Annotated in this window: 51 protein-coding genes, 1 tRNA gene and 1 pseudogene; 22 read left to right on the top strand and 31 right to left on the bottom strand. The window is 36.8% G+C overall.

Annotated features, from left to right (window positions below; genetic code table 11):
• Positions 1-124: 124 nt before the first annotated feature.
• The 6 genes and pseudogenes from AC13DP_RS12945 to AC13DP_RS12920 form a co-directional block, all read right to left on the bottom strand.
• On the bottom strand, positions 125-796 hold the full coding sequence (locus AC13DP_RS12945) for an outer membrane beta-barrel protein (protein WP_483067915.1): 672 nt from the start codon (positions 794-796) through the stop codon (positions 125-127).
• A gap of 340 nt (positions 797-1,136) precedes the next feature.
• Positions 1,137-2,446, bottom strand: a pseudogene (locus AC13DP_RS12940) (sugar porter family MFS transporter).
• Positions 2,447-2,456: 10 nt separating this feature from the next.
• Positions 2,457-3,614, bottom strand: a complete 1,158-nt coding sequence (locus AC13DP_RS12935; RefSeq protein ID WP_483067914.1) for a glycoside hydrolase family 130 protein — start codon at positions 3,612-3,614, stop codon at positions 2,457-2,459.
• A 21-nt stretch (positions 3,615-3,635) separates the two neighbouring features.
• Positions 3,636-5,126, bottom strand: a complete 1,491-nt coding sequence (locus AC13DP_RS12930; protein WP_483067913.1) for a RagB/SusD family nutrient uptake outer membrane protein — start codon at positions 5,124-5,126, stop codon at positions 3,636-3,638.
• A gap of 19 nt (positions 5,127-5,145) precedes the next feature.
• Positions 5,146-8,184, bottom strand: a complete 3,039-nt coding sequence (locus AC13DP_RS12925; protein WP_013069954.1) for a SusC/RagA family TonB-linked outer membrane protein — start codon at positions 8,182-8,184, stop codon at positions 5,146-5,148.
• Positions 8,185-8,506: 322 nt separating this feature from the next.
• Positions 8,507-9,550, bottom strand: coding sequence for a LacI family DNA-binding transcriptional regulator (locus AC13DP_RS12920; RefSeq protein ID WP_013069953.1), 1,044 nt, complete (start codon positions 9,548-9,550; stop codon positions 8,507-8,509).
• A gap of 785 nt (positions 9,551-10,335) precedes the next feature.
• On the opposite strand from AC13DP_RS12920, the gene AC13DP_RS12915 reads away from it, so the two are divergent.
• A complete protein-coding gene (locus AC13DP_RS12915; RefSeq protein WP_083759719.1) occupies positions 10,336-10,518 on the top strand; it encodes a type II toxin-antitoxin system HicA family toxin in 183 nt (60 codons plus the stop codon).
• Positions 10,519-10,577: 59 nt separating this feature from the next.
• Entirely contained in the window at positions 10,578-10,991 is a 414-nt protein-coding gene (locus AC13DP_RS12910) for a hypothetical protein (protein ID WP_013069952.1), read from the top strand.
• A 161-nt stretch (positions 10,992-11,152) separates the two neighbouring features.
• On the opposite strand, the gene AC13DP_RS12905 is transcribed toward AC13DP_RS12910, so the two are convergent.
• Both AC13DP_RS12905 and AC13DP_RS12900 read right to left on the bottom strand, forming a co-directional pair.
• Entirely contained in the window at positions 11,153-11,401 is a 249-nt protein-coding gene (locus AC13DP_RS12905) for an IS3 family transposase (protein ID WP_394329736.1), read from the bottom strand.
• Positions 11,383-11,712: a transposase gene (locus AC13DP_RS12900; protein WP_347407273.1), complete on the bottom strand. Its 330-nt coding sequence runs from the start codon at positions 11,710-11,712 to the stop codon at positions 11,383-11,385. The genes AC13DP_RS12905 and AC13DP_RS12900 overlap by 19 nt, the downstream gene beginning before the upstream one ends.
• A gap of 131 nt (positions 11,713-11,843) precedes the next feature.
• On the opposite strand from AC13DP_RS12900, the gene AC13DP_RS12895 reads away from it, so the two are divergent.
• The 3 genes from AC13DP_RS12895 to AC13DP_RS12885 all read left to right on the top strand — a co-directional run bounded on the left by AC13DP_RS12895 (position 11,844) and on the right by AC13DP_RS12885 (position 13,726).
• Positions 11,844-12,698: an RHS repeat domain-containing protein gene (locus AC13DP_RS12895; RefSeq protein ID WP_347407272.1), complete on the top strand. Its 855-nt coding sequence runs from the start codon at positions 11,844-11,846 to the stop codon at positions 12,696-12,698.
• Between the two features lie 75 nt (positions 12,699-12,773).
• Positions 12,774-13,082, top strand: a complete 309-nt coding sequence (locus AC13DP_RS12890; RefSeq protein WP_041578540.1) for a putative toxin — start codon at positions 12,774-12,776, stop codon at positions 13,080-13,082.
• An 11-nt stretch (positions 13,083-13,093) separates the two neighbouring features.
• On the top strand, positions 13,094-13,726 hold the full coding sequence (locus AC13DP_RS12885; RefSeq protein ID WP_347407271.1) for a hypothetical protein: 633 nt from the start codon (positions 13,094-13,096) through the stop codon (positions 13,724-13,726).
• A 369-nt stretch (positions 13,727-14,095) separates the two neighbouring features.
• Here AC13DP_RS12885 and AC13DP_RS12880 read toward each other — a convergent pair.
• The 5 genes from AC13DP_RS12880 to AC13DP_RS12860 form a co-directional block, all read right to left on the bottom strand.
• Positions 14,096-14,177 (bottom strand) — tRNA-Leu (locus AC13DP_RS12880).
• Between the two features lie 796 nt (positions 14,178-14,973).
• Positions 14,974-15,591, bottom strand: coding sequence for a response regulator (locus AC13DP_RS12875; protein WP_347405947.1), 618 nt, complete (start codon positions 15,589-15,591; stop codon positions 14,974-14,976).
• Positions 15,588-17,351 (bottom strand): ATP-binding protein, encoded by a 1,764-nt coding sequence (locus AC13DP_RS12870; protein WP_483067912.1) that lies wholly within the window; start codon positions 17,349-17,351, stop codon positions 15,588-15,590. The genes AC13DP_RS12875 and AC13DP_RS12870 overlap by 4 nt, the downstream gene beginning before the upstream one ends.
• Positions 17,351-17,716, bottom strand: a complete 366-nt coding sequence (locus AC13DP_RS12865) for a hypothetical protein (RefSeq protein WP_347405945.1) — start codon at positions 17,714-17,716, stop codon at positions 17,351-17,353. Before AC13DP_RS12865 ends, AC13DP_RS12870 begins: the two co-directional genes overlap by 1 nt.
• Positions 17,717-18,058: 342 nt before the next feature.
• Positions 18,059-19,192, bottom strand: coding sequence for a PepSY-associated TM helix domain-containing protein (locus tag AC13DP_RS12860; RefSeq protein ID WP_347405944.1), 1,134 nt, complete (start codon positions 19,190-19,192; stop codon positions 18,059-18,061).
• Positions 19,193-19,553: 361 nt separating this feature from the next.
• Here AC13DP_RS12860 and AC13DP_RS12855 point away from each other — a divergent pair, with 361 nt between their 5' ends.
• The 4 genes from AC13DP_RS12855 to AC13DP_RS12840 all read left to right on the top strand — a co-directional run bounded on the left by AC13DP_RS12855 (position 19,554) and on the right by AC13DP_RS12840 (position 22,573).
• Positions 19,554-20,141 (top strand): HupE/UreJ family protein, encoded by a 588-nt coding sequence (locus AC13DP_RS12855; protein ID WP_228249780.1) that lies wholly within the window; start codon positions 19,554-19,556, stop codon positions 20,139-20,141.
• Between the two features lie 103 nt (positions 20,142-20,244).
• Positions 20,245-20,676 (top strand): deoxycytidylate deaminase, encoded by a 432-nt coding sequence (locus AC13DP_RS12850; protein WP_013069933.1) that lies wholly within the window; start codon positions 20,245-20,247, stop codon positions 20,674-20,676.
• Positions 20,673-22,274, top strand: a complete 1,602-nt coding sequence (locus AC13DP_RS12845) for a S41 family peptidase (protein ID WP_013069932.1) — start codon at positions 20,673-20,675, stop codon at positions 22,272-22,274. Before AC13DP_RS12850 ends, AC13DP_RS12845 begins: the two co-directional genes overlap by 4 nt.
• Positions 22,274-22,573, top strand: a complete 300-nt coding sequence (locus tag AC13DP_RS12840; protein ID WP_013069931.1) for a hypothetical protein — start codon at positions 22,274-22,276, stop codon at positions 22,571-22,573. Before AC13DP_RS12845 ends, AC13DP_RS12840 begins: the two co-directional genes overlap by 1 nt.
• Here the strand turns inward: AC13DP_RS12840 and AC13DP_RS12835 are convergent.
• Genes AC13DP_RS12835 through AC13DP_RS12825 form a run of 3 tightly spaced genes read right to left on the bottom strand, consistent with a single transcriptional unit; the run spans position 22,565 to position 23,957 of the window.
• Positions 22,565-23,176: an FAD-dependent oxidoreductase gene (locus AC13DP_RS12835; protein WP_013069930.1), complete on the bottom strand. Its 612-nt coding sequence runs from the start codon at positions 23,174-23,176 to the stop codon at positions 22,565-22,567. The genes AC13DP_RS12840 and AC13DP_RS12835 overlap by 9 nt on opposite strands.
• Positions 23,177-23,178: 2 nt before the next feature.
• Positions 23,179-23,379, bottom strand: coding sequence for a hypothetical protein (locus AC13DP_RS12830; protein WP_013069929.1), 201 nt, complete (start codon positions 23,377-23,379; stop codon positions 23,179-23,181).
• Positions 23,376-23,957, bottom strand: coding sequence for a MarC family protein (locus AC13DP_RS12825; RefSeq protein WP_187288252.1), 582 nt, complete (start codon positions 23,955-23,957; stop codon positions 23,376-23,378). Before AC13DP_RS12825 ends, AC13DP_RS12830 begins: the two co-directional genes overlap by 4 nt.
• Positions 23,958-24,410: 453 nt before the next feature.
• Between AC13DP_RS12825 and AC13DP_RS12820 the strand changes: the two genes are divergently transcribed.
• Together AC13DP_RS12820 and dgt are read left to right on the top strand one after the other, a co-directional pair.
• Positions 24,411-24,974 carry a DUF3109 family protein gene (locus tag AC13DP_RS12820; protein ID WP_347405943.1) on the top strand — a complete coding sequence of 188 codons (564 nt, stop codon included), beginning with the start codon at positions 24,411-24,413 and terminating at the stop codon, positions 24,972-24,974.
• 105 nt (positions 24,975-25,079) lie between these two features.
• A complete protein-coding gene (dgt, locus tag AC13DP_RS12815; protein WP_347405942.1) occupies positions 25,080-26,426 on the top strand; it encodes a dGTP triphosphohydrolase in 1,347 nt (448 codons plus the stop codon).
• Between the two features lie 76 nt (positions 26,427-26,502).
• Here the strand turns inward: dgt and AC13DP_RS12810 are convergent, their stop codons facing one another.
• Both AC13DP_RS12810 and AC13DP_RS12805 read right to left on the bottom strand, forming a co-directional pair.
• Positions 26,503-27,501 (bottom strand): DUF3078 domain-containing protein, encoded by a 999-nt coding sequence (locus tag AC13DP_RS12810; protein WP_041578535.1) that lies wholly within the window; start codon positions 27,499-27,501, stop codon positions 26,503-26,505.
• A gap of 37 nt (positions 27,502-27,538) precedes the next feature.
• Positions 27,539-29,305 carry a 1-deoxy-D-xylulose-5-phosphate synthase gene (locus tag AC13DP_RS12805; protein ID WP_347405941.1) on the bottom strand — a complete coding sequence of 589 codons (1,767 nt, stop codon included), beginning with the start codon at positions 29,303-29,305 and terminating at the stop codon, positions 27,539-27,541.
• A gap of 81 nt (positions 29,306-29,386) precedes the next feature.
• On the opposite strand from AC13DP_RS12805, the gene AC13DP_RS12800 reads away from it, so the two are divergent.
• From AC13DP_RS12800 to AC13DP_RS12790, 3 genes are all read left to right on the top strand, one after another.
• On the top strand, positions 29,387-29,836 hold the full coding sequence (locus tag AC13DP_RS12800) for a nucleoside deaminase (protein WP_013069923.1): 450 nt from the start codon (positions 29,387-29,389) through the stop codon (positions 29,834-29,836).
• Positions 29,837-29,988: 152 nt separating this feature from the next.
• The gene (locus AC13DP_RS12795) at positions 29,989-33,597 is read left to right on the top strand and encodes a BamA/TamA family outer membrane protein (protein WP_347405940.1); all 3,609 of its coding nucleotides are present in this window, start codon (positions 29,989-29,991) and stop codon (positions 33,595-33,597) included.
• A gap of 11 nt (positions 33,598-33,608) precedes the next feature.
• On the top strand, positions 33,609-34,199 hold the full coding sequence (locus AC13DP_RS12790) for a thioredoxin family protein (RefSeq protein WP_228249789.1): 591 nt from the start codon (positions 33,609-33,611) through the stop codon (positions 34,197-34,199).
• A gap of 36 nt (positions 34,200-34,235) precedes the next feature.
• Here AC13DP_RS12790 and AC13DP_RS12785 read toward each other — a convergent pair whose 3' ends face one another.
• From AC13DP_RS12785 to AC13DP_RS12760, 6 genes are all read right to left on the bottom strand, one after another.
• Positions 34,236-34,892, bottom strand: coding sequence for a haloacid dehalogenase type II (locus tag AC13DP_RS12785; RefSeq protein ID WP_483067911.1), 657 nt, complete (start codon positions 34,890-34,892; stop codon positions 34,236-34,238).
• Positions 34,893-35,107: 215 nt separating this feature from the next.
• Positions 35,108-35,662 carry a lipid-binding SYLF domain-containing protein gene (locus AC13DP_RS12780; RefSeq protein WP_228249791.1) on the bottom strand — a complete coding sequence of 185 codons (555 nt, stop codon included), beginning with the start codon at positions 35,660-35,662 and terminating at the stop codon, positions 35,108-35,110.
• A gap of 339 nt (positions 35,663-36,001) precedes the next feature.
• Positions 36,002-36,400: a hypothetical protein gene (locus AC13DP_RS12775; RefSeq protein WP_483067910.1), complete on the bottom strand. Its 399-nt coding sequence runs from the start codon at positions 36,398-36,400 to the stop codon at positions 36,002-36,004.
• 87 nt (positions 36,401-36,487) lie between these two features.
• Positions 36,488-37,360, bottom strand: a complete 873-nt coding sequence (locus AC13DP_RS12770; protein ID WP_483067909.1) for a ChaN family lipoprotein — start codon at positions 37,358-37,360, stop codon at positions 36,488-36,490.
• 121 nt (positions 37,361-37,481) lie between these two features.
• Positions 37,482-38,678: an HmuY family protein gene (locus AC13DP_RS12765; protein ID WP_483067908.1), complete on the bottom strand. Its 1,197-nt coding sequence runs from the start codon at positions 38,676-38,678 to the stop codon at positions 37,482-37,484.
• A gap of 17 nt (positions 38,679-38,695) precedes the next feature.
• Positions 38,696-40,813 carry a TonB-dependent receptor plug domain-containing protein gene (locus tag AC13DP_RS12760; RefSeq protein ID WP_483067907.1) on the bottom strand — a complete coding sequence of 706 codons (2,118 nt, stop codon included), beginning with the start codon at positions 40,811-40,813 and terminating at the stop codon, positions 38,696-38,698.
• 179 nt (positions 40,814-40,992) lie between these two features.
• Between AC13DP_RS12760 and AC13DP_RS12755 the strand changes: the two genes are divergently transcribed.
• The 7 genes from AC13DP_RS12755 (at position 40,993) to AC13DP_RS12725 (ending at position 46,995) form a co-directional block, all read left to right on the top strand.
• Positions 40,993-41,868 (top strand): heme/hemin ABC transporter substrate-binding protein, encoded by an 876-nt coding sequence (locus tag AC13DP_RS12755; protein ID WP_483067906.1) that lies wholly within the window; start codon positions 40,993-40,995, stop codon positions 41,866-41,868.
• On the top strand, positions 41,858-42,892 hold the full coding sequence (locus AC13DP_RS12750) for a FecCD family ABC transporter permease (protein WP_483067905.1): 1,035 nt from the start codon (positions 41,858-41,860) through the stop codon (positions 42,890-42,892). The genes AC13DP_RS12755 and AC13DP_RS12750 overlap by 11 nt, the downstream gene beginning before the upstream one ends.
• Positions 42,892-43,701 carry a heme ABC transporter ATP-binding protein gene (locus tag AC13DP_RS12745; RefSeq protein ID WP_483067904.1) on the top strand — a complete coding sequence of 270 codons (810 nt, stop codon included), beginning with the start codon at positions 42,892-42,894 and terminating at the stop codon, positions 43,699-43,701. The genes AC13DP_RS12750 and AC13DP_RS12745 overlap by 1 nt, the downstream gene beginning before the upstream one ends.
• Positions 43,698-44,732, top strand: coding sequence for a hemin-degrading factor (locus tag AC13DP_RS12740; RefSeq protein WP_347405931.1), 1,035 nt, complete (start codon positions 43,698-43,700; stop codon positions 44,730-44,732). Before AC13DP_RS12745 ends, AC13DP_RS12740 begins: the two co-directional genes overlap by 4 nt.
• A gap of 471 nt (positions 44,733-45,203) precedes the next feature.
• A complete protein-coding gene (locus AC13DP_RS12735) occupies positions 45,204-45,626 on the top strand; it encodes a helix-turn-helix domain-containing protein (RefSeq protein ID WP_347405930.1) in 423 nt (140 codons plus the stop codon).
• A gap of 202 nt (positions 45,627-45,828) precedes the next feature.
• A complete protein-coding gene (locus AC13DP_RS12730) occupies positions 45,829-46,323 on the top strand; it encodes a hypothetical protein (RefSeq protein ID WP_347405929.1) in 495 nt (164 codons plus the stop codon).
• A 204-nt stretch (positions 46,324-46,527) separates the two neighbouring features.
• Complete coding sequence (locus AC13DP_RS12725; protein ID WP_347405928.1) at positions 46,528-46,995, top strand: DUF423 domain-containing protein; 468 nt, start codon at positions 46,528-46,530, stop codon at positions 46,993-46,995.
• A 138-nt stretch (positions 46,996-47,133) separates the two neighbouring features.
• Here AC13DP_RS12725 and AC13DP_RS12720 read toward each other — a convergent pair whose 3' ends face one another.
• From AC13DP_RS12720 to AC13DP_RS12695, 6 genes are all read right to left on the bottom strand, one after another.
• Positions 47,134-48,402 (bottom strand): aminotransferase class V-fold PLP-dependent enzyme, encoded by a 1,269-nt coding sequence (locus AC13DP_RS12720; RefSeq protein ID WP_347405927.1) that lies wholly within the window; start codon positions 48,400-48,402, stop codon positions 47,134-47,136.
• Positions 48,365-48,628, bottom strand: a complete 264-nt coding sequence (locus tag AC13DP_RS12715; protein WP_347405926.1) for a hypothetical protein — start codon at positions 48,626-48,628, stop codon at positions 48,365-48,367. Before AC13DP_RS12715 ends, AC13DP_RS12720 begins: the two co-directional genes overlap by 38 nt.
• A gap of 349 nt (positions 48,629-48,977) precedes the next feature.
• The gene (locus tag AC13DP_RS12710; protein ID WP_347405925.1) at positions 48,978-50,144 is read right to left on the bottom strand and encodes a redoxin domain-containing protein; all 1,167 of its coding nucleotides are present in this window, start codon (positions 50,142-50,144) and stop codon (positions 48,978-48,980) included.
• Between the two features lie 4 nt (positions 50,145-50,148).
• Entirely contained in the window at positions 50,149-51,525 is a 1,377-nt protein-coding gene (locus AC13DP_RS12705) for a RagB/SusD family nutrient uptake outer membrane protein (protein WP_347405924.1), read from the bottom strand.
• 16 nt (positions 51,526-51,541) lie between these two features.
• Complete coding sequence (locus AC13DP_RS12700; protein WP_483067903.1) at positions 51,542-54,772, bottom strand: TonB-dependent receptor; 3,231 nt, start codon at positions 54,770-54,772, stop codon at positions 51,542-51,544.
• A gap of 134 nt (positions 54,773-54,906) precedes the next feature.
• Entirely contained in the window at positions 54,907-56,040 is a 1,134-nt protein-coding gene (locus AC13DP_RS12695) for a FecR family protein (RefSeq protein WP_483067902.1), read from the bottom strand.
• Positions 56,041-56,248: 208 nt separating this feature from the next.
• Here AC13DP_RS12695 and AC13DP_RS12690 point away from each other — a divergent pair, with 208 nt between their 5' ends.
• A complete protein-coding gene (locus tag AC13DP_RS12690) occupies positions 56,249-56,827 on the top strand; it encodes an RNA polymerase sigma-70 factor (protein WP_272959483.1) in 579 nt (192 codons plus the stop codon).
• Between the two features lie 111 nt (positions 56,828-56,938).
• Here the strand turns inward: AC13DP_RS12690 and AC13DP_RS12685 are convergent, their stop codons facing one another.
• Positions 56,939-57,529 carry a M16 family metallopeptidase gene (locus AC13DP_RS12685; RefSeq protein ID WP_483067901.1) on the bottom strand — a complete coding sequence of 197 codons (591 nt, stop codon included), beginning with the start codon at positions 57,527-57,529 and terminating at the stop codon, positions 56,939-56,941.
• Between the last annotated feature and the right edge of the window lie 142 nt (positions 57,530-57,671).

Genomic DNA, 57,671 nt, shown 5'->3' with positions numbered 1-57,671 from the left:
TTAGTTGTGTTGTTTAATTTTAATTAATAGTTGCGATGCAAATTTAGAAATTAATTCTTTGTTAAGAACTTCAAATAGTATTTCTATTTGAAGCATTTAAACAACACGATGACCGTAAGTAATTTTAGAAATAACAACCGCGGCTTCCACTTTTTGCTCTTCTATTGCGACTGTTTTTAGAAGTAAACACACTAAAACTAATATTCAAAGAAATAACATCAATCTTTGCATCATCCAGATAAAAAGATTTAAACCCTCCATCGTAAGGCAGTAAAGGTCTTTGATTGCCATCCGACTCTAAAGTATAATTATACATCAAACTGGCCTCGAATCGATCACTAATTTCATATTTAATGCCAAATGGAATATTGATAGCATTCATATTATCCCGTACGTCCTCTCCTGTGGTATCAAAATCATTTCTAATAATAAATTGATAGGCCGGACCTGCTAATATGGAAAACTTATCAATGATTTCGTAACCAAACAACAATTCTAAATTAACTTTATCAAGGGTATAAATCGGATTTGTATTTGGAAAATCATACTTCCCCCTGGAGCGGTAAAAAAGAACATGAGGCCGAATCAAAAATTTATTAAAATCTCTTTCATAGAATACTCCTGCCTGCCCGCCGATCATAGGATTTGGAAAAAAACTCAGGTTTGGCTCTGCAACTAATTCTCCATTTTTAGATTGCCAAGGATAATTTACACCTACTGTCACTCCAAACTTGGATTCTTGTGCATATAGAAAAGAAGTATTAATAAAAATTAATATAAATAAAATACGTTTCATAAAGATAGCTTTGGGGGGCACAAATTATAAATTTTTTAAACTTCAGGAATTTTTTAATTAATAAATGTTTCCTAATTATCATCATATTAACGCCTCAATTAAATAAAAATTTCACGACCAAAAGAAACTATAGATGATCTATGTGATTTAAAGAAGCATCGCCCCACCTAGATCAATTAAAACATATATGGCATTCCCTATCACTATGCCAATTATTGAAATCTACAAATAAGGATACACCAGATTAACCTGTAGTTGTATTTTCGGATAAAAAAAACCGCTACACGTTCTGTGCAGCGGTTTTATAGTTCTTATAAAACATCGTGGTAATTTCTCTTTTTCAGATATCCTCTTCTAATGATTTGCCTTTTGTCTCCGGGAAAAATTTTATTGCAAATATTAATTGCAATATCATAGTAAGTGCAAAAAAACCAAAAGCGTAGGTGATTCCGTTAGCCAGGCCTGCAACCACCGGGAATAACCAGGTTAAAGCAGCCGCCCAGCACCAGTGGATAAAAGTTCCAAAGGATTGTCCAGCAGCACGAACCTTATTAGGAAAGACCTCGGAGATAAAAACCCAAATTACGGCTCCTTGCGAGAATGCAAAACTAGCTATAAAAAATAGCACAGGGACGATGAGAAAGCTTACACCTAACTCTCGATTATTAAGTAAATAGGTCGTAGCCAATAAACTTAAAATCATTCCTATGGAGCCTATGATCATCAATTTGCGCCGCCCAACCTTATCTATCAATACCATGGCCCCGATGGTAAATAGCATATTGACAAAACCCACTGAGGCTGCTTGTAAAAATGCACTGTCTTTCGCAATTCCAGCAGTTTCAAATATTCTGGGGGCGTAGTACATAATAGCATTAATTCCGGAAAACTGATTGAAGGTAGCCATAAGGAATACCAAAATTAATGGTTTTAAATATTTACCTTGAAATAATTTTTCCTGCTCTTTCTTTTGCTCAAAGGACACCTTAATGGTTTGCAGTTTTTCTTCCGGGTTTGCCTCTCCCAGCGCTTTCAAAATAACGAAGCTTTCTTCATATCTTTTTCGAAGAACAAGCCAGCGAGGACTTTTAGGAATTAAAAATACCAAACCGAAAAAAATAAACGCAGGAATGGCTTCTACTCCAAGCATCCAGCGCCAGGAGTCGCTGCTCATATTAATTTCAAAAAGTAATTTGAAATAAAGGCTAACAGAATTCCAAAAACGATGCTGAATTGAAAAAGCCCCACTAACCTTCCACGATAATCAGAAGGAGAAATTTCAGAAATATACATGGGAGCGATTACAGATGATGCGCCAACTCCAAGGCCACCTAAAAATCTCCAAAAAAGAAAAAGATACCAATTATCCGTCAAACCACATCCTAAAGCAGATAATCCAAAAAAAAGTCCTATAATGGAAAGTGACTTCTTTCTCCCCAAGTGCTGTGCAGGAGAAAAAGCAAATATAGCTCCGATAATGGTTCCGATTAAGGCAATAGAATTGGTAAATCCATGGGCGAAATTATCGAGCAGATAAAACGCTTTCAGGCCTTGTTCTGCACCGGAAATTACTGCCGTATCAAATCCGAATAACAATCCTCCAAGGCTGGATACCACAGCCCCAATAAGTAATTTCCTTTTTAATTGCATAATAGAAAGATTATTGCGGTTCTGCTGTGGCCATTCCTACCATACTATCTGCCGTCCCGTAATACAAATACCATTTCCCCTTAAAAAAGGTTAATCCTTCTACGAAGGTGGTTCCATCTTTATACTGTCCGGATTTTTCAAAAGGCAACTCTGGTTTGAGGTAGGGTTCATCCGAACGGTCGATCAACTTCCAAGGCTCATTGGCATCAAACAATGCTTGACCACTGGTATAGACACGATTGCCCAGCTCTTCCACACCAATATTTTTCGAATTACCTGCATTATAAAGTACTACAATGCCATTTTCTGTTAAGACAGGTGGCGGTCCGGCCTCCACGAGCCAGGAATCAAAATATCCGGGACGCGGATTTAAAACAGGAGCAAGATTTCCGGCATAGTCTTCTACAGGTTCCCAATTGATAAGGTCCGTAGAAGTTGCAAGCCAAATATGAGGCACCCCATAATACATATAATACTTGCCCTTTATCTTTGCCGCAACCAGTTTCCCGTCCTTTAATTGAGTAACTATTGCTCCGGACTTGGTCTCCTTATCGTGATATTTACCATTCTTAAAATCTTGGAAAACAGGTCCGTGTTTGGTCCAGTTTTTCAAATCTTTCGAGGTGGCCAAAGCCAGCCTCGGGATTTTTCTATTCCACTGGGTATAGGTCAGAACGTAAGTTCCGTCTTCACTCTCTACAATCCTGGGATCTTCGGTACCTCCGGTCCATTCAAATTCTTTCTGGTCATCGTTATCAGGATAAAAAATAGGCTCATCTTCTCTTTTATAGATGCTTCCATCTTCTGAAGTGGCCAATCCGATTCTAGAGGTATGTCCTCCAATGGTATCGGTATGTCGGTCCTGCTCCGCCCTGTACAAAACATTTATTTTTCCATCTTTTACAATGGCAGCAGGATTGAAAGTAGCCATGGACTGCCAGACTACTTCTTGCCCGCTCATCGGGTCATTAAAAGTAGCCATAGTATCCCGTTGTATGATGGGCTGCGCATTTTGTGGACGCTCAAAAGGTCCTATCATCCATGACGCTTCGGCAGTGCTTACTTTGTTACGCTCTTTAACGGATTCACCTTTTTTAGTATCCGTATGACATGCGGTGGCTATACCTATTAGGCATAGCGCCATATACTTTAATTTAAAATTTATCATTGATTACACATTTTTTATTGATTAGTATCCGGGATTTTGTTCTATCTGTCCTCCAGAACGATCTATTTCTCCTTGTGGAATAGGATAAAGGCTGTTATAACTTTGGTAATTTTTTCCCAGGTTGGTCAATACATCCTCCGCAATACCCCAACGTTTTAGATCATTAAATCTTTGTGATTCAAAGCCCAACTCCACCCGTCTTTCATGACGCAAAATCTGTAGAGCTTCGGCCTTGGAAACCCCTGTGCCGGCATAATTAGGCAATGCATTGGAAGGGGTAGCGCTGCCATCAATCTTTGGAGTATTACGTGCTCGGGTACGAATCTGATCGATAATTGCCAAACCTTTCTCTATCTCTCCGTTCTCAATGAATGCTTCGGCTTTCCACAGCAGCACGTCAGCATAACGGATATATACTTTATTTCCCGGAGAATCTTCATTGCCCTTATATCTTCCATCGGTAGTCCCCAGTAGTTTATGTTGTTGTTGCTGGGCTACCTGAACCGTATATTCCAGTCTTGGATCATTTTCTTCAAATGCATCTACAAAGTTCTGGGTTGGTGCCAAAAACCCCCAGCCCATTAATGCTGAAAGACCATTCCCTTTTGAGGGGGTGAGTCCTGAAACATGATCATATGAGAAAATTACTTCATTTTCCTGGTACTCTTTGTTTACATCGAAAGGATCAAAATAATTATTATCCAGAGAATAAAAGTTATACCCCTGCAATTGATTCACTTTATTAATCACTTCATTCCAATTTTGCTGAAACAAATTCACCTTTGCCTGCATGGCAATTGCCGCTCCGATAGAAACCCTCCAAGGTTCAGCATTGCTGGAATATTTTTGTTCGGCCAGTAAGGAAACCGATTCCTGAAGATCTGCAGTTATTTGAGCCCAAATCTCCTGTTGCGTACTGCGTTTGGCTACCTGGTAAGCATCTGAAAAATCCTGTAAAGGCTCTGTAAGCAAAGGCACACCTCCAAAATTGTTGACCAGGTCAAAATAATAGAAGGCTCTCAAGAAATATACTTCTCCCAACAAGCGATCTTTTGTAGCTCCATCCATATCAACGGAAGACATGACCTCTGAGTTATTAAGCGTAGTTATTGCCTGATTTGCGCGTGAGATCCCTTCATAATCATAACTCCAGATTCCATTGAAACCGGGATTCATAGAAGTAAAATTAAATGCCGCAACTTCATCCATCCATGCCTGGTCACCATCAGGATTCCATTTCTTTTGCATATCGCCCGAAGCGATATCCTGAAGTAAGAAATCATTTCTGGTAATGGTCCCCTGATCCCAATTCCATTGTCCAATAACATTGAGAGTTCTGGAGAGTAATTGATAAGTTGAGTTAACCGAGGAGATAATAGAAGCAGCGGTTGGCTCGGTGTCTATTCGATCCTTGGTAATTAAACCGATAGGATCTTCATCCAGGTAGGAATCACAGCCTGAAAACGCTATAAAACATACCACTATAAGAAATTTTAATATTGATTTTTTCATAATTGAAATCTTTAGACATTTAGAAGTTTGCATGAACTCCAAACAATATGGTTAATGATTGCGGATATGTTCCGAAATCGATTAAATCGGTAGATTCAGGATCTAAACCGGAATAATCGGTAAAAGTAAGTAAGTTCTGACCGGAGGTATATATTCTGAAATTCCCCACTTTTTCCACATCAAAAGTATATCCCAGCTCTACATTCTTAAGTCTTAGATAGGAAGCATCCTCCACAAAGATATCAGAGACTCTACTGCTTCCATTATCGGTAAAACTTACTCTGGGTATTGTATTGGTTGAACCTTCCCCATCCCAGGCGCCCAGTACACGATCCGTATAATTGAATGGCCTGGTATCATAATCGATAATTTTCTTTAAATCATTATAGCGGTCAACACCCTCAACCCCCTGAAAAAGAAAATTAAAATCAAAACTCATGTAATTCATGGAAACATTCAGACCATACGATAATTTTGGATTTGGATTTCCTATAAAATCACGATCATTGTCATTTATTACTCCGTTTCCATCTAAATCTTTAAATTTAATATCCCCCGGTTGTTGTGGCGGATTATTAGTTCCATATAGATGTTCAGAAACTTCCGTCTGATTTTGGTAAATCCCCTCTTGAACAAAACCATAATATGCATTTAGCGGATGGCCCTCCTGGGTTCTGGTGACATTCCCTGTAAGATAAGGTAAGTTAGGGTGCAAGGAATTCACCACATTCTTTAGTGTGGACAAATTCCCACTAATTTGAAATTTTAAAGGATTCTCATAATTCCTGTAAGATAATCCAAATTCCAGCCCGGAATTCTGCACCTCGCCTGAATTAAGATAAGTGGCCGAAACATCACCTACAAACTTGGGGAGAGAAATTGGAAGGAGTATATCCGAAGTAGTCTTCTCGAAATAATCAATACTTCCAGAGAGTTTGTTACTATACAATCCAAAATCGATCCCTATGTTCACTTGTGCTGTAGTTTCCCACTTTAAATCAGGATTCCCGTAACGACTAATCAGGTAACGATCGGCATCTCTTCGGTATAAGGTTAAATAGGCGTAATTGGGTATCTCCTGATTTCCAAGCTGCCCCCAACTGGCTCGCAACTTCAGTTGGTTCAACCAATCTAAATTATCCATAAAGTTTTCCTTCGAAATAGTCCAACCCGCTGAAATCGAAGGGAAGTATCCCCAGCGATTATCTTTTGAAAACCTCGAAGAAGCATCGGCTCGAAGATTAGCAGTGATTAAATATTTATCCTGGTAGGAATAGGTAGCAGAACCAAAATAGGAGAATAACGCCCATTCTTCGGCCAGCCCCCCATTCCATATGTCCCGATCGGTCCCCCCAAAGTCGAGATATCTGAAATTAGGTTCGGTATAATCAAATCGTTGTCTTGAAGCATTTATTCCGGAAGAATTATTTTTTATAAATTCAATTCCAGCCAGTGCATTTATATCATGGTCTCCAATTTCTTTATTGTACATAAAGCTATTATTCCATGTAAAGGTCATGTCTTCATACCTGGATTCAGATAGATTGGTAGGACGATTTTGGCGTCCCAGACCGCTATCAATTTCTGCCCCCTGACCATCGTCATCTCCATAATTAGGATTAAAAGCCTTTTGATGACCAAAGTTTATATCTGCTCCGAAATTTGTTTTGAATTTCAAGGAGTTATCTGACAGGATCTGATATTCAGCGAATAAATTTCCAAACGTTTTAAAAGTTCTAGTCGTGTTATCGGTAAAATAGGCAAGCGCTATAGGGTTTTGAGAATATTCATATTTATTGCTTTCAAAATTATCAGGATCAACATAAAAAGGCAAGTCTGTAAAAGGGTCTTCTTCTGAATATGTAGGATCTGAAGGATTTTTATAAACCGGTATAATGGGAGGGCGCAGAAAAGCATGACGTATGATTCCTGGTGCATCCCCTTTCGAAGAAATTTTATCCTGCTGTTCATATGATATTTGAACATTCGCCCCCACTTTAATGCGATTGGTGACATTGGAATTTATATTGCTACGCAGGTTTAGACGGTTAAATTTATCATTGTCGTAGACTACAATTCCGTCTTGCCCGTAATATCCAGCACTTAAGAAGAAATTTGTTTTTTCATTACCTCCGGATGTGGAGAGTTGTACACTATTTGTTTTTCCCAATTCAAATAGTTCATCTAAATAGTCTACGTCAGCGAAATCGGATCTACCAGCATCGGCGAGATAGGGATTGGTTCCGGAATAGCCCGCATTATTCCAGGCAGTGGTCACGGTATTTAGGTATTGATCCGCATTAAGCATATTAGGCAAATTGGTGACTTTTTGCAAGCCTCCGAAATAATCTATTTGAAAACCGCTGCGATCAGAACCACTTTTGGTTTCTATAACAATAACTCCACCAGCAGCCCTTGAACCGTAAATGGAGGCAGCTGCCGCATCTTTTAAGACCGACATAGACTTTATATCGGAAGGATTTAGGAAAGAGATTTCTCTACTGGGAACACCGTCAATAATATATAAGGGATTATTATTGCCTATCGTTCCGTTACCCCGTATTCGGACTTCCACTTCTTCGCCCGGGGCACCCGTACTTTGAGTAATATTTACTCCCGCAACCTGCCCCTGTAATGCCTGAGTTACGCCCGGAACTCTGCGGGATTCTAATTGTTTGACATTAACAGATGATACGGCCCCAGTGATGGTTGACTCTTTTTGGGATTGATAACCTACTATAACCAGTTCATCGAGCTGCTCTGTACTTTCCTGCAGTACCACTTCTACGTTATTTTCACCATTCCACGGTATCTCCCTAGTCACATAGCCTAAATAAGAGAATACAAGAGTTACATCTTGACTAGAAACATCGATTTCGTATTTCCCGTCAAAGTCTGAAACGGTACCATTTTCAGTACCTTTTTCACTGATAGAAACCCCAGGCAATGGACCACGAGCATCTTTTACAGTACCTGTAATTGTTTGTGAGTAAGCTATACTTCCCGCACAGATCGCCCATACGAATAAGAGGCAGGAAACGCTTTTTTGTGTTATCATAATTAAGTATTCAAAGATTAATATAAGAACTGCGATTATTATCCGAATTCGCTCTCGGAATCTATTTCCTTTGATTCAATTCCTTCTGAGGAATTAAAACCTAATAGTACTCATGTTAGGCCTATAAAAATGCTCCCATAGAAATGACCATCCCATAAGTTTCCAATTGTAATTTTATCATTTTGGCATCTACAACGATATAGTAAAACGTTTTACATGATGAATTAAAAAAATACAGTACTAATATAATCAAATTTAGTAAAACGTTTTACATAATATTAATTTGTAAGGATAATTTTAAAATTTCACACCCTACAAAAAGCTATTTTTTATCGTAAATAGTTAATTTACAGGAATCTCTGGTGATTAAATTTCCGGGAAGAATTTTTTGAAAAATTTCGTTTTTATCGTTTTTCGCCCTTAGAAGTTCGAGTGTACCCTTGATTAACTCGGTTGCCATGGCAGGTACAGGTTGTGATAAAACACTAATGGAAGGGGTGTGTAGTTCAAATAAATCTCTGTCGTCAAATGTGATTACAGCTAACTCATCAGGTATATTCTTATGTAATTCTTTTAATCCTTTTAGTCCATTAATAGCTAAACCATTGGTGGCAAACAGGATACCATCGACAGCTGTATGTTTATTGATGAATTTTTCAAATTGGATACGACCTGCTTTTGTTTTAACATCTTTAAATGGAAGAAGCAATGAAATTGGCTGGGATTGGTGATCTTTGATGGCGTCTTTGTACCCTTCAAGCCGCTCACTCATACAGCTGAAATCTGATTTCAATCCTACGTAAGCAATATTTTTGCATCCTGATGAAATTAACTTGTTAACTGCCATTTTAGCTCCATTAAAATTATCAAGTATTACATAATTATGCTCTGTAGAAGTATAACGGCGGTCAAAAAGCATGATAACCTCATTTTTTTGAGTAATTAATTCCTGTATTTCTTTTTCGAAATTTTCGGGAGGAGTAATTATAAAAGCATCGACCTGTCTATTTTGAAATAAAGAAATGAGTTCAGCGGCTCTATCCTTATTGTTTTCGGTACTACAGTAAATGATCTTATATCCATTTTTATAGGCAATTTCTTCCATTTCCTTGGCTACAGCTGAAAAAAAGGGGTCAGAAATATCCTCTGCCATAAATACTATAGTTTTGGTTTTCCCCGTTCGGAGGGTCTGAGCAGAAGTATTTGGCTCATAGCCAACTTTCTCAATGTAATCTTCAACCTTTTTTATTACTTCATCACTAATTCGGTTCTTGGCTTTTTTGTTAATAATAAAAGAGATTGTAGTAATTGAGATCCCCAACTCTTTTGAAATATCTTTAATGGATACTCTTTGCTTCTTTTTCATTTTTTTGATGATAAGTAATAGGATTCCCAGCTTCGAAAAGTAAGTAAATTTACGAAAGATAAATGCAATATAAAACGTTTTACTAAAAAAGAACTCATTACAGTCTGAATGAGAAAATGAACTCAAATAGATAAGCAGAAAAGCATTTAAGTAGACATTATGGAGTGCATGGGTCTCCTTATATAGCACCAGTACATTAGGAAACCTATTACCTAAAAAAAGATAATTATGAAATTTTCATGTTTTAAGAGCCGCAAAGAACAGTGAGTTTTTTGTTTAACTATATAGGTAAGGATATAAATTCTTATCAATTATAAAAGCCATTGACTACGAGCAGTTTTTTTGCGTTATATGCGAAATACATTTATTGTTGCTACGGTTAGAAACAGCAGCAAAATTCGCTGAATGGAGAGCAAGTAGAAAAACCGAGAGCTCCGGAAGCTGACAGTAAACACCTATAGCTACGGTTTAAATTGTCGAAGTCAGTTTATAAAATCAGCCCTTATACAGTTAATTCATGTATCCTTACTAAGGATTAAAACATTTTAAATTTATTGGGTTAAATCGGAAAAGCCACTACTCAAAAGTGGCTTTTTTCGTGTAATAAATGGAAATACGATAGATAAATCTTTATCGTTGAGTACACTCTAATTTTGATGCATTAAACTTTTTTACCTTTTGAGAGCCATCGGTTTTGCGGTGGCTTTTTTTATATTAATTTATATCACAGTATAAAAAATATATAACAATATTGTTATATAACTAAAATGTTATATCTTTGTATTATGAAGTCTAGTTCTTTGATAAGGCTGGTTGAAAGCGATGGTTGGTACAAAGTTCGAACAAAAGGAAGTCACCATCATTTCAAGCATCCTTCAAAAAGGGGGATCGTTACAATACCACATCCAAAAAAAGATGTACCTATAGGAACGGTAAAGTCGATTTTAAAACAGGCGGGGTTGGACTAACCACCCTCCCCCGTCTTTTCTATCAAAGAATAGCAGGTAGATCGTACAAAAACAAAACAATGGCACAAGAAGTAATTCGAGTTTTCGTCGAGAAGGCAGACGATGGAACTTATTGGGGTAGTACCCAAAATCTCCCTGGAGGAGTAACTGCTTACGGAAATTCTTTAGAAGAGTTAAAAGAAAGTTTTACTTCAGCATTTAATGATTATTTAGAGATAGCTGAAGATTTAGATGAAGATTGGATCGATGAAGTAAAATCGATAGAACGTGTAGAATATGTAATGAACATCCCTTCATTATTTAAGTTATTACCTGAATTAAAAATATCATCCATAGCCAAAAAGGCAGGAATAAATGAATCTTTGATGCGTCAATATGCTTCTGGTAAAGCTAATGCTTCAGAAGAGAGAGCAAAGATTATAGAAAACGCTATTCACGAATTAGGACAAGAATTAATATCAGTTTCGCTTTAACCCCTTAAAACAGGACTTCATTTGAAAGACGCTTTAATCGGCGTCTTTTTTATTTCATTTTTCTAATGATCGAATAAATAGATCTTTCACTTAAATTGAATTTTTCAGCAGTGTTGGTTAGAACTTGCACTTTCTTTTGGAGTTTGGAATCTGTGATAGCCTTAATTAAACTTCCATTTGTGTTTGCTTACCCAATGGTTCGCTCTCATAATTTTAGTCACTCTACATCTGGATATACAGTAACCTTCACGTTTAAGTTTTTCTGCTATTCGTGTAGCGCCATAACGCTGTTTACTCAGGTCAAGTTCCTTTTTTATTAAATCTGTAAGGCTATGTTCCAATGCTCGCTTTGAAGGGCCAGCTGTGTACCACCTATAAAAACTACTCCTACTTATTTTAAAAACCTGCACAGCCTCTCTATCGGATATAAATCCATAGATTTCCCATCACTATTGGAGAAGATGTGCACGGCCTTTTTTAATATTTCAAGTTCAAGTTCCTTTTCTTTAAGAGCATTGCGAATTCTTTCAAGCGCTAAAGTATGATCGGTTATTGGTTTTTCAGGCTTAGGCAATGTAGCTGTTTTAGCTGCCTTGCGCCATTTGTAGATCCTTTGGACTTCTATGCCTAGTTCATCTGCTAATTCTTTTATATTCTCGCGCTGGTAACTTAAACGAACTGCTTGCTCCTTTAATTCCGGATTGTAATATGGTTTTTTCATGGTTCTAAGATATTTGTTTAGTAAAAAACGGTCTTAAATTTTGTGTCCGAATAAAAGTAGTAACTCCAGGAGGGACACAGAGTAATAAAAACCAAAGGCGCTATCAAAAGCATTATTCGGCCAATGGTAAAATGGAGGTTAAATTTGATTCCCAATCGAACAAAACCACCTTTGTGACCTATATTGGTGGTGATGCCTATTCCGCCCCTTTAATATTCCATGAAGAAAAAGGAAGCAGTACGGTCTCCAATTATTTTTACCTGCACAGGGATTATCTGGGAAGTATCTTATCGATCACCGATAGCAATGGTAATTTTAAGGAAAAGCGACATTTTGATGCCTGGGGAAAAATTGTAAAACTTACTGATGGCAATAACAACAACCTTACCAGTTTTAACATATTGGACCGGGGGTATACCGGACACGAGCACTTACTGGGGGTAGGGATCATTCATATGAACGGGCGTTTATATGATGCCATGCTCCACCGGTTCTTAAGTCCCGATAATTATGTGCAGGATCCATCCAATCCCCTAAATTTTAACCGATATTCCTATGTACTTAATAATCCTCTAATCTATATAGATGTAAATGGTGAATTCTGGCATATAGTAATCGGAGCAGTCGTTGGTGGATTAGTTAATCTGGCTGTGAAAGCCGTTCAAGGGAAAATTCATAATTGGAAAGATGGTTTTGTAGCATTTGGTATAGGTACTGTAACAGGAGCTATTGGAGCGACAACTGGTGGAGGTGCTTTTACAATGGCAGGAGGTGCTGCAGGAGGAGTGGGAGGATTTTTAGCTGGAGGAGCTGGAGGCCTTGCTGGTACGGCTTTTGCTTCTCCAGTCCAAAATTTAGGAAATCACTTATATTTTGGTGATCCATTAATGACTCCAAAGCAGTATATTACGGGCATAGCAATCGGTGGTGTTACTGGGGGAATAGTGAATGGAGGAATAGCTGCTCTGAACGGTCGTAATTTTTAGAATGGAGATGTATTAGGAAGACCTCAAATAGCTCCTGTATCATCTTTAAAACCTTATGATAAAGGTCAAGAAGGCTTGAAACTTAATAATATTAAACAAAATACTGAACATATTGAATCACTAAATAAAACAGCAAATTACCGAATCCCAGATGAAATGATAGTTGATGAGTTTGATGTTGTGCAACAAATTGGAGAGGTAAAACATTATGCTCTAAACCGAACTGTTAGCTATACAAAACAATTACAAGATTTTATTACGTATGCAAACCAACATCAAATTAAATTTAATTTATATGTTCCGAATGGCGTAAATATATCTAAGCCACTGCAAGAAGCAATTAATAGTTCTTCTTTATTGAAAATCGTTAGATACACTAGGTAAACTTATTGAATATGAGCGAAAAAAATGAATCAACCTCGACATTTAAAAATTTTAAGGCAATGTATGAGGAATTAAGTCGAGCAGGCTATCCTGATATTAAGAAATATGGGAATAATAATGATTACATAAAAGTTTTAAAAAATGGAAATTATGACTTAGAAACATATATTGAAATTATAAAAAAATGGCTACCTAAAATAGAATATAAAACAGGTGGTCTATTATTGATTGCTAAAACTGATATTAAATATGATGGTAGCATTATAATTCCAATATTTAACGAAGCTGATACAGCGGATCGTTGGCGAATTTGTTCAGCGATTGTTAAAAACCCACCTTTGAATATTAACGATTGGGTTAAATCTATATATTTATCCAAAACCTATAGCTACTCCGAAATAGGAATTCTTCCGCTAGCAATAATAAAAATGTTTCCAAAAGATCAAGCTAGAGAAATTTTGAGAGAAGGTTTTGATCATAATTATAGAGTAACTCCAGAAGCATTAGGTAAAATTGGAGAATTAGAGGATATTCCATTTTTAGAAAATAAGTTGAACCGCCACTATGATGCTACTCATGTACATCGGGATATCAATAAAGCTATTAGTAAAATAAAAAAAAGAGGCAATGGATCTGTAAAATAAACTTTGTTCAATTCCTCTGGGGCTAGCCCCAGAGGAATTAGATTTATAACTAACGATATTGACCATAAATTGTGGAAAAGAGTACAATTTTTTCATATAGCATTCCATTCCTTCTCAATTTTTCATGTAGACAGGTAGATGAGCTTGGCTAGTAATTCATCATTAGTAAAAGAAAGTTTATGGCATGCGGCGGATACCGCCCCTCTACAATAGCCTTACAGATAATTACTAGTTTCTATTAATCTTTGCTCAGCATCAAATCATACCTTTTTAAATCAAAAATATAATTTTATAAAATATAAGGAAATGTTGTACCTATGTTATACCTGAAAATAAAAAAGCTGAGACATTTATCTCAGCTTTCCCTTGTACCTTGGGTGGGAATCGAACCCACACTCTCGAAAGAACTGGATTTTGAATCCAGCGCGTCTACCAATTCCGCCACCAAGGCAATTGGACGGCAAAATTAAAAAATTATTTGACATCAATTGCTTTTTTTTTACAAAAATCAGATTTCAGTTGACATATTCTTCTTACTAAATTTAAACGCATTAAGCATTAAAGAAAATTATCTCTCTACATTTAAAGCAAATTAAGAACTTCGGAAAAAGCTTTCGAGATTTGAATCAAAAAATCTTCGTTAGTATTCTTGATTTAAAAAAGAGATCATTACCCCTAAAGGATTAAAAATCCACCTCGGGATAGAGGTGGATTTAAGAAACAAAAGGAATGAACAGGTTTACAAAACCTGTCTCGTTATTTTCTTAAAGAGAAACTCTTTAAGCTAACATAAATTTGGATGTATTTCACCAAACCCGAATCAATCTCAAAAGAACAGAAAAAACCTTAGAAAACTGTTAGCTGCAATTCATCTAAATGTAAAATTTAGCTTCAGTAATTGTTAGCTATATTACCTTAATATGAAGCTTTATAAATATTTACAACCCTAAAAGAAGTAAGTGATTCAGAATAGGTTGTTTACCATATCTAAATACTGAAAACAAAAAACTCCCGACTTTACATCGGGAGTATAATTTCATAAATGAAATCGAGAATACGTTCATTAACTTCGCTGAGAAGTAGAAAACAAATAAAGTTTCCCAGCCAGTTTTTAGAACTTGCCCCCTATAAAGGGAATTGAACGAAATACTTCATTAAATTGGATTAAGAACCACCAGCAAAATGAATTATTACTTCAAAAATATCTTATAAAACTGTGTAACACCATACCCATGCGAGGGGATATTTTAAAAATCGTATTTGCGCTGTAACGCGTAGCGCAGCAATTCTCCCGGACCATGCAAACCGAGTTTTCTAATCATGTTTTTACGATGAGTTTCTACCGTGGTTTTTCCGATAAATAAAGCATCCGCTATTTCCTGATTGGTTTTACCTTTACCTACCAGTTTTAAAATTTCAATCTGGCGTTTAGTAAGAATCCCGGTATTTTCGCTGGGTGTGTTTTCAGTAGCAAGACTTAAATTGGGATCGTAATATAAATTTCCTTCAGAAACCTTTAATATTGCTTTTTCCATTTCAGAAAGGGGAGAATTTTTTAGCAAGTATCCGGTGGCACCGGCCTGCAACATTAAATCTACCGCCTCGTCCTGATCAAACATGCTAAAGGCAATAATCCCAATCCTGTCGAATTTGGCTTTTATCAGTTTTGCCGCTTCAATTCCGTCCATCACCGGCATCTTCACATCGGTTAGTACAACATCAGGAATATTTTTTTCTACCAGTTTTACTAGATCTTCGCCATTTTTGGCGTGACCGATAATCGATATACTATCGTGATATTTGAAATAAGCCAAAATCCCATCGGCTACGGCTAAATGATCTTCGGCAACTACCACTCTAATCATGACTTGGGAATATTTAAAATGACCGTAGTACCACTACCTGAATGGCTATCTATATCTACATTACCACCAAGATGTTCTACCCTTTTTATAATCGAAGCCAATCCCATCCCGTCGTTATCTTTTATAATAGAAGGATCAAAACCTTTACCGTTATCCTCTACCATTATATTGATATGATCTTCAAAAGAAGTAAGATGAACAATAATTTCTGAAGCTTCAGCGTGTTTGATCACATTGGTAATTAATTCCTGTACGATCCTGAAAATCGTGATTTCTACACTATTTTCTAAGCGCTCATACATATCATGCGCTTCTACCTGAACCACAAGATTATTCCCTACAGATACTTTTGAAGCAAAATTGCTTATCGAAGGCACCAAACCTTCACTGGTTTTCAGGCCCGCATTTCGTTGATGTGCATAATTTCTAACCTGTTGATAGGTTTCATCTAAGAGGGAATTGGTAGTCTTAAACAACTCGTCCTGCTCGTCGCGAAGACGATCGGTCTTGGTTTTTAAATTCTGAAAATGCAGTTTTAAGGTAGCCAGCAATCCTCCTAAATTATCATGAAGATCGTTGGCAATACGCTGGCGCTCTTTTTCCTGCCCCTCGATCATCGCATCTAAGCCTGCAAGCTCCTGATCCTTAAGCTGCTTTTCTAATTCGTTTTTCTCTAAAGCCGACTGCTTAACTTCCAATTGCTTTTTGGCAATACGGTTACGATACACCAAATAGGTAGCAATAAGCAACAACACCAAAAGAATAACTCCTGAAATTAGCCAAAATCGAGATTGCTTTAATTGCAGGTTTTCATTTTCTTTTTTCTGAACCTCATATTTGGTTTGGATGTCGAAAATCGCCTTTTCCTGCTCTTGCAGGTTTAAACTATCCTGATAGGCCTGAGTTAATTTGTAATACTCCAGAGCTTTTGCCGGTTTCTCGGCAAGCTCATAAGTTTTGGCCATGAGATCATATAAAAAACGCTTACGTTCTTTACTGTATTCTTTACCTAAAAGCGAATCTGCTTTTTGATAATTTTCAATCGCTTGATCATACTCGCCTAATTTTTTATAAGCACTAGCCGTATTTAGATAGCTTAATCGAATCTTATCTAATTCATTTATTGTTTTATATAAAACTTTTGAACGCTCGAAATAATATAAAGCTGAATCTTTGTACGATGTAAATTCATTATGTAATACTCCAAAATTATTCAACATATTGGCTTCGGCCAAGGTGTCCTGATCTATCTTTATTAATCTTAGCCCTTTTCTAAAGTATTTAAAGGAACTATCTACAGTACTTTTTCTGGCAAAATTAACAGCTATCCGTATATAGGCTTTCCGTAGATTTTTGGGATTATTTTGTGAGAGATGATACGCTAGATACTCATCAATGTATTCTTTATACTGTAATTGATCACTCCCAATATTTTTTACTACCTGAAATAACTCAAGATTTATCGTTGCTACCTTATCTAAACTATCTATTGCAGTGTATAGTTTTTTGGCTTTTAATAATAAAGGATAGGCTTCTGAATCTTCTCTTCTGAATTTAAAATTAGAAGCTTGTAAATAGTAAAACCTGGCTTTTTGCGGAACAGACAATTTAATGGTGTCAACTTCTGCAAGAAGATCCAAAGATATTTGGTAATTATCCGCTTCTTTAGAAGCTTCCGCTTTATCCAACAACTCTTGCTGTGCATAGCAAGACACCAGCCCAAAAAATACAACTCCACAAAAAGCCAGTAGTTTTTTCATTATCCCACACCTGCTAGAACACTTTCTCCTACAGTTTCTTCGTCTTCAGGATCACCAACACCGCCACCTAGTCCTACCGCTAGCTTCCATATAATTTTAAGTTTTAAATATCTAAAGTTGTAGTCAGCTAAGTCTAAGTCTATCGTCTTTACTACAATCACATCACTGGGAGTAATATTTTTATCCCCTCTTAAATAGATTTCAATTTTTAGAATATCATGAATCGCGGGACTATTACCAACTACTTTATAATGGTCGTAGCTAAAATTTTGAGGTAAATGTAAATCTACCGTGTACTGATTATCGCCTTCGATTTTCTGTAAATTATCCACGTAAAAAAGCGGAGCTGTGTTAGGGTCTTTCATTTTTTAAATTATAGTTTTAACATATTTTTAAAAATAAGAAATATATCAACTCCAAAAAAACAAGCTTCAATTTTATCGAATATCAAAGAAATTCTACATTATACCTTATAATTCTTAATAAGAACCGGCCTAACTAGTTTTATATTTAGTGTTTACCAACATGAAGCAGGTTTGATACCAATTCCATTTTCAAACATTTGTAAGAAACAACTTTCAAACCTTCTAAGCGTTAGGAAAAAGACGGTAAAATCAACAAAATCCCTTGCTTTATAACCGGGAAAAATCTTTCAAAACAATAGAGAAAAAAGGCTAAAAATTCCTTCAATAATAACAAATTAAGCTTTATTCTTTCTTTGGTTTCTTTTTCATTTTATGAATCCAGATAAAGGTTCCAGTAATAGGGAGACTCGTTGCAATCAAACAGGCTAAAAAATAAAGGAGCTTAGAGAAACCTCCATAAATACTTCCTGTATGCAAAGGTTTAATTAAAGAAGCTATTCTTAGATTAATAGGTTTATCATTAAAAACTTCCTTTTTAAGCACCTTCCCATCTCGATCTACAATTAGATTGTCGGCAATAAGTGGTGAAAGTTTAGCCGATTCATATTTTCTAATGCTATAAACACCCTTGTCCCCAGAAGGAAAACTAATTGATGTTTTGCCTTCATAATTTAGTTCCTGTGCGGTGATTTTTTCTACCGCAGCAATTGATATCATTTCATCTTCATCAATTTGTGCCTCACTTTCTACACGTGGGCCTCCACGCCCACCAAAAATTTGAGCGCCCATTACCTCGCTCCCTAAATCACGATACCATTGGAACGACCAACACAAACCGGTAAGCGACATAATAACTAAAAAGATACAGGCATAAAATCCTAAGGTATTATGTAAATCGTGGTTAATACGTTTCCATCTGGCCGAAAATTTAATTTTAAAGCCGGGTTTTAAAGTTTTCCAGTTGATTTTTTTCTTTGGAAACCAAAGCACGATCCCAGTGATCGATAATATTAAAAAGATAATTGTAGCAACACCAACAATAGGCCGCCCAATCGAAGAATCTAACAGTAACCATCGATGTAATTTAAACATAGAAAAGAAAAAGCCATCTAAAGAAGATTCACGTTTTTTACTGAATTCGGCAGAATAAGGATTTACATAATAGGTGGTTCCGCGGCGTTGTTCAGGGGATTCTTTTACATTAAACTCGTAAGCTTCGCCGTCTTTAGCCGGTACGGTAACCGAACTTACCATCCCTTCACTTTCTAATACCGAAATTAACTGTTCTATCGATAATTTTTCATCTCCGCCTTCAACCGTAAAATCTTCGGCAAAAAGATCTTTTATTTCGTCTTCAAAAGTAAGTATGGTTCCGCTAAAACAAACCAAAAATAAAATGATCCCGCTGCCTAATCCTAACCACAAATGAACATCATTTATAAATGCGCGTAAACTGTAATTTTTCTTTTTCTTCATTGAATTTCCATTATTATTTTACCCATTCCATTAATTAATGCAAGACCAATAATTTATTTAGACTTATTTAATATAAAATCCAAAAATAATAAGCTTTCTTAATTATTTATAATTCAATCAGACTTATTTTAAAAAAACAACAACCTATAATTTTATAAATCAAAACTTTGAGAGACGTTTGGACTGCATTAACCCTAAGGTATTTTAGAATTTAAAGTTCATTTATAACTATGGGATCGAAAAACATCTATTTTCGATATCTAATTAACCCAAAAATCCAAATAAACCCATGGTTTACAGCATTAGCTTTTGTGATTTTATTAAGAAGTCGTACATTCGGCAACGTTAGCCTTTTTCCCTTATGTCGCAGTTTTGGTTATATCTTAAATTAGGTTTGGAGCATGTTCTGGATTGGAATGCATACGACCATATTCTATTTTTAATCGCCCTGGTAGCCTCATATACCTTTACCTCATGGAAAAGGGTACTATGGCTGGTGACCATTTTCACCATTGGTCACACCTTTGCCTTATTTTTATCTACTTACGAAATTGTAATTGTAGACACCGCCTGGGTAGAATTTTTAATTCCGGTATCAATCATGATTACTGCCATTTACAATATTTTTACCGCTAGCAATAAAGAAAAATCAGGCAACCCAACATTGCTGTATTTTACCACTGCTTTTTTTGGGGTGATTCACGGCCTTGGTTTTTCTACGTATTTTAAAATGCTAAGCAGCGGTTTTTCCTCAAAGATCTTCCCGCTTTTAGAATTTGCTTTAGGGATAGAATGTGCACAGGCAATCATTGTTTTATCGGTCTTAATCCTGGCGTTTATCACGCAAAATTTCTTTCAGGTCTCTAAACGTGATTGGGTGCTGGTCGTCTCTGCACTGGTTATAGGGATTATTCTGCCTATACTTAGGGATAATTTTAATGCCATTTAATTAACTTTAACGCGTTAAAATTGGTTTAACCTGTAGCTTACAATAATTTAGCGATTCTTACATTATAAGAATATGAGATTTAATAAATCTCCTTTCATAACACATGCAAAAAGAAAAACAACTTAAATACGACAAAGCCTATTTAAGAATAGCAAGGGAGTGGAGCAAACTTTCCCATTGCAAAAGAAAACAGGTTGGTGCAGTTATTGTTAAAGATAGAATGATTATTTCTGATGGCTACAATGGTACCCCCAGCGGATTTGAGAATTTTTGTGAAGATGAAGAAGGCTATACCAAATGGTATGTTTTACATGCCGAAGCGAATGCGATCTTAAAAGTTGCCGCATCTACTCAATCCTGCCAGGGAGCTACATTATATATAACCATGTCGCCTTGTAAGGAATGTAGCAAATTAATACACCAGGCCGGAATTACCAGACTGGTATATTGTGTAGATTATAAAGATAATAGCGGTCTCGATTTTCTTAAAAAAGCCGGAGTCGATTTAATTCAGATAACGCAATTAGACGATTGAAAAATAAAAAAAACATATATACCCCACTCCTTTTAGGAATAGCCTGTGCTATTGGCGTATTTATGGGAGGTAAAATAAATTACTCTTCTTCAGATCAGTTATTTTCATCTAATCCAAAAAAAGAAAAGTTAAACCGCCTAATCGACTATATCGATTATGAATACGTTGATAATGTAAATACAGATAGTATTGTTGATGTTACCGTAAATACAATATTAAAAGGCCTGGATCCCCATTCGGTATATATCCCGGAACAGGAATATGACAATGTTTCTCAAAACATGAAAGGTGATTTTGTGGGTATTGGTGTTAGTTTCTATTCGGTGGAAGACACCATTATGGTTATCCAACCACTAGAAGGCGGACCAAGTGAAAAGATTGGTATCCGAGGTGGTGACCGTATTTTATATGCAAACGACAAAGCATTATTCAATCTGGGTGTAAGCAGCGATTCCTTAACCCATTTTTTAAAAGGACGACAGGGCAGTAATGTAGAACTTAAAGTAAAACGCCCCGGACAGGACGATCTTCTTAGTTTTAATGTAAAGCGCGATCATGTGCCTATAAAAAGTGTGGAAGCGGTTTATATGCTTAACAAAACCGTAGGCTACATTAAAATAAATCGTTTTGCAGAATCGACCTATGAGGAGTTTGATGCTGCTATAAAGGCTTTAAAGCTAATGGGCGCTAAAGAGATTGCACTGGATCTTCGCGACAATCCAGGCGGATATTTAGCAGAAGCCATTAATATTGCCGATGAGTTCTTAAAAGACGATAAGCTTATTCTTTTCACTAAAAACAAAAGCGGTGCTATAGAAAAAACTTTTGCCAATCGTAAAGGCGACTTTGAGGATGGACACGTATATGTTTTAATTAATGAAAATTCGGCTTCGGCAAGCGAAGTGGTAGCAGGCGCTTTACAGGATAACGATGTGGGCACTATTATCGGAAGACGATCCTACGGTAAAGGATTGGTACAGCGGGAAATGGATCTTGGCGACGGCAGTGCGGTACGATTAACTATTGCCAGGTATTATACCCCAACCGGCCGTTCTATACAAAAACCTTACGAAAACGGAAACGATAATTATTTTAGAGATTATGAGCGCCGCTATGAAAACGGCGAACTTAAAAGCGTAGATAGCATAAAAGTAGACGACTCTTTAAAATATGTTACCCCGGGTGGAAAAGTGGTATACGGCGGAGGCGGAATTATCCCTGATGTATTTATCCCTAAAGATATAGAAATTGAACATGAGCACATTCGCATTTTACTAAATCGCGGTTTTTTAAGCCGATTTGTTTTTCAGGAATTAGAACGAAAACGATCCTACTATAACTCACTTTCCAAAAGAGAATTTGAGAATGAAGTGGAAATTACCGATGAAGTCATCGATAGACTTATTGCCTTTGGAAAAAGTGAAAAGTTAAACATTCGCCTTACCGAATATAAGCCGCTCATGAAACAGTATTTAAAAGCCGTGATGGCACAACAACTGTTCGGTTCCACTTACTTTCAACAATTAAAAAATGAAGGAGATCCTGTAATTGAGAAAGTACTGGAATTATCTAAAAAAAAGCATAATTTTAAAGATTAATGGTTCCGGAAGATTTATCTGATAGTTATTGTATTTTCCTCCCCTTATTATTCTTTGTGATTGCCGTAAGTTTCAGGCTGCTGGATAATAGTGCATTATTGCTACTTCAAAAGGAGATCATTGTAACCTCTTCCTATGTTCCCAAAAAAACAATCATAAAACATATCGCTTCTCATCCGGATAAAGTTTTTACTGAGAAATTAAAAAGAGCTTTAGTTTACCGAAGCGTGCATCGTTTTTTTATCATCTTGATGATTAGCTCTGTAGTTCCTGCAATTAGTTGTTTCCTTTTAGGATAATTTGTCGTGAACTTTAGTATGCTCCCCATCGTTCCAATCGGTAAGGATATCTGTTGCTACGGCAGCGCCACTACCACAGGCGATAGAGAACTGGCTTCGCCAACCGGCAAGAGAACCGGCCACATATAAATTAGGAACCACCAGGTGGTCTTCATTGATTAATTGCACACGATTTTTAGAAGCTTTGGCCTTTTTGTGCGGAATAACATATTCATCTACTCCGCCTATTCTAAAATTATCGGAATAGCCAATAGCGATCACTACCTTTTTGGCTAAGTAATTATCCTTATTGGTTTTAAGCTCAAAAACTCCATTTTCATTTTTGCTAATGTGCTGAAGTTTCTCTCCTGTTAACTGTGTTACTTTTGGATATAATTCTTCTAATTGTTCAGGTCCTTGTTTAAGTATGTCTATACCTTTAGTTGCCGGTGGTAATCCAAGTACATTATTAAAAAGGGCGTTTTGCAGATCAGAGGTTTTTTGATGCATTAAGATCCCTACCTTCTTATCCTTAGCAAATTCTTTTTCTAAACCCGATCCAACGACTAATGCACAGGACATGCCTGCCGCTCCTCCGCCAACAATTAAAAGATCATATTCCATAATTATTGATTATGTTTTTTTGCGATTGCTCTGGATACTAAAAGGATTCCCATTAAAACGATCACGCAAAGACTGGCCACAATAGCAATCAACGCTGTTCCGCTTTCGTCTTCCATTAGACGATTAAAATCTAATATCGTCACATTAAAACCAATAACAACTATTCCTAAAAAGATGATCGTGTAGATTAAATACTTTGTCATGAAAATAAACTCTGAATGTTTGCGGCAAAAAGTTTAACGGCGATTGCCAGTAAAATAACGCCAAATATCTTCCGGATAACATTTATACCCTGCGATCCTAAAACCTTTTCTATTTTACCTGAAGATTTTAAAACAACATATACAAAGATAATATTGATTATGATAGCCACAATGATATTTATGGTTTCATATTCTGCCCTTAACGATAAAAGTGAAGTCATCGTCCCTGCCCCGGCAATTAAAGGAAAGGCCAAAGGCACTACAGAAGCAGATTCTGGCGCATCATCTTTATACAAACTAATCCCCAGGATCATCTCTAAAGCCAGAAAAAATAAAATAAACGAACCGGCCACCGCAAAAGAATTTACATCGATACCAATAAGGTTTAAAATCTCTTTCCCTAAAAACAAAAAAGCAATCATTAGCAAACCAGCCACCAAAGAGGCTTTTTCACTTTGTATATGCCCAACTTTTTTACGTAAATCCAATACAATAGGAATACTTCCAATAATATCGATTACCGCAAATAAAACCATCCCTACCGTAAACACCTCCCTGAGGTCGAACAAATTAAACATAGCTCAAAATTTTTTGCAAAAGTAAATTTTCATAATGATTTTAGTTCATTTCAACTTTAAATATTTCTAAACAATTAAGAACTTAGGAAAAGCTTTCGAGGCAGGAACCGAAATAGCTTTTATAATTTTGCAGGATGCTCTTTGCAGCGCAAAAAAGGCCAATTCGCAATATATTTAAGATCAAAAAATAATATCCAAACGTTGCCAGGCTGTATAAATGAAGTAGACCGTTCACAAAAAGGAAACCTTTTTAACGTAAACTATCACAGTAAAACGAGGTATTTGTTACAAATTTATTTTAGTTCGTGACCTACCGATCTCGACAACTAAGGACATGAGCATTTAATCCCGATTACTGGGTAAAACAGGAACCGTGCTATTCAAATCTCGATGATTCATCAAATAATAAAGCACTTTTCTTTATAAAATCAATCTTAAAATTATCTTTGCCGTATGTTTCAGTTAGGTAAAACCATAGTTTCAGAAGAAATTCTAAAAAAAGAATTTGTTTGTAATCTTTCTGCCTGTAAAGGGGCATGCTGTGTAGATGGCGATGCCGGTGCTCCCATAGAAGAGTATGAGAAAGAGATCATGGATAGCATTTATCCAAAAGTTAAACCATTTCTAAGGCAAAAAGGAATCGAGGCCATAGAAGCACAGGGACGGTATATCACGAACGATTTTGGTGAGATCGAAACCCCGCTTATCGATGGTGCCGATTGTGCGTATGTCACCTTCGATGATAAAGGAACCGCTCTTTGCGGAATAGAGGAGGCCTATAATCAGGGAGAAATCGATTGGAAAAAACCGGTTTCATGCCATCTTTATCCGGTACGCGTTCAGGATTATTCAGAGTTTTCTGCCGTCAACTACCATCAATGGCATATTTGCGATGATGCCTGTAGCCTTGGCGAAGAATTAGGTGTACCTATATATAAATTCACTAAAGAAGCACTTATTAGAAAATTTGGTGAAGACTGGTATGCCGAACTGGAAAAAGTAGCTAAAAAACTATAAGTAGGGCGTTGCCTTCGGCCGGGCTTTCGCTGCTCGCTTTGCAAGGATGTACCATCTTGCAAGAGCTCAAACAAACTGCTCTATCCCTAACGCTAAATAAAAATCATGAACTGGGAACAACTATTATCACTAAAAAGATCTGGCGATACCAATAAAAGATTACGTAAAGAACAAGATGAAACCCGTTTAGGTTTCGAGGTAGATTACGATCGTATTATTTTTTCTTCAGCCTTTAGGAGTTTACAGGATAAGACACAGGTAATCCCACTTTCTAAAACAGATTTTGTACATACGCGTTTAACCCATAGTCTGGAAGTTTCTGTAGTGGGCCGATCCCTAGGCCGCCTAACGGGAAAAAAGATCCTGGAAAAACACCCTCATCTTAGCACTATTCATGGCTACCAGATGAATGATTTTGGAGCAATCGTTGCCGCAGCCGCTTTAGCGCATGATATCGGAAATCCTCCCTTTGGACATTCCGGAGAAAAAGCCATAGGCGAATATTTTTTAAATGGAAACGGCAAAAGATTCCAATCCCAACTTAGCGAAAAAGAATATCAGGATTTAGTAAAATTTGAAGGAAATGCCAATGGTTTTAAAATTCTTACCCAGGATCGTCCCGGTACTCCCGGTGGTTTAAGAATAAGTTATGCCACCCTTGGTGCTTTTATGAAATATCCTAAGGAATCCTTACCGCACAAACCCACAAAAAATATTGCCGATAAGAAATTCGGCTTTTTCCAAAGTGAAAAAGACACCATGCTTGATGTGGCAGAAGAACTTGGCCTAATCAAAACTGGAAACAAAAATGACATTAGTTTTTCAAGACATCCTCTAGCATTTCTAGTAGAAGCTGCAGATGATATTTGTTATACAATTATCGACTTCGAGGACGGTATTAATCTGGGTTTGATCGACGAGGATTATGCATTAGAATATTTAATTAAACTGGTAAAAGACACGATATCCACACCTAAATACAATTCTTTACAAAGTACGGCAGATCGCTTAAGATATCTGCGATCTTTAGCGATTAACACCTTGATTCGCGAAGCTGCTGAAATCTTCCTGGTAAACGAAGAAGCTATTCTTGCAGGAGAGTTCCATCAGGCTTTATTCGACAAAAGCAAATACGAAGCACAGATTAAAGATATTATCAAAATAAGCATTGAGAAAATTTACCAAAGCGAAGAGGTAATCAATAAAGAAATTGCCGGGTATAAAATGCTGGAAACTTTATTAGACACCTATACCAATGCATTTTTACCAGCAACCCAGGATTTAGATTCGAATTTTAACGATCTGGTCTTAAAGTCTGTACCAAAGCTTAAAAATTTAAATGCAGAAACTTCTGTATACCAAAAACTTATTCAAATTTGTTCGTATACCGCATCACTTACTGATGGATTTACGGTGTCTTCTTTCAAAAGATATCAGGGTTCCGGTTTTTAATATTTCAATATCTTCACACTTTAGGGAAATACATGAACCTATTTGCTTAGCTGTTTAATTCCAAAAAGAGTTTAACCTAAAAAACATAGGTAAAACCAACCCCTAAAAGCTGTTTCCACTGTACCCTGGCTCCTAAGGTTTCCAGATTCCCATCGCCATTAGTATCTTCTTTATATTTTACATCATTATCATAAAGAAGATGAGAGCCTATATTGGCTTTTATAAAATCGTTTACCTTCATATCAAACGCCAATTGCCAGTCTACATCAATATTTCCAAAATCCCGAAGATAATCTGAATATAAGCTTATTTGCGTATTCATATTCACATTGGGAAACACCTGTTTCTTAAAATCACTGGTCACCAGAAAACCAAATTCTGAACGTACTTTATTACCCTCATCAATTAAATTCCCCAACTCATCATATTCTGCCGGGTCTACCCCAAAAGCTCCTTCATTGGCTAAACGCTGATCGAGTACAAAAGTAGATTTTTCGGTAACCGGAGAGATATACGCATTAAAGTTTTCATCTGGATGCGAAAACTGCGTACCCACACCTATCAAAAGATATCCCGGAGCCATGAATTTAGAGATTGCGGCATCGGTATTAGGATACTTATAACCATTGGCAAATTGGGTCCTAAAATCAATATTACCGGAATAATACCAGTTAGACACCGAATCTTTACGATAACCAAAAGTAGTCTTAAACTGAATTTGATCGTCGGTTTTTCTAAGTTCCTGTCCCTCCTGGGAGTTTAGTCCATATCTTAAGGACAGGTAATTTTTCCAGCTGGTTAACTTTTTCTTGTAATTTCTTTCAAACTGTCCATGAAATAAGGCAGAAATGGAGTTATTTCCCCCTGCATTCCAGTTTACAAAAGCTACTTCACTTAAATTCACTCCAACAGCATTTTTTTCAGACCAGTATATGATTACCGGCTCGACATCTGCAGAATCTTGAGGCGTCTGTGTGGTGTCTTGCGCCGTTTGATTTTGTGCACACATGGATAAAGAAGAAATACCTAGATAGAATGAAATACAAATTAAACTAATGATTAATCGCACTTGCATTGGTTATTTAGATTATTCGGGTTCGCAAAATTAAAATTTATAACAGAGATTTCAGCTCGTTAATTATAGTTTTAACGTCAATTCCGGCAATTTCTTGTAATTCGCCGATCTCACCATGTTCAATAAAGGCGTCTGGAATCCCCAAACACTTTATTTTCAAACTATAATCATTTGCTGCTGCAAATTCTAATATCGCACTTCCAAAACCTCCGCTTATCACACCATCTTCTATAGTTAGAATCGTTTTATATTTTTTGAACACCTGATGCAGCATCATTCTATCCAAAGGCTTAACAAACCTCATATTGTATAATCCAATCTCTTCGCTAAACTCCTGTAATGCTAATTTCGCATTCCTTATAATCGAGCCTACAACCAGGACAGCAAGGTTCTCACCTTCCTTTTCACAAACTGCCTTACCAATTTCCAAAGCTTTAAAAGGCAGCTGCCAATTTACATTTACCCCTCTTCCTCTTGGATAACGTATAGCCATGGGATGTGTTAAACCTAATTGAGCGGTATATAACAATTGCCTAAGTTCAATCTCGTCTGCCGGTGCGACCACAATCATATTGGGAATAGCACGTAAATATACCAAATCAAAAAGGCCATGATGTGTAGCTCCATCTTCCCCTACCAAACCGGCTCGATCCAAACAAAAAATTACGGGTAGGTTTTGCAAAGCGACATCATGAATTACCTGATCGTACGCTCGTTGTAAAAAAGTAGAATAAATATTGCAAAAAACAATGGCTCCCTGTGTTGCCATACCTGCCGCCAGGGTCACCGCATGCTGCTCTGCTATTCCTACATCAAAGGCTCTTTCTGGGAAAGCTTCCATCATATACTTAAGCGAACTTCCGGTTGGCATCGCCGGTGTAATTCCAACAATACTCTTATTTTTTTCTGCTAATTCTACCAGAGTTAAACCAAAGACATCCTGATATTTTAAAGGTAGGCCTTCGGCACTTTTTGGAAGTAATTCCCCGGTTTCTGGTTTAAACTTTCCGGGCGCATGATATTTTACCTGGTCTTCTTCCGCCTTCTTTAATCCCTTTCCTTTTTTAGTAATAACATGTAGAAACTTTGGTCCTTTTATCTCATTTAGTTCTTTCAGAATAGATAATAATCCTTCTAAATCGTGACCATCTATAGGGCCAAAATAGCGAAAATTAAGCGCCTCGATAATATTGCTTTCTTTGGGCTTATAGCCCACTTTAGCTTTGGTAAGATATTCTTTTAAGGCTCCTACACTGGGGTCGATCCCAATAGCATTATCATTGAGTATTACCAGTAAATTGGCATTGGTCACCCCGGCATGGTTTAAACCTTCAAAAGCCATCCCGCTTGCAATAGAAGCATCACCAATAACCGCAATATGCTGTTTATCCAAATCCCCTTTTAATCTTGAAGCCAGCGCCATACCCAGTGCTGCTGAAATGGAAGTGGACGAATGCCCAACTCCAAAAGCATCATAAACGCTTTCTTCTCGTTTAGGAAAGCCGCTTATCCCTCCTAATTGCCGATTGGTATGAAATTTTTTGCGTCTGCCTGTTAAGATTTTATGCCCGTAAGCCTGGTGTCCTACATCCCAAACCAGGAGATCCCTGGGAGTATCAAATACAAAATGAAGGGCAATAGTGAGTTCTACCACGCCCAAACTGGCTCCTAAATGCCCTTCTTTTACCGCAACAACCGCTATGATGTACTGTCGTAATTCTTTAGCCAAAAGCTGTAATTCCTGTAAAGACAAAGCTTTTAAATTTTCCGGCCCTTCTATGTTATTTAAAATCTGATATTCCATAATCAAGACAAATTTAGTTTTATCCTTAAACTATTTTTAATAATTATCACTTCCTTTTTTATCTTGCTAAAAATTTACGCTGTGCTTACACCTTTTGATGATACCTACTTTATGAAGAAAGCCTTTGAAGAGGCTCAAATTGCTTTTGAAAAAGGAGAAATTCCTGTAGGTGTAGTAGTGGTTATTAAAAACCGTATTATCGCCCGTGGGCACAACCTTACCGAAACTTTAAACGATGTAACGGCCCATGCAGAAATGCAGTCCATTACCGCGGCAGCCAGTTTTTTAGGAGGTAAATATTTAAAAGGCTGCACTATGTATGTTACTCTAGAGCCCTGCCAGATGTGTGCCGGAGCTTTATATTGGAGCCAGCTTTCCCGATTGGTCTTTGCGGCCAAAGACGATCACCGGGGATATCAAAAATTTGGAGTGCAACTGCATCCTAAAACAGAAGTTTCCCAGGGAATAATGGCCAACGAATGCAGCCAGCTGCTCAAAAAATTCTTTATCCAAAAACGCAACCTTAACTAAGCTCAGGTAATGTCGATTGGTTTTTATGAAAATTTTTAGGCTTGTTCAAATAAAAGTGTTATAGATAGTTAAAATTTATTTACATCTCTGATTTTTTTTGAAATTTCACGTCGCCCAAGCGCATTTGGTCATTTCAACATAACAGAAAATACATGATAAATAGATTTCTACTTCAACAATCTGCATATAGCTTTAAAAAAATATTCTTCGCTTTTTGCTTTATACTAGCTATAAGCACTACGCATTTTTACGGGCAGCAATCTGGTAGAAAAGTATCACAAACTTTTTATTTTACAGGAAATACCGGGGTCGATGAATCTGATTACACCAAACAGGTACTTTCAGCTATAAACGAAATGTCCCAGAAGGATGAAAAAGCCACCTTCGTGGCCATAGGGAATATTACCTCTAAACAAGGCTTTCCTCCAAAAAAGAAAGATCGAGAAAAGGCAGAAGCATTACTTCGAAAAAGCCTTATGGAACCCATGGAGAATTTTAATGGACGTGTGATCTACACCCCAGGTAAAAATGAGTGGAATAAAAACGGACATGAGAATATAGACGATATGGAATCGTTTATCCAGGATAATAGTAAAGCGGAATTTTGGCCAAATGATGGTTGCGTGAGGGAGATTGAAGATCTGGACACAGAGAATATCGAATTGCTAATGGTAGATTCTCAATGGTTTTTAGAGGATTGGGATAATCATTTATATATTAACAATAAATGTGATCTTAAAACTCGTGACGATTTTTTTACCAAATTTAAAGACGATCTTAAGGATGAGCAGAATAAAACGGTGATCGTTGCGATCCACCATCCCGTATTGAGTAATACAAAACAGGGATTTTTTGAAAAAACAGGTGGCTTTAAAAAAGAAGATTACTATAGCCAGCAACGCAAGCAATTAAGAGGTACTTTAGAAACCCTGGCCAGTATGTTCCCAGATGTGATTTTTGTTTCTGCCAGCGATCAAAATTTGCAATATTTATCAGATGACGGAATTCCACAAATTATTAGTGGAACTGCAGGTAAAAAAACCAAAAAAGCCAGAGCAGATGAAGAGGACGGACAGTTTGCGTCCAGTGATCATGGTTTCGCCAGACTTACGGTGTATGACGATAATAGCTCTGAAGTTGAATTTTATTCCGTTGAAAACGGAACTCCTGAAAAATTATTCAGCACAACGATTAAAAGAGAGCAAACAACCTTAGACGAAGTTTCTTACCACGATATCAGCAACTGGCCGGCAACAAAAAAGGCCTCTATTTATACCGATGAGGAAACATCTAAAAGCGGTTTATATAATTTCTTTTGGGGAACACATTACCGCGATGTTTACAGTAAAGAAATCGAAGCTCCGGTACTTGATTTAACCAAACTAGAAGGAAATCCCGTAGCCATCTCTGAAGGCGGTGGACATCAATCCAGGTCTATCCGTATAAAAGATGATAAGGATCACGAATACACCTTAAGGGAACTAAGAAAAAGTGCGGTTAGATTTATCCAATCGGCCATAAAAAATCACTACGTAGAAGATTATATGCAAAATACCGTTGCAGAAAGAATAGTACAGGATTTTTATACTACTGCACATCCATATGCTCCTTTTGCGTTAAACACCATACTCGACACCCTTAACATCTATAATGCCGAGCCAAAAATTTATTACCTGCCCAAGCAAAAAAATCTGAATATCTTTAACGAAGATTACGGGGATAAACTTTATATGCTAGAAGTTCATGCTGGCGATGAAAACAAAGACAATCCTAAGTTCGGAAATCCAGATGATATCATTTCCAGTACCGATTTATTGCTGGATATGAGAGATTCTAAAGAGTACCAGGTAGATCAATCGGCTTGGGTAAAGGCACGTCTTACCGATATGCTTATTGGTGATTGGGATCGTCATAACGATCAATGGCGTTTCTCTGAATTTGAACAGGAAGATGGCTCTAAACTTTATAAGCCTATAAGACGTGACCGCGACCAGGCATTCCCAAGATATGATGGTTTAATTATCAAGTTACTGAGACTGGCGATTACCGATTTTAGAAAAATGCAGGATTTCGAAGGTGGGGTTAAAAACGTAAAGTGGCTAAATTTTGACGGCTATTCCTTAGATCAGGCATTTTTAAAAGATATTACCTGGGAAGAATGGGAAAAACAGGTGACGTTTATACAAAATCAACTTACAGATCAGGTCATTGAAGATGCTTTCAAAACCTTACCGGAAGAAGTACAGGATCAGTCGATAGACGATATTAAAAAAGCATTAAAAGAGCGCAGGGATAATCTTTTAGAACCTGCAAAAGATTATTATGAATATGTAAATCGCTTTCAGATCATCACCGGAACCGAGGAGGATGATAAATTCCTGATCACCAGAAAACCGGATGGTAAAACAAGCCTTTCGATCGAAACTGAAGGGGAAGTGGTCTACGAACATACTTACGATAAAAAACTTACCAAAGAGATCTGGATTTATGGTCTAGACGGTAAAGACGATTTTAAAATCGAAGGAGAAGGCGATCATTACATTAAACTTAAAATTATAGGGGGAGAAAATAACGACACTTATGATTTTGAAAATAACCGGAATGCAAAACTTTACGATTACAAGAATAAAAACAATACTATAAAAGGGAATAGTAGTAAATGGTTGGTTGATGATTACGACATCAATAACTACAATCCGGATAAACGCAAATACAGTACCAACACCATATTCCCCGCCATTGGATGGGATCCGGATGCCGGATTTAAGGTGGGTATTTCCGATACTTATACCACTTATGGCCTAGCGAATAATCCTTTTCAATCGCAACACAAATTTGGTGCAGCTTACTTTTCGGCAACTAATGGATTCGAGTTTACGTATTCTGGAGAGTTTGCCCATATTTTTCATAACTGGAATTTTGGGATAGAAGCCGGTTTTACAAGTCCTAATTATGCTATTAACTTCTTTGGTTTTGGTAACGAAACCTCTTATGATGACGATGCGGTAGACAGAGATTATAACCGTGTGGGGATTGCCCAGTGGAACTTTGCTCCTTCTTTAATCTATCGAAATGGAAGCGGAATTAATTTTGAAATCAAACCTATGATTGAATCTCATGAAGTAGATTACAAAGCCAACGAAGCTACCGGTGAATTTTTTAATAGTAATGATGATATTTTCGAAAACCAGATCTATGCTGGTGGTGAATTAGCTTTTCAGTATAAAAACAAAGGAAACGAGCTTGCGTTCCCAAGACGGGGACTTCAGTTTGATCTGGCGACAGGTTATAAAACAAACATCGACGAATTCAACAACGAATTTGTGTATTTGAAACCATCTGTATCTATAGATTATCCTTTACACGAAAGTGGAATTGCCGTGCTTGCCACTAAGATTGGAAGCCACATGATTTTTGGCGATAATTACGAATTTTATCATGGAGCAACTTTAGGTGGTAATCATAGCTTAAGAGGATATAGAAATGAGCGTTTTAATGGTAAAACCTCTTTTTATCAAAGTACTGATTTAAGAGTAGGTCTCGCTAAATTCAGAACTAATTTTATCCCTGTAAGAATGGGAGTGACTTTAGGTTTTGATTACGGTCGCGTTTGGGAGGAAGACGACAATTCTGATATTTGGCATAATGACTTTGGGGGTTCCATCTTTATAAACGGATTTAATGCACTTTCTGGAAATTTAGGGCTATATCATAGTGAAGATGGGAATAGAGTAATGTTCTCACTAGGATTTAACTTCTAAAAACTTTTTAAATGAATGTAAAAAAGCCGGTATTTAGTTATATCGAATTTTACGAATGGATGGTACAGCTGGTAAATAATAAGCAGACTTCCGGCGAAAAACAAACCGAAAATCTTATCCAATTTACCGAGCTGAATTTAAGCCGAATGAAAAGGCTTAATAAAACAACAAAACTGATTCCTGAATTGGAAAACCTGGTAACCGGCCTTAAAAAGCCACAGGTTTGGTATGTCATTACCGAAGCATGGTGTGGAGATAGCGCACAAAATTTACCGGTAATTGGCGAAATTGCTACTGCCGGAGACAAAATTGAATTAAGGATCGTCCTTAGAGATGAAAATCCTGAATTAATCGAGAAATACCATACTAACGGAAGCAAATCGATACCAAAACTTATCGCTTTTTCTGAAAAAGGAGTGGAGCTGTTTTCCTGGGGACCAAGACCTAAACCGGCACATGACCTGGTACTCGACTGGAAAGAAAACCCAGCCGGAAGAGATTTTGAAGCCCTTGAAAAAGAATTGCACACCTGGTATGCTAAAGATAAAACACAAACCCTTCAAAAAGAATTTCTGCACCTGCTGAGTGGTTTAAAAAATTAGAAATTTGCCTGAAATTGTAGAATTTCAGGAATTTTTTTAGAGCGTTTCCATTAGACCTTTTAAATCTTTTACAAGACCATCTGCCGTGTTTACCAAAGGATATAAACTTTTTCCTTTTCTTGCTACAAAGACCGTTTTTAAACCTGCATTCTGGGCACCAGCAATATCCCAACCGTGAGCAGCGACCATTATCGCTTCCTGAGCCTTAAGCTTATAATCCTTTAAGACTTTTTGATAAGTACTTGGGTGGGGTTTAAATTTACCCACTACATCTACCGAATATATACCATTAAAATATTCGTCAATTTTAGCATATTTCAGTTGCGCTTCAGCAGTCTCCTGATTTCCGTTGGTTAACGCAATTAAATGATAATCCTCTTTTAATGCTTTCAGTACCATCCCTACCTCAGGGTAGGCCGGTAATTCTTTTACCAGCCGCAATAGGGATTGTATCTCTTTTTCAGAAAATTCTTTTCCAAAATAACTGGCAGCCATTTTCAATGTCGCGAAGGCCACCTTAGAGAAATCATGATGAGAACCTATCTCGTTCTCGACCAGAGAATAATGTAGCAGTTTACTAAACCAAATCTGAAATCCAAGGGAATTTCCTAATCCGGCGTTGATCTCATCTTCTAGCTTTTGCATATCCAACAGGGTTTCGTTTACATCAAAAATGATTGCTTTTATTTTCATACCAGTAAAACTACCTCAAGACAATTCCATGAGGCTTTAATTAGAAGTTTATTTTATATTTACAGACCCAATCCTGATTATTATCACGTACACAGGCATTAGGCTTATCATTACAGATCATCAATACGCATTTTATCTTTTTCAATTTTCTAAAAAAGAAAAGGTCGGTAATAAATTTAACCGACCTTAAAAAAGATGAATATATTTTATCTGGATTATTTACTCCAATCCTGATATTCAAACTTTTGTCCGCCTACAGCAATATCGATCATTGCACCGGCTTTAGGCATAGTTACAATAGCTCTACCATCTTTAAAGCTTATACTTTTAGCCTTTCCTTTTTTAAGAATTACTGCAGAAGCTTTACCGGATAGCTTATAATTTCCTTTTTTAAATTTTGCTAATTCAGATGCTGTTTGAAATAAAATAGCCTGTCTATAGGCCTGCCCTCCTATCTGCAAACCGATATCTAATTGTTTTAACTCTGAAAAACCAGCTACCTGCCCATTTTCAAAAAGTACTCCGTTTCCTGCGGCTCCACCCAAAATATAAGCCCCTTCCCCAACATTTGGAAAAATCACATAGCCAGCTGCTTTTTCAAAAAGCGCGCTCATTTCGGGTTCTTCTTTAACAAAAATAGCTTTAGATGCTGTAGCATCGTCGATTAAATCCTTTTGCTTTTCGGTCTGTGCGTTCAGGTGAACTGTGCTAAAAACAAATAGTGTTAATAGCGTCAGGAAACCAAAGTTTAATTTCTTTTTCGTCTTCATAATTTTATTTTTTGGTTTTAACAAAATTAGGAAGCCACTACCGGAAGGGGTGTTAATGGGCTGTTATTTCACGCAATTTTAAAGGAAAACTTAAATTAGTATAAAAAAGAAAAGGCCGTCAACCAGCGTTGATCAGCCCTTTTCTCACTCTCTCTCACTTAAAATCAATTATAAATTTCTGTGTGTATTCAGAAATTAATATCCGGAAAATCAGATTTGGGATAGACTTCCCGGAATTTTTTGTAACTGTTTAGTTTTAATACAAATAGATGATTCAAAAATATACATCGTGTATCACTAATTTTGTTAACAGCTTGTTATTTCACTTAATTTTAAGCTTTAATCATTTTTTGACAGTTTTTTTTCTTCACTATCCCTTGTCATCATTATAAAGACACGAGCTCCGCTTTCCTCTTTAAATTCAAAATCCTTGCCAACAAGTTCCCATCCCTGCGAATTATATTTCTTGAGGAGTTTTAATAATCCATTATAATCATACCGATTAAAAAGTTTTGATCGCTTTAGTTTGATTTTCTGGTAATCTTCTCCATTTAAAGAAACATAAGCCATATTAGACTTTAGGCTGTACGGACCATAAACTATGCTTAGATAATCTTTATGAATAGCCCTATGATTCGAAATTTCAGATGAAATTGCCAAAGAATCCGTTTCCTGAGCGCTGGTAAGTAAAGAAAATCCGAAAAAAGCTAAAAACGAGAGTAGTTTGAAAAATTTCATAAGAGTATTTTTGAAGTTTTTCAAAACAAGAATAACTCCAAAATTTAAAAATCGATAAATTATTTATGTAAATAGGGAATTTCCCAATTAATAGGTTCGTGTAAAATCTTCAGGAACAAAAAGTATAAAATTACCGGTGCTTGCTTTTTCTGCTACAAATTCTAAAGATTCGTTGTCACTTTGCTCTGCACTAATCACCGCGATTTTTAAATCAGGTTGCATTGCTTTTAAATACCAGTAAATACCACCAAAACTTTTGCTATGATAATCGCCATTGTAATGTAAAAAAATACCATTTTTGGGTAAATAATCAATGATCTTTTCAGCCATAGTAGCATCTTTAATCGCTTGTGCTTCTACGAACTTCATCGCGTCAGCCTCCATTCCGTGAGCGCTCATCATTCCAAACATTTCAGCATAACCGGGAGTAATCGTATCTACTGTTATGGGGAGTTTTGCAAAGTAAGATTGTGCTTCTTTTGCATAGGTTTTTAAGGTATCCAGTCCATATTTTGAAACTACCGATGCATAACGTCTTGGCACGTTGGTAGCCACAAACTGTAAATTGTTGGTTTTGGCAAATTCAATTAAAGGCTTATAATCAGTTTTATAGTTATTCCACAGCCGCATTTCTTCTTCAAAACGGTTCTGCGGAATCTTATCCTGAAGGTATTCATCCAGAATCAATTGATTATCGGCTTCAAACATTTCTGCTCCCAAGACCAGATTCGGGTTTTTAGCATATAATTTTTCAGTAAGTTTCTTCTGAAGCCAATGGACCACAGGATGATCATGAAATTCCCCAAAAAGTACCACCTCATAATTCGATAAACTATCGCTCATTTTTTGAAAGGAAACTTCATTTCCTTCAGCATCATAAATCGCATAGGCTTTTAATTGCTGTGCTTTAAGACTGCAAATGATAAAAAGTATTAATACGGTGGTAAAAAAGTTTTTCATACTAAAAATTGTACTATTAAAATAAATAAAATCCTGCGATTAGGAATGCACATGGCTCGATAATCGAATAGAAAATCCCTGCTTAAAAAACAGGGATTAAGACTAATTAAAACAACACTCCTTATAAAAGATCGTAGACGATCTGAGGATAACCGCGTTCCCCTTGTTCATTGAGCAACGCGGTAAATTTTAGCTTGTAAAAGTTACCATCGGTATCCTTTATAATATAGTAACGATCTGATTTTAAACTGGCGGGACGTGTACTACGCCACTCACTGCCAATTACCGTGCGATCATCGTAAACCAGCTGGCTTTCTTTAACATCATCTAAACTAAATTCATTGTAAGAGGGTTGGCCGGTTGGCACGGGAGCAGCACCTTCTCCTTCACCAGGTTCTTCAGTAAGCACCATATAAACTCCTACTCCGTTATGAATATTATGTACCATATAATCGGAATAAGTTGTGCCAGCTACAAATCCAGTTGAATTTCCGTAGTAAGAATATACACTGGTATAATTAAGATCCCAATTACCTACTCCAGGCTCTACACCAACTTCAGTGCCGTTTTCCAAGCTAAAAGCAGTAAAATTATAAGCCACGTCTTTGGTAATTACCACTTCTTCGTGTGTATCTGAACCTAACGGAGCATATTGCAGTACATAATCGTTGTTATTCATAAAAACCTTGATTTTATAAAAACCACGATCTTCACCAGTGTGATTTAAAGAACCATCTTCAGAGGCAGGTGGGATTTCAGCTCCAAGGGAAACCACGAAAACCTCGGCTTCGTCTTCAGCAGTTACAATATCGCCTATGGCAGTTTCATCTAAATCTCCTGTACTACTATCGGTAAAAGAAATACCATTCTCAATATCTCCATACATCGAATATTCAACTGGTAAACCGGCCAGCAATTCGCCAACGTTAGTTACAGTTACCTCATCAGCTTGAAAAGTATCAGTATTAAAAGACTTTAAATTCATTGGAGTTGCTAACGAAGTATCGTTATTCACCGCATCGATATCGTAAATCCCCTCTAGTTTTGCGGCCGAAACCAAGATTGACGAATTTAAAACCACCCGGTTTTCAGTACTTATAAAACCAAGTTCCCAGCTATCACGACGAACTACAGTTGTCTTTTCTGTACTTAGATCGATATATACCTGATTAGGTTCATTCGAACCTCCAGATTCTATATCTAGCACCGCACTTTCTACTGCGGGAATTTCGATAACACTCACATTATCATCATCGCTACTACAGCTAAACACGACAAAAGAGAGGCAAAATAATTGAAGTAAAATATTCTTTTTCATTGGTATATTAATTAGGATTACATATTAAGGTTATATAAAAGTTTTAAAAAATAAGAGCGGCCATACCCAAACAATAGTGAAGTTGCTGGCGCATCATGACCGCCCGTAGCGGTAATAGCCGAATTGTTTACACGAACGACATTAAATAGATTTCTGGCACCCAGGGTAACTTCAAAACGTTTCTTAAAAAAATATTTATTGATACTGGCGTCCATTAACGAGTAATCTTCCTGCGTTCCCTTTACAAATTCGTTGGTATCGTTATCTCTAAAATATTGCTGTAACTCGCCGTTATATTTTAATAATACTGAAAAACGTGTTTCTGCTTTTGGCCAGTAATATCGAAGCGCCGCCGTAGCATTTAAACTGAACAGATAATCATCTGGATTAGATGTTTCGGTTTTCAGGCTTTGTGAAATCCCGGTATAACTTAATCCAATATTGGTTTGAAAATTTTTATAGCTCAAGTTGTTTTCAGTAGACACTCCCAGGATTTTATATTCGCTGATATTTAAATATTGCATCTGTGAATTATCCCCCACTACCGCCAGGTCTATTTTATCCTGAATATCAAAATGGAAGAATTTCAGATTATTCTGAAGCTGAAATTGCTTATTGAAGACTGAAGTTTTTTCCGCAGAGATCAGATAAGAAATTCCGTCTTCCGGGGTCAAATCGGGATTACCACGAACATCATGATTAGCATCTACAAAATAGTAGTATAAATTAGTGAAAGTTGGTGTTTTATAAGCCGACCCTATAACCGCCTGGAGTTTTATATTCTTCGCCGGCTTGTAATTAGCACTGGTAGACCAGATAAGTTTACTACCGTAATTAGAATTATTGTTTAAGCGAACGCCTGGATAAAAAGACCAGTTATTTTTGGTAAAAGAAAGCTGAGAAAACACATCGTAATTCCCCAAATCCTGCTCTGCAATATCATTGGAATAGGCTCCGCTGGCCACGGCATCATATCCCTCCTGATAGGTGATTTCGTAACCTGCGGTTAGGTTAAAATTGGTCGATTTAGACAATAAGTTGATAAACGTTCCCTTAGAAAACCAAAGATCACTTTCCTGATTAGTGGTATTTTTAGTGGTACTCCGTTTACGTTGCTGCCTAAGATCATACACATAATTCTCATAGTCTCTGGTTTGGGTTTGATACGATAGTGAAAGATTATAATCTATCTGATTTATACGTCCAAAAGCCTGGGCTTCATGCCTAAATCGATTGCTTACGAATTGCTCGTCGTTAGCTGTGATATCGTACTCCCCATTCTGAATTCTTGGATTAATCGAATGATTATAAATATCCAGGGTTTCGTTATAATAATTGAACTTGTAGAAAAAATTGAAGTTCATTTTACCATATTTCAGCATGGCATTTAAACTATGCTGCAACTTTGGATTCCACTCGTAACCTCGAAGACCGTCATTAACTACACTGTTTCCCGATAAACCAAAATAGTCCCTCCCGAAGTAATTATTTTTGAATCCATTAAAATCGTTTCTCGAAAAATTAGCCGAAGCATACCAGTGATCTGAAATATTATGTGCAATAGCTAAGTTTTGGATATGCCTTCCTTCATCCTCAAAATTATATTCTTCACCAACCGTTTCCTCCTGTAAGCTTACCCTAATATTCCATTTAGAAGCAGTAGATTTTTTGGTGATAATATTGATAACTCCTGCAACAGCGTTATCACCATAAATAACTCCCATAGCGCCTTCGGCGATTTCTATACGGGCAATATCTTCCAGATTGATCTGCGTAATGTCTATATTATTGCCGTAGCCATTATCACTTACCAGCGGTACATTATCGACTAAAATTTTCACGTAATCGCCGGACAATCCAAACATACTTATGGTAGAACGGCCGTCTGCGGCATTGGGCGTAATGCTGATGTTTAATTGCTGATTTAAAATATCGGCAAGATTGTTTGCTCCAACCTGGTTAATCTGATGGGCACTTATAGTATTTACAGTGAATAATTCCTTATCGATACTGGAAATGGTATGCTGGTTTCCAAATAACAGCACTTCATCTAATGCATTAACCCTTACCGAATCCCTTTGTGAATAAAGGCTCCCAACAATTAGGCTGAAACAAATAAAAACTGAAAATTTCATTATTTAGATTTAGTTTAAATAAACTTAGTCGCAAACTTAAAGGCTGAAATTGAAAACTACAAGTAAAAATTGTTTTTATTTTTAAACAATCTAAATAAAAATAAATTTAACATTTGAAAATGGAATTCTTTCAAAATGAATTTTACATTTGCTTTATTTAGATTTAATAAAAATTATAAATGAAACTATTTAAACTGTCCATCCTTCTATGTGTTATCGCCATCGGTGGCTGTAAAAACACCGAATCTGATACGAAATCATCACAAGAATCTGAGTCAGAAAAATCACAGGAACGTATTATTAGCCTTAATGGAACACTAAGTGAAACTATTAGTGAATTAGGGTATCAGGATAAACTGGTAGCTGTAGATGTGACCAGTATGTATCCGGAAAACTTAAAAGAAAACGCTACCGATCTTGGCCATGTGATGAACTTAAATATTGAAGCCCTGCTTCAACAAAAACCAACACAAATATTTGCGGTAAAAAAGGAATTATCTGCAGATATTATTTCCCAGCTTAAAACTTTAGAAGTTCCTGTTCATTATTACGAACCTGAATATTCAGTAGAAGGTGCTAAAAACCTGATAAACTTGGTAGCCAAAGATCTTAATACTGAAGCTCCGGAAAAAATAACCCACAACATCGAAAATAAGCTTGATGTTCTAGAGGAATTTAAAAACAAACCAAGGGTAATGTTTGTCTATGCGCGTGGGGCCGGCACCTTGCTTGTGGCCGGGAAAGAGACTCCTGTGGCAAAAATGATCGAGCTTGCCGGTGGTGAAAACGCTATGAATACGTATGATGATTATCGCCCGCTTACTACAGAGGCTGTTGCACAGGCCAATCCCGATGTACTCTTATTTTTTGATAGCGGCTTACAAAGTGTAAACGGGATAGAAGGTTTAAAAGGAATATCGGGTTTAGCCAATTCTACCGCAGTAAAAAAAGGACAGGTAGTTAGCATGGATGGTTTATTATTAACAGGCTTTGGCCCCAGAACAGGAGAAGCCGCAGTCCAACTTAACAAAGAGCTTAGCCAATATGCAAACTAAGTTTAAATGGTATATGTCTTTAGGTCTTACCCTGTTGGTTGTCGCTTTCATCGCTTCCAGCCTCTTGGGCGTATACCAGTTAAACTGGAATGATTTTCTGCTTTTATTTAAAAGCATTATTGATGACACGGTAGCAGTAAACCCCACCGATGCCTATATATTTTTTGATGTACGTATGCCACGAACTATTTTAGCAATCATTATGGGCGCAGGTCTTGCTGTTACCGGAACGTCATTACAGGGTATGTTTAAAAATCCTCTTGCCACCCCGGGAATTATAGGAATTACCGCGGGATCTGCTCTCTTTGCCGCTGTAGCCATTGTGTTAGGGAGTACCATTAAAAGTTTTCTTCCTGAAATTTTACATTATTCCTTAATTTCTATTGCTGCTTTTATCGGTGCGCTCTTAGTCATGATACTGGTATACAGCATCTCCTTTAAAAATGGAAAAACACAGGTAGTGATTATGCTTTTAGCCGGCGTTGCCATTGCAGCCCTGGCCGAAGCTACGACGGGATTCTTAACCTTTATCTCTAAAGACGACGAATTACGTGATCTTACGTTTTGGCGACTTGGGAGCCTTGGTGCTGCCAACTGGTCTAAAGTGATGATCCTTTTTATCATTAATCTTATTTGCCTGAGTCTCCTGTTAGGTAATGGCAAAGCCTTAAACGCCATGATGCTAGGAGAAGAAAATGCAAGGCATTTAGGCATTAACGTAAAACAATACCATGCTAAAATTATCTGGCTATCGGCATTAGTTGTGGGTACCTCAGTAGCTTTTGCTGGAACTATTGCCTTTGTAGGACTTATTGTTCCTTATATTTTACGATTGCTTTTAGGATCTGATTACCGACTAATTTTACCACTCTCAGCACTTTTTGGCAGTGTATTACTGCTAACAGCAGATATTATTAGCCGAACCACTTTAGCGCCCATCGAAATCCCAATAGGTATCATTACTGCTTTTATGGGCGCCCCGGTATTTATTTTAATTCTTCTTCAATTTAAAAAAGCATTGTAATGTTAGCCGTAAATCAGTTAAACATCCACATCAAAAACAGAAAGCTGCTTGAAGATATTAACTTTAGTATTCAACCGGGAGAGCTTTTTGTGATTATCGGTCCCAATGGCGCCGGTAAAAGTACTTTGCTTAAAGCCTTAACCGAAGAAATTAAGTATTCCGGAGAAATCCGTTTTCAACAAGAATCCATAAAAAAATGGACAACGGCAAGATTGGCAAAAACAAGGGCTAAATTTAGCCAACATCATCAACAGGATATTCCGTTACCGGTAAACGAAGTGGTCATGATGGGGCGCTATCCTTATTTTGTCAGTAGGCCGGGTATTACAGATCTAAAAGTGGTTGCGGAAAGTTTAAAGCTTACAGAAATGAGTCATTTTAAGGACAAATCATACAATCAACTTTCGGGAGGGGAAAAGCAACGCATTCATCTTTCCAGAATATTTGCCCAGCTCACTAATAATTTCCAAAAGAAATTAATGTTACTGGACGAGCCCCTAAATAACCTGGATGTTTATTATCAACATAAAGTTTTAGAAGTGATAAAAGACTTTGTAAAGAAAGGAAATATGGCTGCCATCGTAATGCATGATTTAAATCTTGCCGCCCAATTTGCAGATCGTATTGTATTACTTAAAGATGGTAAAATGGTAAAGTACGGTAATCCCAAAGAGGTGCTGACCTCTAAAACTATTTGTGATGTTTACGATTTTCCCTGCAAGGTCATGGCGCATCCGCTCGCAAAAACACCCATGATTGTTTTTGGTGAAGAAAAATCAGCTTCAATAATTCAAAATATAAACCCATGAGTACAACAAGTTTAAAACAGCGATGGGAAACTCTTAAAGAAGAGCAACCTCAACTAAGAATACGAAACGCCGCCCAGGCGCTTAATGTAAGTGAAGCCGAATTACTGGCGACAAAAATCAACAATGGGGTTACCCGATTAGTAAATAAACCTAAAGAAATTTTACCGGAAATTGAATCTTTGGGCAAAGTTATGGCGCTAACGCGTAACGAAAGCTGCGTACACGAACGAAAAGGAATATATCTAAATCCGTCGATAGGTAAATCGCCCGTCGGACTTTTTGTTGGAGAAGATATCGACCTGCGGATTTTCTTTATGCACTGGGCTTTTGCTTTTGCCGTTTCTGAAATGGCGCGCGGAAAAGAACGTCTTAGCTTGCAATTTTTTGCAGAAGATGGGATGGCTATTCATAAAATCTACCTTACGCCCCAAAGTCATGTTGAAGCTTATAAAGCTTTGGTAGAAAAATATAAGTCTGAAGAGCAAAATACCAAATTAGAGATTAGCGTTTTTGCCGAAGCCCCAAGGTATAAAAACGATAATGAAGTTGATCTTGCCGGTTTCCAAAAATCATGGGAAGAATTAAAAGATACACATCATTTTTTTGGATTATTAAAGAAGCACAATATTAGTCGTTCCCAGGCGCTAAGATTAGCACCCAGCGCCTACTATGCTGATAAAATTGAAAAAGAAAAAATTGTTAGCATGTTAGAAAAGGTTGCCAGGCAGGAATTGCCAATTATGGTTTTTGTAGGCAATCCTGGGAATATTCAGATTCATACCGGAAAAATAAATAAAACGCTATGGCATCAGCAATGGTTTAATATAATGGATCCTGATTTTAATCTCCATTTAAATATGGATGGCGTCGCTAATTGTTGGGTGGTTAGAAAGCCCACCGAAGATGGAATTGTTACCTCTATTGAGTGTTTTGATAAGAATGACGAATTAATTGTTCAGTTTTTTGGAAAACGAAAACCAGGCATACCCGAAATTAAACAATGGCAGGAAGTTGTAGCACAACTTCAGTAATTAAAAAACCCAGAAAAACCGCAAGAAATAAAACCAATTTTTTTAAATATTTTGAATTTCCCAATAGTAACCGGTATCGGGGTATTATACCAATTAGCGATGCCAGTAAAAATTATGTCATGCTGGAAATCATTTTAATCGTTCTGGCAGTTATTTGTTTTTTGATTATTCTGCTGCTTTATAAAGATGGTGGGATATGTTCTAGTAAGTTTTAAAGTCAGGAAAAGGGATTAAAGTTTCACTTTTAATCCCTTTTTTAGTTTGTGCCACACCAAGGAGTATATGGTGAAAAAGAATATTATCCACGCTCTTTTTATCCTAATTCTAGGTCTTAATATTCAGAAAAGAAAACATGGTGATATTACGAAACTTCAAGTTTTAAAAAAACAACTGCAACCAAACAAAATAATCTAAAAAAAATAAAGAAGTTATTTTTACTCCAAAGGGTGATAAACGAAACTTTTAAAAAGAATGTTTATCTTTGAGATTATGAGCACAGCAACAAAAACAAGTCATATCGGTAGAAAAATAAGCCGAATAAGAGAACTTCGAGGAATGAAGCAAGAAGACCTTGCCGCAGAATTAGGGATCAGCCAACAGAGTGTATCCAGTTTAGAACAAAGTGAGCATATTGAAGTTGAAAAGTTGGAAAAAGTAGCTAAGGTTTTAGGAGTAAGTAAGGAAGCAATTGAGAATTTTTCAGAAGAATTAGCCATAAATTTTTTTAATAGTTTTCAGGATAGTAGTAATGGGACTTTTAATAACCACTGTACTTTCAATCCGCTAGATAAATTAATGGAATCAGTTGAAGAAAATAAAAAGCTTTATGAGAGATTGTTACAGGCGGAAAAGGAGAAAGTAGCTTATCTAGAAAAACTAATAGAGAATAAATAGTGAAAACTAAAACATTCAAAATTAAAAAAGTATCTAGACCTATGGATATTTAAATGATTATCAAAAGGCAATATTTAATTCAAACAAATCAATGGATAATCACCAAAAAGAAGAATTGATGGTGAACTTTAAATTCTCTATTTGTGAATTTTCAAAAAAGATATTTGCAAAATTCTAATCAGAAAACATAATATATAATATCATGAATAAGATTATTTTAATATTCATTTTGGTAACCTCATTTACTTATGGTCAAAATCAAAAAATAAATAAAGATAATCCCGGGACTACAAAAACAGATGATTACTTAGAAGAAGATTGGAGAGAATTAAGTAAACATGGTCAACACGTTGAAGCTGCTAGTGAACTTATATTTCTTTCTATGTCTGATTCTACAAGAAATAAGCATGCGGACTATTGGCATATTGGTCAGGTATATGCTTTTGATAATCAATATAAAAAGGCTGTATTTTATATCAAAGAATCAATGAAAGGTAAATCAGAAAATGATGATGAACAATTCTGGTGGTATTACAAGGGCACGTTAGCTTTTCTTCAAAAAAATAAAAACGAGTTAAAAAAATATTATGACTTGTTAGAAAAAAATCATACAAACTATTACTCAAATAACGCAAAGGTTTTAAAAAGATTATTTGAAAATTTCGAAGAACCCTACTCGCAAGCTTTTCCAAAATAATAACTTTAGACACTGTCTCACAATAACGACTAACAAGTCCGCAATTGTCTAAAAAATTTTACAGGAAAAAATTAAAACGATAGTATAACTAATTTCCATCATCATTGTTTTAAAAATAAAATCATCGGTAAATAATGATTATATTCAAGCATAAATTAAGATTGGTTTATTAAATAATTATACCGGTTCTTTAAAACTGATATTATGAAAAACTGGAATTTTAAAGTCAAAAACAACCCTGCTGAGATAAAGAACAATTTACAATCTTCCCTTGCATCGGTTCACGGGTTTGTGATAGATATCAAAAGTGATAATAGCAGCCGCATCACCTTTAAAATTCGTAAACGATTACTGTACGCATGGTACATAGTCTACCACAACAATTTAGTGGTTAACGGAAAATTATCCAGAGCAGATAATCAAGATGAAACAGATGTACATATTTCTTTTGGCCAAAATATTCTTTGGAAATTTGTGATTTTAGCACATCTTTCTTTGGGATTAAGTTTTATAGCGGCAATAGTTTTAGGCTATAATAGTGGAAATTCTATATATTTATTAGCCGCTCTTACTTTCGCAATTGTCCTATTATTGTGGTTTCGATTACAGAAAAAACACAAGAATGATGTAGAAGAATATAAAAAATTACTCTCGGAAACGCTGGGATTTTAATATTCTAATAGGTTTATTTTTTAAGCAAGTAGATTGCGATTAGGAACGTGTACCATTATTCACCAATCTCTTCAAAAACGATAGAAGGCTCCTTCTTCATATAATTTGAAAAAATTTAGCCATATAGCATTTTTCACATTACGCTAAGCCCAAGAACATCGCTTTCATACCTTCCTGTAGTTCAGTATCATCCTGCCGTAGGCTATCAAATTCATTAGTTTTGGGATTATATTGATAGTCTGTTGCCCATTCTTTTCCATACTGTATAATTTCCCGTAAGGCTTCAATAATGCTCTGTACCTCGGCATTGGTCATAATGGGATGTAAAGACACCCGTACCCAGCCAGGCTTATCAGTTAAATTTTGATTCTCAATATCCTGAATCATTTTTTCAGATTGCTCACTATCAATCTTAAACAGGTAATGTGCCAGGCTGCTGGCACAAGACCATCCGCCACGTACCTGTATCCCAAATCTATCATTAAGTAGTCTAACCACCAAATTGTAATGCATTGCTCTTACGTTAAATGAGACGCAACCAATATGATCCTGTTCACGATTTCCCAGCACTTCAATCTCTGGAAATTCAGCAACACCTTCATAAAACAAATCAAGTAATTCCTTTTCACGCAACTTCATCATTTTAGGATCCATAAGCTCTTTGAGTTTTAGGCACAAAGCGGTACGAATTACCTGAAGAATACCGGGGGTTCCTCCATCTTCACGCGTTTCCAGATCGGTATGATACCCATAATCACTCCAGGGATTCGTCCATTTTACATTCCCACCACCGGGCGTATCCGGATGTATGTTTTGATGCAATTTTTTATCATAAACCAAAACACCACTGGTGCCCGGACCTCCTAAAAACTTATGTGGTGAAAAGAAAATAGCGTCCAGTTTTTGGTTTTTATTTTCGGGGTGCATATCAATAACTTCATAAGGTGCCGATGCTGCAAAGTCAACAAAGCAAAGCCCATTATAGGCGTGCATCATTTCTGCTAATTGATAATAAGGAGCAATAGCCCCGGTAACATTTGAACATGCGGTGAACGAACCTATTTTCACCTTTCGGTCCGCGTATTTTTTAAGCTGAGTCTCTAAGTTTTCCAAAGAGATTTGCAATTTTTCATCAGGTGCTATAAGTACCACATCTGCGTCTAAAGCTTGCCAGGGCACCTGATTGGAGTGATGCTCCATATGGCTGATAAAAACAACCGGTCGCTCTAAAGATCCAGACAAATGCTGCTTAGCTTTAAGCCCCATAATGCGGTGCAATCTGGCCAGAGCACCCGTCATTCCGGTGCCGGTGGTAACCAAGACATCATCTGTTCCTGCATTTACATGTTGCTTTATAATCGCTCTGGCTTCATGATAGGCAGTAGGTAGACGCTTTGCCTGTCTCACTCGAAAAAGAATGGGTGTTGGCCATTAAAGGACCTATCTTATTACAAATCACTTCTTCTATAGGTTGATACAACCTTCCACTCGCAATCCAATCAGCGTATAATTGGTTCTGGATTCCATAAACCGATTTAAATTCATGATTTACACCTATGGTATTTCGCCTAAAGCTTTGAAAATAAGTCTCCAGATTTTCTGACATAGTAGTTTTTTGCATGTTTTTCTTCATCCTCTTAATTATTGACCTAATACAAATATCGGGTCTCTTATAAAAAGAGAGCTTAAACAAGCATATAAGCCCTCTTTCAATATTCATCAAATTAATTTTAATCTGTTTTCAATTCCTGAATATAATTTCTACCCCCCTCTAATCAGGTTCATATGCTTTGGGATCGTTTAAATACCGCTTAAATACTCACCTGCAGTATTGATTAGTACGGAATACGGTTACAGGTTGCTTTGTTCCATTTCTAAAAACAACCTGTTTTATACTAGAACCATTTTCTGTACATAACCGATCTATCATCTAAATTAATTAGTAAGGATTAATTTTTTTCAGAACGCTTGAATTTTTAGACTTAATTAGTAAATATTTCCTTCAGTTTCTCATGAAGTCCCTCTTCGCGAAGATTCGTAGCAATAATCTCTCCCTCTGGATTGATAAGGAAATTTTGGGGTATCGCACTAACCATATAATCCTGAGCGGCCTGATTTTTAAAGCCTTTTAAATCAGAAACATGTTTCCATGGAAGCTTATCTTTCTTAATAGCTTTTTCCCACAGTTCACGCTTTTCATCTAATGAAATTGCTAAAATCTCAAGACCTTTGCTGTGATAGGTATTATAAGCCTTTAGTACATTAGGATTTTCTTTACGACAGGGACCGCACCAACTTGCCCAAAAATCTACGAGTACAAACTTTCCCTTATAATCCTCAAGGCCTATTTTGTTTCCTTCAAGGTCTACCTGATTTTTTATAGCAGGAACTCTACTGCCTACTGCAACCGATTTATACCCCTCTAGAGCTTTGGAAAGTTTTTTACCATAAAAGGAAGACTGCGCTTTGGGATCAAGCAACTGGTACAATTCATCGGCCTTATCTGGATCTGCATATTGAATATAACGCTCTGAAATAATCATAGGAGCTGCCAGACTACCAGGGTTATTAGATACATAAAGTTTAGTAATACTATCGCTAAATCTGCTCATTTCTTCCCACTTTTTATCCATCATCAACCGCTCATCCTTAACTAATTCTCGCTTTCCTCCTTGATTAAGCGAATCAAGCAGTTGGTATATTGGTCTTGCTTTACTTCGAATTTTTTCAAAATAGGTGTCATAATAATCCTGATACTCTGCATAAACTGAGGCTCCGTTTACTTTTGCTTTGTACAAAGAATCTTTTACCGCATTTATAGTAATGTCTTCGTTAGACAAAACAATACGCAAAGGCCACTCTGTTGTATCTGAAGTTTTAATGGCATACCATTTTGGGAAATCAACTTTCCCGCTAAAAGTAAATTGATCATTCTGAAGTTGTACAGAGTCTACCAGTGGTGAAGCTCCTTCAGGAACATCCAATTCTTCAAGATAAATCATCGCATCTGGTTGATTTTTAATCTTTCCTGAAATTTTGAATTGCTCTTTTTCTTCTGATTTTTCGTTGGAATCCGGGTTTTTACATTGCACCGCCGTCAAGACAGCGATACAAATACAAACCAAACTTAATCTATTCGTGCTTTTCATTATATTAATCATTATATCCTGGATTTTGTTCTAGTTTAGGGTTAGATTGTAATTCACTATTGTTTATAGGCCAAAGTACATCGGTAGACTCCCAGGTTTGCGGTTTTAAAGCGCTTAAAACGGCATCTGCCTTCCCTGTTCGTTTGAGGTCTAACCAGCGATGTCCCCATTCGCCAATAAACTCTACCTGGCGCTCCTCAAATACTTTATCAAGTACTTCTTCTTTGTTCATGCCACTTGCATACGCATCCAAGTTACCGTGGAGGGTACGAACCTTATTAAGGTCTTCCAGAGCCTCATTGGGCATATCCTGCTCTGCCCGTGCCTCGGCACGTATCAAATATTGCTCGCCTAAGCGCAACATAATGCTATATTGATTAATTGACCCACCTAAAGGTTCATATTTAGCAGGATAATAATAAAGCTCATTTTGATAACTTACGGTGTCTACCCAGGTCTCAAAACGCGCATCTGCATCATCAAATGCGTTCAAAGCAGTTTCAGTAAGCACATAAGTTGGTGTTTGCCCGGGATTAAACCACCGGCCTTCATTAACCACGGTAGAATTTGTATTTGAAGGTATAAGTTGCCAGATGGTTTCCTGATTATCAATTCCAAAAACCTGCTCAACATCATCTTCCAGGGCATAAGGACCGTTGATTAGCTTTGTCGCATAATCTTCTGCCAGTTTCCATTCTTGCATATACAAATAAACGCGAGACAACATCGCCTGAACCACATATTTATTAGGTCGCAATTTTTTATCACTGGGATATTCATCTGTCAAAAGATCCTCAGCACCTTTAAGATCTGTAATTACCTGTTCATAAACCTCAGCAACAGAGGCTCTACCCTTAGAAGCATTTTCCTTATAATCAGTAGAGGTGATTAAGGGTATCCCTCCATACATATTAACCAGGTAAAAATGTAGAAAAGCCCTTACAAAATATGACTCTCCGCGTAATTGAACTTTAAGATCTTCAGAAACATTAGGTGCATCTTCAAGTCCTTCCAGGATAGCATTTGCCGAATAGATAATATTATAGGTATCATACCAGTAATAATAATCCGGGCCAAAAGCAGTAAAAGGAACTTCATTAATATTATACGATTGATACGTCTGTGTAAAATCGTACAATTCGTCTGCACAAAGTCCTCCCATCACACTTAGACTCCCGTTAGAAATATTAATAGGATCAGTTCGTAACATAAAGTCTCCGTAAACACCATTTATAGCAGATATAGCAGTAGCATCAGAAGCAAAAACATCTGAGGTTGCTAATTGATTGTCTGAAAGGTCGGGTTCTAAATAAGCCTCACAACTAAAAAGTGTTAAAAGGGCTAACATAAAACAACTTGCTAGATATATATTGTTTTTCATAATGATTTTTTATGATTTAGAAATTGGTCTGTACCCCTAATGAAACTATACGTAAAGGCGGTGCAAAAGTCGATTTCGATTCAGGATCCAATCCTTTATAAGAGGTTATAGTAAGCAAATTTTGCCCCTGAAAATAAACACGTGCATTCTGCAATCCTACCTGATTCGCCCAGGTTGCGGGTAAACTATAAGATAGATTTACATTACGTAATTTAATGTAAGAGGCATCATCCCAATGGAGGCTGGAGCTTAGTGAATTAAAAAAGGCATTGCTGGTAGCAGTTGAAGGCTTTGGAACGCTTACCTGATCACCCGGTTGCTTCCAGTAATTAAGAACCGATTCCTCAAAATTTGACCTGTTACCTACTGCATCATAAACAGTGTTCAAATAATTGTAATCTTCTTGTTTTACAAATTGAAACAGAAAGCCAAGGTTCCAATTTTTATAGGTAAAATTGTTTTGCAGTCCCCCATAAAACTTAGGTAAACGATCTCCCAGAATCTTGCGGTCATCGGCATAAGTAATTTGACCGTCATTATTTAAATCTTGAATAGTATACATCCCTGTTTCAGGATCAACCGAAGCTAGATAACCTTTCTGACTCAAAATCGAAGATCCAACTTCATAAGTATTGGCATAAGTAGAAGCTTCCAGATCATCAAAAGAGACTAATTCATTCTTTTGAAAAGTGATGTTAAAATCTGTATTCCAGCTAAATGTTTCTGTATTGATATTTCGGGTATTCAAAGACAGCTCAACTCCTTTGTTACGTATCAATGCCGGAAGGTTTGCATTTACCGAAGTAAATCCTGTTTGTGAGGGCAACGGTAAACCTACCAGCTGATCTTTTGTTGAATTACGGTAGTAATTAGCATTTAGCAGGATTCTATCCTTTAAAAAACCTAATTCCAAAGCAACGTCAAACTTCAATACTTTCTCCCAGCTATAATCTAAGTTTGCCAGTGCAGTAGGTGTTAAAACAGTTGAAGATTCATTATTTATCGAAGAGGTTGCAGTCCATAATTGGTAATAACCATAATCCCCTATCCCATCATTACCGGTGGAGCCATAGCTAGCCCTCAATTTACCAAAACTTAACACCGACTGATCTTTAAAAAATTTCTCTTCAGAAAAAATCCATGCAGCACCCAAAGCGGCAAAATTCCCATATTGATTGTTAGGTCCAAAACGGCTGGAACCATCTCGTCTTACAGAGGCATTGAACAGGTATTTATCATTCCAATTATAATTAAGCCTTAAAAAACCGGATAAATACCGGTAATCTATATTGGAAACAAATATCGAATAGCTACCCGCTGCACCTATATTATCTAAAAACAAGTCTGACGAGTAATTATTTGCATCAATGGTTTGATTGTCCTGGGTACGTTTCATTAGCGTGCCCCCCAGTAGGGCAGAGAATACACCATTTCCTATTTGATTTTTATAAGTAAGTTGTGGTTCTATATTAAGCGTCTGGCGTTTGGTATCTCCTTGTTGTACATTAGGACTTCCCCAGGAATAATTGGCATAAGCCGGGTTAAGCGAAGTTGAAGGGTTTTTATTCTGCTGATCAAGATTATTGATGTTATAGCCTACTAAAACCTTAGCCGTTATGTAATCTGAAATTTCATAAGCCAGATTAAGATCCGCAAAAAGCGTGTTAGTCTTATTAACATAAGAAGCATTTAAGGGAGCTATGGGATTTGTAATCGTCCAGTTTAATGAACCATCTTCATTATAGGGGTTGAAGTTGGGTGGCGTCAAAAGAACGCTGGCAAAATTTCCGCCAAAAGAATTATTATCATCTGTACTATAGTTAGCCTGAAGGTTCAACCTAAAGCGATCGTCTTGAGATTGATAGCTATACCGGGAACGAATACTAAAGCGCTGATATGAAAAATCTCCCGGGTAAATAGTTCCCTCCTGGTTATACGATGTGTTTAAAGAAAATGAGTTCCTGGCAGTCCCGGTACTGATTCCGGCCTGGGCATTTACAAAATTGGCCGTCCCGCCAAACAAGTGTTCCTGCCAATTCATATCCAGATTTTGATCCCATAAGGTAAGATCAGGAGCATTACTATTGTCTGGCACAACACCATCATTCTCAAAAGCTTGTCTCCTAAGCGCAAGATATTCCGGAGTACTCAATAGATCCATCATATGGCCTACTTCTTTCACGCCGGTAAGCACATTTACATTAACGCTGAGTCCTTTTCCAGAAAGTTTATTGTGTTTGGTAGTAATCAATATCACCCCATTTGCTCCACGAGATCCATAAATCGCAGTAGCATCTGCATCTTTAAGTATACTTATACTTTCAATATCTGCAGGATTGATACTGTTAAGTGGGCTCTGGTTTCCTTTAGTAGGAAAACCAATATAACTGAATTGATTCATAGGCTCGTCACTATAGGGTATTCCATCAATCACATATAAGGGACGATTGGAGCTCCCTATAGAATTTTCTCCGCGGATGCGCACGGTCACGTTTCCGCCCGGGCGACCTGCTTCCTGAGTTATAAAAAGACCAGGGGCAGCACCTTGTAAGGCTAAAATTGGGTTGTTTACAGGTTGTTCTTCAATCGTTTCTGCATTTATCTGATTAACAGCTCCCGTATTAAAACGTTTTGAAGTCTCGCCGTAGGCAACCACCATAACTTCATCGAGCTCTGAAGTTTGTTCTTTAAGACTGATATTTACCACCTGTTGATCGGTTACCGTATGGTAAGCTTTTTCAAAACCCAACATATTAAAAACAAGTACTTCACCGGGTTCAGCTACGATAGTGTACTTACCATCTATATCTGTAGAAACACCGCGACGTGTACCTTCTATAAGTACAGTAACACCAAATAATGGCTCCCCTTTTTGAGAACTTACTATCCCCGAGACAGTTTGTTGTTCCACAACCTCTTTCTCTACAAGAGTTTCGTTTTTTTTACTAAAAACAATTTGCTTGTCCAGTACCTTGTAGATAATCCCTTCTGTAGTAAACAAACTACTCAAAATCTGCTCCAGAGAAATTTGATCTACAGATACATTCACCCTCCGATTAAGATCAATATCACCTACCCGGTACAAAAACGAATAAGGGGTAATAGTCTCTACTTTTTCAAAAAAGTCCAGAATGCTTATTTGCTTCTCGTGAAGTGTAATTTTCACATCCTGAGAATAAGAATTAGCCTGTATTTGAAAGATTGCAACGAAAATAAAAAGAATACTGAACCGCATAGAAAGATTCATTTTTGGCCATAGCAAGCTACGACACCTGTGCGTAATACATTTTTTCATACTTTTAAAGTGTAGAATTAGTGGTTTAACTTAGTTTTAAATCGCTGTTATGTTTACTAAAGGGAATGTTGCCGCATTCCCTTTTTTTAGTTGATCACAACAGTATTTTGTTTTATATCATAATTAAAAGGATAACTTTCGTTAAAAGATTTTAAAATCTGCTCAAGGCTTTCCGCTTTAAATTTTGCCGTAAACTTCTCTTTTTTTAAGGCGGTATTATTCACCTGAATTTGAACATCAAATTTGCGTTCCAGTATCCGGGCGATCTGGGGAAAATCAGCCTGATCAAAATAGAGCTGACCTTTAACCCAGGCAATGTATGGCGCAGTATTTACAGATGCAATTTCCAGACTTTTTGATCCCTGAGTGTATGAGGCCTGCATCCCCGGTTTTAATACAACTGCATCCTCAGGGTTTGCTGTTTGTTTTACCTTTACAACCCCATTAACCAGTACCGTATTAGAGTTTTTCTCATCAGCATAGGCCTGTACATTAAAATGTGTCCCCAACACTTCAATTTCCAAATCATCAGTATGCACCAAAAAAGGTCTTTTTGCATCATGACTCACCTGAAAGTAAGCTTCCCCGGTTAAAAATACTTCCCGATTACCTTCGGCTTTAAAGCCATTAGGATATCTAAGACTACTGCCAGCATTAAGGTTTATCAATGTACCATCTGCTAAAGCCACTACACTACTCTTCCCGTAAGGAACATGAATTTCATCAAAACTAATTATCACATTATCCTGATTTTTAGCTACATAAGTTAAAGTGTCACCCCTTTGTTCAATACGAACGCCATTGGTTTCAGCAATAACGCCTTTAGCTCCTTTCTCAAGTTGTTTATGCACACCTGTATCCAGATCTAATGTCACTACCTGCTCTGGAACAGGTTGAATTTCAAAAGATGCATAATAAAGTACTGCCCCACCCAGAAGAATTGCAAAAATGGCTGCAATACGTAATAGGTTTTGATAAGGATTTAGTTTCTTTACAGGGGGTACTTCCATAATTTTAGCGAAGAGTTTATCCTTCTTAGCTTGTTCAATCTTTAACCATCTTTTATTTAGCCTGTAATTCAGACTTAGCATTTCTTTAAAATGACTCTTATTGTCTTTGTCATTTAATAAGGAGTCAAGTTTCTCTTGCTCTTCATCTGAAAGATCTCCTTGAATGAATTTTTCAACTAATCTTTCAAAATCGGTATATTTACTCTCCATTATGCACTTTTTTTTAATTAAACGTATATAAAATGAATCACCCCGGCTTTTTTATTACATTTTTTTCATTGCGATCAAAATTTGGAATTATAGGTCATAAATTTCTTTATAGGCAGAGATTTTAAAACAGACTTTCTGTCTTTGCCACTACTTAAAATTTTTACTTAGCATATCTGTGCTATCTTTATCAAAGTATCCCTACATATCTATGTCTCAGTATTCTTTTAAAAACAATGAAAAACTTATACAACGCCTTCAAGCGGGAGATAGCGAGTGTTTTCAGTATATATTCAATGAACTCGTTGAACCCTTAACGGCTTTTATATACACGTACACCCAAGATGAGGCTTTGGCCGAAGATATTGTGCAACATAGTTTTATGAAACTTTGGGAAAAGAGAACGTCTCTGAATCCTCAAGCCTTCCTTAAAACATTTTTATTTACTATTGCCCATAACCGCTTTATCGATATATACCGAAAAGAAAAAAAACAGGTTTATTTAACAGATACGATATATCTAGAAACCGTTTTAGAAACGGAAGAATTGAACGAGGAAAATCTAAAACCGCGTTTGGAGCAAATAGATAAAGCTATTGAAAGCCTTCCCAAAAAGTGCAAAGAAGTCTTTTTACTAAAACGTCAACACAATCTGAAAAATAAAGAAATTGCGGAATATCTGGGGATTTCTATAAAAACAGTTGAAGATCATATATCCCGGGCGCTACGACTAATCAGGAAGCAAGTATTGATCTGGTTGATTTTAATTCTTTCCGGTTTTTTCAATTAAAAAAGAGCTTAAACCTGTAGTTTAAGCTCTCCCAAGTAAATTCAAGCAAAATCAAAATTTTGAAGAAGGCTAATTCAAATAAATTCTAATTTCTTTCTGAATTTATAGCCGTTATTGTTTAGGCATAAGTACACCTTCGATAATATCTGGTTCACTATTGATCAATTTTGCCGTAGCCATAAGATCATCTGTCGTGATACTTTCAATTAATGCGATACTACCTGCTCCGTCAGAAACCGGCATTCCCTTTTGAAGGTTATTAGCGATATTACTCAACCAATAGTTATTATTACGTTGGTTTTCTGAAACACCCTTCTTGTAATTGCTTTTTATTTCAGCCAACTCCTCAGCATCGATGCTCGTTTCCATTTTTTTCAATTCGCCATATACAATCTTTAACAACTCATCTGCTTTATCCGGATTACAGTTAAAGCTTACGCTTAAATTATAGTTTCCTATAGGTTCCCAGCTTACAGAACCGCCTACTCGGACACCGTAAGAACCTCCTTCTTCCTCCCGTATGCGCTCCATATAACGTTTATCAAGAAGTTGAGATAACACATAAAGCTCAAGGTTATTTTTCTTGGAATACTCCATATCACCATTAAAACTAACATTGATGGTTGTCTGAGGAGTCTCCATTTCTTTCTCCAAATGCACAGGTGTTTTCCCTTTAGCAGGTCGCATATTATGGTTTACCAACTGACCTTGCCTGAATAAGGTTGCCTTTTTTCAAGTTAATAATTTATTTTAAATACTGGTCTTTGTTCAGTAGCTAAGCGCTGAACAAAGTTTAAAAATTCTTGTGGTTTCCTATTTTTCAGTGAACCATGTGGCCGCTCAA

It is taken from the genome of Zunongwangia sp. L-65, assembly GCF_056859415.1.
The sequence above is the reverse complement of the archived record's forward strand: the minus strand, read 5'-3'. Positions and strand labels throughout refer to the sequence as shown.

What these genes read in the sequence shown, in the direction of transcription:
- AC13DP_RS12945 (WP_483067915.1), bottom strand. Translation starts at nt 796, where the DNA reads ATGAAACGTATTTTATTTATATTAATTTTTATTAATACTTCTTTTCTA.
- AC13DP_RS12935 (WP_483067914.1), bottom strand. Translation starts at nt 3,614, where the DNA reads ATGATAAATTTTAAATTAAAGTATATGGCGCTATGCCTAATAGGTATA.
- AC13DP_RS12930 (WP_483067913.1), bottom strand. Translation starts at nt 5,126, where the DNA reads ATGAAAAAATCAATATTAAAATTTCTTATAGTGGTATGTTTTATAGCG.
- AC13DP_RS12925 (WP_013069954.1), bottom strand. Translation starts at nt 8,184, where the DNA reads ATGATAACACAAAAAAGCGTTTCCTGCCTCTTATTCGTATGGGCGATC.
- AC13DP_RS12920 (WP_013069953.1), bottom strand. Translation starts at nt 9,550, where the DNA reads ATGAAAAAGAAGCAAAGAGTATCCATTAAAGATATTTCAAAAGAGTTG.
- AC13DP_RS12915 (WP_083759719.1), top strand. Translation starts at nt 10,336, where the DNA reads ATGAAGTCTAGTTCTTTGATAAGGCTGGTTGAAAGCGATGGTTGGTAC.
- AC13DP_RS12910 (WP_013069952.1), top strand. Translation starts at nt 10,578, where the DNA reads ATGGCACAAGAAGTAATTCGAGTTTTCGTCGAGAAGGCAGACGATGGA.
- AC13DP_RS12900 (WP_347407273.1), bottom strand. Translation starts at nt 11,712, where the DNA reads ATGAAAAAACCATATTACAATCCGGAATTAAAGGAGCAAGCAGTTCGT.
- AC13DP_RS12895 (WP_347407272.1), top strand. Translation starts at nt 11,844, where the DNA reads ATGGAGGTTAAATTTGATTCCCAATCGAACAAAACCACCTTTGTGACC.
- AC13DP_RS12885 (WP_347407271.1), top strand. Translation starts at nt 13,094, where the DNA reads ATGAGCGAAAAAAATGAATCAACCTCGACATTTAAAAATTTTAAGGCA.
- AC13DP_RS12875 (WP_347405947.1), bottom strand. Translation starts at nt 15,591, where the DNA reads ATGATTAGAGTGGTAGTTGCCGAAGATCATTTAGCCGTAGCCGATGGG.
- AC13DP_RS12870 (WP_483067912.1), bottom strand. Translation starts at nt 17,351, where the DNA reads ATGAAAAAACTACTGGCTTTTTGTGGAGTTGTATTTTTTGGGCTGGTG.
- AC13DP_RS12865 (WP_347405945.1), bottom strand. Translation starts at nt 17,716, where the DNA reads ATGAAAGACCCTAACACAGCTCCGCTTTTTTACGTGGATAATTTACAG.
- AC13DP_RS12860 (WP_347405944.1), bottom strand. Translation starts at nt 19,192, where the DNA reads ATGAAGAAAAAGAAAAATTACAGTTTACGCGCATTTATAAATGATGTT.
- AC13DP_RS12855 (WP_228249780.1), top strand. Translation starts at nt 19,554, where the DNA reads ATGTCGCAGTTTTGGTTATATCTTAAATTAGGTTTGGAGCATGTTCTG.
- AC13DP_RS12850 (WP_013069933.1), top strand. Translation starts at nt 20,245, where the DNA reads ATGCAAAAAGAAAAACAACTTAAATACGACAAAGCCTATTTAAGAATA.
- AC13DP_RS12840 (WP_013069931.1), top strand. Translation starts at nt 22,274, where the DNA reads ATGGTTCCGGAAGATTTATCTGATAGTTATTGTATTTTCCTCCCCTTA.
- AC13DP_RS12835 (WP_013069930.1), bottom strand. Translation starts at nt 23,176, where the DNA reads ATGGAATATGATCTTTTAATTGTTGGCGGAGGAGCGGCAGGCATGTCC.
- AC13DP_RS12830 (WP_013069929.1), bottom strand. Translation starts at nt 23,379, where the DNA reads ATGACAAAGTATTTAATCTACACGATCATCTTTTTAGGAATAGTTGTT.
- AC13DP_RS12825 (WP_187288252.1), bottom strand. Translation starts at nt 23,957, where the DNA reads ATGTTTAATTTGTTCGACCTCAGGGAGGTGTTTACGGTAGGGATGGTT.
- AC13DP_RS12820 (WP_347405943.1), top strand. Translation starts at nt 24,411, where the DNA reads ATGTTTCAGTTAGGTAAAACCATAGTTTCAGAAGAAATTCTAAAAAAA.
- dgt (WP_347405942.1), top strand. Translation starts at nt 25,080, where the DNA reads ATGAACTGGGAACAACTATTATCACTAAAAAGATCTGGCGATACCAAT.
- AC13DP_RS12810 (WP_041578535.1), bottom strand. Translation starts at nt 27,501, where the DNA reads ATGCAAGTGCGATTAATCATTAGTTTAATTTGTATTTCATTCTATCTA.
- AC13DP_RS12805 (WP_347405941.1), bottom strand. Translation starts at nt 29,305, where the DNA reads ATGGAATATCAGATTTTAAATAACATAGAAGGGCCGGAAAATTTAAAA.
- AC13DP_RS12795 (WP_347405940.1), top strand. Translation starts at nt 29,989, where the DNA reads ATGATAAATAGATTTCTACTTCAACAATCTGCATATAGCTTTAAAAAA.
- AC13DP_RS12790 (WP_228249789.1), top strand. Translation starts at nt 33,609, where the DNA reads ATGAATGTAAAAAAGCCGGTATTTAGTTATATCGAATTTTACGAATGG.
- AC13DP_RS12785 (WP_483067911.1), bottom strand. Translation starts at nt 34,892, where the DNA reads ATGAAAATAAAAGCAATCATTTTTGATGTAAACGAAACCCTGTTGGAT.
- AC13DP_RS12780 (WP_228249791.1), bottom strand. Translation starts at nt 35,662, where the DNA reads ATGAAGACGAAAAAGAAATTAAACTTTGGTTTCCTGACGCTATTAACA.
- AC13DP_RS12775 (WP_483067910.1), bottom strand. Translation starts at nt 36,400, where the DNA reads ATGAAATTTTTCAAACTACTCTCGTTTTTAGCTTTTTTCGGATTTTCT.
- AC13DP_RS12770 (WP_483067909.1), bottom strand. Translation starts at nt 37,360, where the DNA reads ATGAAAAACTTTTTTACCACCGTATTAATACTTTTTATCATTTGCAGT.
- AC13DP_RS12765 (WP_483067908.1), bottom strand. Translation starts at nt 38,678, where the DNA reads ATGAAAAAGAATATTTTACTTCAATTATTTTGCCTCTCTTTTGTCGTG.
- AC13DP_RS12760 (WP_483067907.1), bottom strand. Translation starts at nt 40,813, where the DNA reads ATGAAATTTTCAGTTTTTATTTGTTTCAGCCTAATTGTTGGGAGCCTT.
- AC13DP_RS12755 (WP_483067906.1), top strand. Translation starts at nt 40,993, where the DNA reads ATGAAACTATTTAAACTGTCCATCCTTCTATGTGTTATCGCCATCGGT.
- AC13DP_RS12750 (WP_483067905.1), top strand. Translation starts at nt 41,858, where the DNA reads ATGCAAACTAAGTTTAAATGGTATATGTCTTTAGGTCTTACCCTGTTG.
- AC13DP_RS12745 (WP_483067904.1), top strand. Translation starts at nt 42,892, where the DNA reads ATGTTAGCCGTAAATCAGTTAAACATCCACATCAAAAACAGAAAGCTG.
- AC13DP_RS12740 (WP_347405931.1), top strand. Translation starts at nt 43,698, where the DNA reads ATGAGTACAACAAGTTTAAAACAGCGATGGGAAACTCTTAAAGAAGAG.
- AC13DP_RS12735 (WP_347405930.1), top strand. Translation starts at nt 45,204, where the DNA reads ATGTTTATCTTTGAGATTATGAGCACAGCAACAAAAACAAGTCATATC.
- AC13DP_RS12730 (WP_347405929.1), top strand. Translation starts at nt 45,829, where the DNA reads ATGAATAAGATTATTTTAATATTCATTTTGGTAACCTCATTTACTTAT.
- AC13DP_RS12725 (WP_347405928.1), top strand. Translation starts at nt 46,528, where the DNA reads ATGAAAAACTGGAATTTTAAAGTCAAAAACAACCCTGCTGAGATAAAG.
- AC13DP_RS12715 (WP_347405926.1), bottom strand. Translation starts at nt 48,628, where the DNA reads ATGAAGAAAAACATGCAAAAAACTACTATGTCAGAAAATCTGGAGACT.
- AC13DP_RS12710 (WP_347405925.1), bottom strand. Translation starts at nt 50,144, where the DNA reads ATGAAAAGCACGAATAGATTAAGTTTGGTTTGTATTTGTATCGCTGTC.
- AC13DP_RS12705 (WP_347405924.1), bottom strand. Translation starts at nt 51,525, where the DNA reads ATGAAAAACAATATATATCTAGCAAGTTGTTTTATGTTAGCCCTTTTA.
- AC13DP_RS12700 (WP_483067903.1), bottom strand. Translation starts at nt 54,772, where the DNA reads ATGAATCTTTCTATGCGGTTCAGTATTCTTTTTATTTTCGTTGCAATC.
- AC13DP_RS12695 (WP_483067902.1), bottom strand. Translation starts at nt 56,040, where the DNA reads ATGGAGAGTAAATATACCGATTTTGAAAGATTAGTTGAAAAATTCATT.
- AC13DP_RS12690 (WP_272959483.1), top strand. Translation starts at nt 56,249, where the DNA reads ATGTCTCAGTATTCTTTTAAAAACAATGAAAAACTTATACAACGCCTT.